The organism is Rhizobium sp. NFACC06-2 (assembly GCF_900101425.1).
In the GTDB taxonomy this organism is placed as follows: Bacteria; Pseudomonadota; Alphaproteobacteria; order Rhizobiales; family Rhizobiaceae; genus Agrobacterium; species Agrobacterium leguminum.
Window position 1 is genome coordinate 1 of the sequence record NZ_FMVA01000022.1, and the last position, 57,017, is coordinate 57,017.

Here is a 57,017-nt window from a genome sequence, read left to right on the forward strand (position 1 = left end):
ATGGCAACCCGAAACACAAGCGGATTAGCGCGGGTCATGCTTGCGCCATCGGTGCTGCTGCTTCTGGTGTGGATGATCGTGCCTCTGGCGATGACGCTCTGGTTCTCGTTCCAGAACTACAATCTCCTCAACCCGGCCAATGTCAGCTTCGCTGGTCTGTTCAATTACCAGTATTTCTATACCGACCCGGCCTTCTTCCAGTCGATCTGGAACACGCTGTTGATCGTCGGCGGTGTGCTGCTCATCACGGTGGTTGGCGGCATCGCCATTGCGCTTCTGCTCGACAATGACATTTTCGGCCAGGGCATCGTGCGCATCATGATCATCTCGCCCTTCTTCGTCATGCCGCCGGTGGCTGCTTTGGTGTGGAAGAACATGATCATGCATCCCGGTTACGGCGTGCTTGCCGATCTGTCGCGCTTCTTCGGTTTCCAGCCGGTCGACTGGTTCGCGCAGTTTCCGCTCTTGTCCATCATCATCATCGTCGCCTGGCAATGGCTGCCCTTTGCAACACTGATCCTCTTGACCGCGCTGCAGTCGCTCGATGGCGAACAGAAGGAAGCCGCCGAGATGGATGGCGCCAACTTCGTCAACCGCTTCATCTATCTGACGTTGCCGCATCTTTCCCGCGCCATCACCGTCGTCATTCTGATCCAGACGATCTTCCTGCTTGGCGTCTACGCGGAAATCCTCGTCACCACCAATGGCGGCCCAGGCTACGCTTCCACCAACCTTGCCTTCCTCATCTATCGCACCGCACTTCTGGGCTATGACGTCGGCGGGGCTTCGGCCGGCGGTATCATCGCCGTCATCCTCGCCAATATCGTCGCCATCTTCCTGATGCGCGCCGTCGGCAAGAACCTCGACCGGTAAGGGGGAAACATCATGGCCCGCAAGACAACCACTCGCGCAAAGATCGGCTTTTCCATCGCGGCCTGGGCCGTGGCGCTGCTGCTGTTCTTCCCGATCCTCTATGCCTTCCTCACCTCGATCAAGACCGAGCCGGAGGCCATCGCCGGCTTCAGCCTCATTCCGTCCGGCACGCTCGAGAATTACGTGACGGTCCAGACCCAGCGCGATTACTTCAAGCCCTTCATGAACTCGGTGGTGCTGTCGCTCGGCTCGACGATCATTGCGCTGATCATCGCCATTCCCGCCGCCTGGGCCATGGCGTTCTCGCCGACCAAGCGCACCAAGGACATTTTGATGTGGATGCTCTCCACCAAGATGATGCCGGCCGTCGCCGTGCTGGTGCCGATCTACCTGATCTTCCGCAATGCCGGCCTGCTCGATACCCGCATCGGGCTCACCATCATGCTCACCTTCATCAACCTGCCGATCGTCATCTGGATGCTCTACACCTACTTCCGGGAAATCCCCGGCGAGATTCTGGAAGCCGCCCGCATGGATGGCGCATCCTTGTGGAACGAGATCGTGCATGTGCTGACGCCGATGGCGGTTCCGGGCATTGCCTCGACGCTGCTCCTCAACGTCATCCTCGCCTGGAACGAATCCTTCTGGACCATCCGGCTGACGACCACCAATGCCGCCCCGCTGACGGCCTTCATCGCCTCCTTCTCAAGTCCGCAGGGGCTGTTCTGGGCAAAACTCTCGGCCGCCTCGATGATGGCGATCGCCCCCATTCTCGTCATCGGCTGGTTCTCGCAGAAACAACTCGTGCGTGGCCTGACCTTCGGCGCCGTGAAATAAGGAACGACAAACATGGGCAGCATTTCCCTTCAGAACGTGTCCAAGCTCTTCGGTGAGGCGAAAGTCATCCCGTCGATCGATCTCGATATCCATGACGGCGAATTCGTCGTCTTCGTCGGCCCCTCCGGCTGCGGCAAGTCCACGCTGCTGCGCCTGATTGCCGGGCTGGAAGATGTTTCCGGCGGCAAGATCGTCATCGACGGCAAGGATGTGACCGAGCGCGCGCCCGCCGAGCGCGGCCTTGCCATGGTGTTCCAGTCCTATGCGCTTTATCCGCATATGAGTGTGAGAAACAACATCGCCTTTCCGCTGAAGATGGCCAAGCTCGACAAGGCGATCATCGATAAAAAGGTCGAAGACGCCGCAAGGGTGCTGAACCTTACCGATTATCTCGAGCGCCGGCCCTCGCAGCTGTCGGGCGGCCAGCGCCAGCGTGTCGCCATCGGCCGCGCCATCGTGCGCGAACCCTCCGCCTTCCTGTTCGACGAGCCGCTTTCCAACCTCGATGCGGCGCTGCGCGGCACCATGCGGTTGGAAATCTCAGAACTGCACAATACGCTGAAGACGACGATGATCTACGTCACCCACGACCAGGTGGAGGCGATGACCATGGCCGACAAGATCGTCGTCCTCAACCGCGGCAATATCGAGCAGGTCGGCTCGCCGATGGAGCTTTACCGCTCCCCCGCCAACCTCTTCGTCGCCGGCTTCATCGGCTCGCCGCGCATGAACCTGGTGACCGGTGACTTCGCCCGCCAAAAGGGCGCGACCACCGCCGGCGTGCGGCCGGAGCATCTGGTGCTGTCGAAGGAAAGCGGGCTGTGGCAGGGCAAGGTCACCGTCGCCGAACATCTCGGATCGGATACCTTCCTGCATCTCGAGGTGAACGGCATCGGGCCGATTACTGCCCGCACCGATGGCGAGTTCGAATGCAAACACGGCGATACCGTCTTCATCACGCCGGATGACACCAAGATCCACAGGTTCGATGAGAAGGGTAAGGCGATATGACGGGAAGACTGGAAGGCAAATCCGCGCTGATAACAGGTTCGGCGCGCGGCATCGGCCGTGCCTTTGCCGAAGCCTATATACGGGAGGGGGCAACCGTCGCCATTGCCGATATCGATTTCGAGCGCGCCAGCAAGACCGCCCGGGAGATCGGCGAGAATGCCTATGCCGTCGAACTCGACGTGACCAAACAGCATTCCATCGACACCGCCATTCGCACGGTGGAGGGCCAGACCGGCGGGCTCGATATCCTCATCAACAATGCCGCGCTGTTCGATCTGGCACCGATTGTCGAGATCAAGCGCGAGAGCTACGAAAGACTGTTTTCGATCAACGTGTCCGGCACGCTGTTCATGATGCAGGCCGCCGCAAAAACAATGATCGCTCGGGGAAAAGGCGGCAAGATCATCAACATGGCAAGCCAGGCGGGCCGGCGCGGCGAGGCCTTGGTGGCGGTTTATTGCGCCACCAAGGCCGCCGTCATCAGCCTCACCCAATCGGCGGCGCTCGATCTCATCAGGCACGGCATCAACGTCAACGCTATTGCGCCGGGCGTGGTCGATGGCGAGCACTGGGACGGCGTGGATGCGCTGTTTGCGAAATATGAAAACCGCCCCGCCGGTGAAAAGAAGCGGTTGGTCGGGGAGGCCGTGCCCTTCGGCCGCATGGGCCGTGCTGAAGACCTGACCGGCATGGCGATCTTCCTTGCCTCCGATGAGGCACAATACGTCGTCGCCCAGACCTATAATGTCGATGGCGGCAACTGGATGAGCTGAGTCTCGGGCGCCTGCCGCCCGGCCTTGGCACGAACAACGTTTCCCCTTCGAGGATCGTGACATGACATGCAAACTCTCCCTGGCAACACTTGACGACGCCAGAAAAACCGCGGCTGTTCCGGCCTATTCCCGGGCCGATCTTTCCGCCGGCATCGTGCATTTCGGCGTCGGCAATTTCCACCGCGCCCATCAGGCGGTTTATCTGGATGACCTCTTCAACACAGGTGCGGACCATGACTTCGCTATCATCGGCGCGGGCGTTCTGCCGTCCGATGCGGTGATGCGCGAAAAGCTTGCCGCGCAGGATTTCCTGACGACGGTGGTGGAGCAAGACAATAACCGCACCGGTGCGCGCGTCACCGGGCCGATGATCGACATTTTGAAGGTCGGCGACACGAAGGCCATCATCGATACGCTCGCCGATCCGAAAATCCGCATCGTTTCCATGACGATTACGGAAGGCGGTTATTTCATCGATGCTTCCGGTTCCTTCAATCCGCAGCATCCGGCCATTGCCGAGGACGGCAGGAACCCGGCTTCGCCGAAAACCGTGTTCGGCCTCATCGTCGCCGGGCTGAAGGCGCGGCGGGACAAGGGGCTGCAACCCTTCACCGTCATGTCCTGCGATAACATTCCGCATAATGGCAAGGTCACGAAAAATGCCGTCGTCGGGCTTGCGGCTCTCTCCGATCCGGCCTTCGCCAACTGGATCGGTGAAAATGTCGCTTTCCCCAATTCCATGGTCGACCGCATTACGCCCGCGACAGGCGAGCGCGAACGCAATATCGCCCGTGACGATTTCGGCATCGAGGACAATTGGCCGGTCTTCTGCGAGGAGTTCAAGCAATGGGTGATGGAGGATAATTTCCCCGCCGGCCGCCCGGCGCTGGAAAAGGCTGGCGTGCAGTTCGTCAAGGATGTTGCGCCCTATGAGCACATGAAAATCCGCATCCTCAATGGCGGCCATGCGGCAATCGCCTATCCGGCGGCACTGCTCGACATTCATTTCGTGCATGAGGCGATGGAACATCCGCTGATCCGGGCATTTCTGGCAAAGCTTGAAAATGACGAGATCATTCCGGTCATTCCGCCGGTTCCCGATACGAATCTTGCCGATTATTTCGCGCTGATCGAGCGGCGTTTCCTCAATCCTAAGATCGGCGACACCATTCCGCGTCTGGCGCAGGACGGTTCCAACCGCCAGCCGAAATTCATTCTGCCATCCACCGCCGACCGGCTGGCGCGCGGCGAGGATATTGTCGGCCTTTCGCTGGTTTCGGCGCTGTGGTGCCGTTATTTCCAGGGCACCTCCGACAGCGGCAAGGAAATCGCCTTCAACGATGCCAGCGCCGACCGGCTTCAGGCAGCTGCCATCAAGGCCAAAGAGGATCCGATGGCCTTCCTCGCGCTTGAAGACATCTTCGGAACGGTTGCCGAATCGGAGCTTTTCCGTAAACGCTTTGCCCATGCATTGAAGACGCTGTGGCAAGAAGGCACGGCGAAGACCTTGCAGCTTTATCTGGATGACAAGCTGGCTGAAAAGTGACCATGAGATGGAAGACGAGACCGGGCCCCTTTTGATTTTCGATTGCGACGGCGTTCTCATCGATAGCGAGCCGGTCTCCATCTCCGTCCTTCTCGATATGCTCTCCCATCTCGGCGTTACGATGGGAGAGGAAGAGGCCTATGAGCGCTTCCTCGGTCGCAGCGTCGCCAGCATGACGGCGACGTTGTTTGAGGATTACGGTGTCGAAACCGACATCGATTTTCTCGACCATATGCGGGCGACGCTGTTTGAGCGTTTCCGCACCGAGCTTCGGCCGATTGACGGCATTGGCGAAACGCTGGACAGGCTCCTGCCGCTGCGGCGCTGCGTCGCTTCCTCAAGCCAGCCGGAACGTATCCGTTATTCGCTGGGGTTGACCGGCCTGATCGACAAATTCGAACCGCATGTCTTCAGCGCCACCATGGTGAAGAACGGCAAACCGGCGCCCGATCTTTTCCTTCATGCGGCGCGCGAAATGGGCGTCGATCCGCGTCACTGCATCGTGATCGAGGACAGCCCGGCCGGCATTGCCGCCGCAAAGGCGGCCGGCATGGGCGTTTTTGCCTTTACCGGCGGTTCGCATGCGCGCTTTCCCGCATTCCGTGAAAAGATCGCCGGGCTTGGGGCGGATGCGGTGTTTGACGCGATGCCGGATTTGGTCCAACTTGTCGGCAGCTATGTGGGGAAGGGCGGTTTTGACGGCCAAATGGAACGTGATGCGGGCTGAAGCAGATTTTGCCTGCCGCCGTCGCCGGGTCGTTGCGCAAGGGATGGAATTGCAGTCTTGATGCGTCAAAATCTCGTCGCTGTCGATGTCGGCACCGCCAGCGCCCGGGCCGGCATTTTCGATCCGGCCGGCCGGCTGCTTGCCCGCTCCACCCATCCGATCCTGATGCAGAGGCCGCAGGAAAACCACGCCGAACACGATTCCACCGACATATGGAAAGCGGTCTGCAGCGTGGTGAGGGCAGCGCTTGCCGAGGCCGGTGTTTCGCCGCAAAGCATTGCCGCCATCGGTTTCGACGCCACCTGCTCGCTGGTCATCCGCGATGGGCGGGGTGAGCCGGTTTCGGTTTCCGTTACCGGGGAGGACCGGTTCGACACCATCGTCTGGCTCGATCACCGGGCGATAGGCGAGGCCGACCGGCTGACGGCATCCGGCCACCGGGTGCTGGATTTCGCCGGCAACAGCGTCTCGCCGGAAATGCAGATGCCGAAGCTGATGTGGCTGAAGACGCATATGGCGGCAAGCTGGTCGCGCATGTCCTTCGCTTTCGATCTGGCGGATTTCCTGACGTGGAAGGCGACCGGTTCAGCGCAGCGTTCAAATTGCACGCAGACGGCGAAGTGGAATTTTCTGGCGCAGGAAAATCCCGGCTGGCAGGCGGATTACCTCGAATTGGCGGGCCTTGCCGATTTGAGGGAGCGGGCAGGGCTTCCCGAAACTACGGTAATGCCGGGTGATAGCATCGGCCCGCTTTCGCCCGAAGCTGCCGCCGAACTGGGTCTCGATAACGGTTGCCAGGTGGCGGCAGGCATGATCGACGCCTATGCCGGTGCGCTCGGCGCATTGGGCGGCTGCCTGTCTGCGGATGTGGGCCGGCATGTGGCGCTGATCGCCGGTACATCGAGCTGCCTTGTCGCCATGTCGGAACGGCAGATGCCCGGCCACAGCCTCTGGGGGCCCTATTGGCAGGCGATCCTGCCGGGTCACTGGCTGGTGGAGGGCGGGCAATCGGCCACCGGTGCGCTGCTCGACCATATCGTGCGCATGCATGCGGCAGGCGGTGAGCCGGATACGGCGCTGCATGCCCGCATCGTTGCGCGGGTAACGGAATTGCGTGCGCTTGAGGGCGAGGCCTTCGCTGAGCGGCTGCATGTGCTGCCGGATTTCCACGGCAACCGCTCGCCGCTTGCCGACCCGCATGCCGTCGGCGTCATCAGCGGACTGACTTTGGATACGTCTTTCGACAGTCTCTGCCGTCTTTACTGGCGCACGGCCGTCGCCATTGCGCTTGGCGCGCGCCATGTGCTCGATGCGATGGAGCGTTTCGGTTATGCGGTGGAGAGCCTGCACGTTACCGGCGGGCATGTGAAGAACCCGCTGCTGATGGAGCTTTATGCCGATGTGACGGGCAAGCGCATCGTCGTTCCCGCCACCGCCGATGCGGTGCTGCTCGGCACGGCGATGACGGCGGCGACGGCCGGCGGGGTGCATGCGAACCTTGCGGCTGCAGGGGCCGCCATGTATCCGGGCAATGCAGAAATATCAGGCAATCCGGCGCGTGGCCCCCGTTATGAGCGGGATTATCGCCGTTTTCTCGCCATGCACCGCCATCGTCAGGAACTGGAAAGCCTTTGATTTTCTAAAAGGAAATGACGGGTTTTGACGGCCGCCGCTCATTTCTTCTCCCCGCCGGGGAGAAGGTGGCCCGAAGGGCCGGATGAGGGGGAACGCCAGCGATAGAACGCACCCTAGCCCCTTCATCCCGCTGTCGCGACCTTCTCCCCGGCGGGGAGAAGAAACAAGCGGCAACCGCTCGATTTCATATGCCGCCGCTGCCGCTAAACGCAATCAGCCACGCAGCGAGCGTTTCAGGGCCGTGAGGTTTTTTGCCCTTGCCCTGCCGCTGTCATCGGCGCTGGCGCCAAGCGCACAGAGGGTGAATTCCAGCAGGGAGACCAGTTGCAGCAGGCCCTGGCCGCCATTCTGCGCCTGCGGCATGGCAAGGCAGAGATCGGCGCTTTCCGGTCCCCATTCATAAAAGCGTGTGGTGATCAGCAATGTCCTGTAGCCGCTCTTGCGCGCCATTGCCGACAGGCGTTGCAGGGGCGACAGGGCGCCGCCGCAATCCATGATGACGAGCAGCGCCTGCGCGGGGTCGAAATCCCACAGGGCGACATAGGCCGCGCTGTCGCTGCCGAGATAATGGATATGGCCCCGGCTCTCCAGAAGCCGCCCGTAAAAATGCCGCCCGGCATCGAGACCTTCCGGAGAGGTCGCCAGAAAAACATTGCCCGCCGTGGCGATCTCGTTCATGGCAACCCGCCAGATCGATTGGGTGGTCATGTCGAAAGCGGTCTGGATGGCCTGAATCTGCTGCGACAGAAGCTGTGAAAACGGGTTGGAATGGCGTTCGCCGCCTTCGGCCATGGCGGGTTGGTCCGCGCCCGCCGTTTCTTCGGCATGGCGCAGATCGGCGCGGATATCGCTGAATTGCCGGTATCCCAGCGAACGCAGGAAACGGCCGACCGTCATCGGACTGAGGCTGAGCTTGGCGGCCAGCGTCTGGGCCGTCTCGAACGGCAATTCGTCCAGATGTTCGATCAGATATTTGGCGATCTTGCGCTCTGAAGGGGTGCCTGCCTTCATGGCGCGCGTAAGGTTCAACAGCAGCTTTTCCACCAACGCCTCATTCTTTTATCTTTATTGAACGATGATGCATGCGCGCGCGCAAACGAGCGTGCGAACCGCAATTTGACGGTGGGGGATAGCTTTTCCGGCCTTGTCCTCCACCGGACCGGAATGCGAAATATAATAGGTATATTATTATATTTTAGAGATACCTTTTATTCAAGAGAAATTCCATCTGCGGTTTAAATCCAGCCATTTGGCATATTTCCGCCCGTCTTGCAGAGCGGGCGGGCAGCGCTTATCTCTCGTCTGGTAAGTGTGTTTCAACGCGAAAGGCGTCGAGGAGTTCCGGATGATTTTTGATGCGGCGAGGCTTGCCTTCCACAATCTCTTTGCCGCCGAAACCCGGTCGGTCTTCTGGAAGGTTCTGGGGCTCACGCTTCTCGTGCTTGCGGCGCTGTGGTTCGCCATTCGCTCGATCTTCATTTATTTCGCCCTGCCGTGGGTGGATACGCTGATCCCCGGCGTGCCGGACTGGGCAGGCTGGCTGACCTTCGTTTTCGCCATTTTCGCCGGCATCGGGTTGGCGCTGGCGCTGGCGCTGCTCATTTCGCCGGTCACCGCCGTCATTGCCGGCCTGTTTCTCGACGATGTCGCCGAAGTGGTCGAGAAAAAGAGCTATCCGAACGATCCGCCGGGCAAGGCGATGCCGGTCGGCGAGGCTGTTCTGTCGTCCATCAAGTTCTTCGGTGTCGTCATTGCCGGCAACCTTGTCGCGCTGTTGCTGCTTCTGGTGCCGGGTATCAATCTCATCGCGTTTTTTCTGGTGAACGGCTATCTGCTCGGCCGGGAATTCTTCGAATTCGCGGCGATGCGTTTCCGCTCGCCCGCCGAAGCGAGGTTGTTCCGTTCAAAACACCGCACCACCGTTTTCATGGCCGGGCTGGTCATTGCGGCCTTTCTGGCGGTTCCATTCCTCAACCTGCTGACGCCGCTTTTTGCGGCCTCCATGATGGTGCATCTGCACAAGGCCGTCAGCCGGCGCGATCCCTCATTCGCTAGCGGCCGCACTGAACAGCTGCGCGGGTAATTCCACCAGCGGCGCTGGAATATCGAAGGTCTTTTCCGGCGACTTGCAGATATCGGCGATCACGCAACGTTCGCATTCCGGCTTGCGCGCCTTGCAGCAATAACGCCCGTGCAGGATCAGCCAGTGATGGGCATGGAACAGATATTGTTCGGGAATGATGCGGATCAGCCGGTCTTCAACCTCGTCAGGGGTTTTGCCCGGCGCAAGACAGAGCCGGTTGGCAATGCGGAAGACGTGTGTATCCACCGCAAGCGTGGGCACGCCGAAGGCCATGGACATCACCACATTGGCCGTCTTGCGGCCCACACCCGGCAGCGTCACCAGCTCCTCGCGGGTTTTCGGCACCTCGCCGCCGAAATTGTCGATCAGCATCTGCGACAGGGCAATGACGTTTTTCGCCTTGTTGCGGTAAAGCCCGATGGTCTTGATATATCCGATCAGGTCTTCCTCGCCGAGCGCCAGCATCTTTTCCGGCGTATCGGCCACCTTGAACAGCGCGCGCGTGGCCCGGTTCACGCCCACATCGGTCGCCTGCGCGGAAAGCGCCACGGCCACCAGCAGGGTGAAGGGATTGGTATGTTCCAGCTCGCCTTTCGGCTCCGGTCGCTGAATGGAAAAGCGCCGGAAGATTTCGGTGAGCTCGTCCTTCGAATAGGCCGTTTTCACCCGCGCCGGCTTGCGCGCGGATGCCGGATTTGACTTTTTCAATGTTTGGGTGCTGGATCGTTTTTTGGCGACTGTCATGGACTATCTATAGCCAGCCCGCCCTGAGGAAAGCAACGTGGATACGCTCAACGACCAGCCGATTTTCGCGGCGGAACTCGTTCCGCACCGTTCGCTTGGCAGAAGGGGTTTCCGGCTGCTCCTGCTTTTCTCCGGCCTGGCCTGCCTTGTCTATGGCGGCTTCTTCCTCGCCACCGGGGCATGGCCGGTCGGCCTGTTCTTCGGGCTGGATTTCCTGCTGCTTTATGCCGCCTTCCGCGCCAATTACCGGGCGGCGAAGGCGCGGGAAGAGGTCAGCGTCTCGCGCACCAGCCTGTCGATCCGCAAATTTTCTCCCGCCGGGCGGATGGTGGAGCATCGCTTCAATCCCTTCTGGGCGCGTTTCAGGGTGCGGCGGCATGACGAGATCGGCATCGTCTCCATGCATGTGACGGGCGAAGGCCGTGCGACCGACATCGGTTCGTTTCTCAACCCGGATGACCGCGAAAGTTTTGCCAAGGCGTTTGGCGGTGCGCTGGCGACTGTGCGGCGGCGGATGTGAGCGGATAGTCCAGCTCACTATCCGTCATTCCGGCTGAGGGCCGGTATGACGGTAGAAACGGAGCACCGCGCAAGAAACGGGTGGAGACGCAGTCGCTTTAATGATTTTCTCTTACCCGTTAGGAGATTTGCGATGAACGCCAATATTACGCTGAAAGAAGACATCACCCCCATCGGAACGGATTACGACACGGTGCGTGGGGTTATCGAGCTTTTGACGCTGGATTATCGCGAGCAACCCTCCCTCGAAGCCATTGCCGCAGAGCTTGGCCAGTCGCCGACGCAATTACAGAAGACCTTCACCCGCTGGGCCGGCCTTTCGCCCAAGGCATTCCTGCAGGCCGTAACGCTCGATCATGCCAAGCGGCTGTTGCGCGAAGAGGATTTGCCGCTGCTGGAAACCTCGATCGAGGTCGGTATGTCTGGCCCCGGACGCCTGCACGATCTGTTCGTCACCCATGAGGCCATGTCGCCCGGCGAATGGAAGGCCAAGGGCGGCGGGCTGACGATCCGTTACGGTTTCCACACCTCGCCCTTCGGCCTTGCGCTGGTGATGGTGACAGATCGTGGCCTTGCCGGCTGCGCCTTTGCCGATCCGGGTGAGGAAAGGGCCTGTTTCGAGGACATGGCCGGCCGCTGGCCGAATGCGCATTATGTCGAGGATCGCGAAGCGACGGCACCCTACGCTGCCCGCATCTTCGATCCATCCATGTGGTCGGCGGACAGGCCGCTGCGCGTCGTGCTGCTCGGCACGGATTTTCAGGTGCGAGTCTGGGAAAGCCTCCTGAAAATCCCGATGGGTCGCGCCGTCACCTATTCGCACATCGCCTGCGATATCGGCCAGCCCACCGCCTCCCGCGCCGTGGGTGCGGCGGTCGGCGCCAACCCGGTCTCGTTCGTCGTTCCCTGCCATCGCGCCGTGGGGAAAAGCGGGGCTCTGACGGGGTATCACTGGGGCCTGACCCGCAAGCGGGCGATGCTCGGCTGGGAAACGGGGAAGGTGTGACGCCGGGTTCCCTCATCCCTGTGCTTGTCACAGGGATCCAGCCAGCCCAAGTCCTTGGGTTGAACAGACTCTTCCCGTCGCGCAGACGCGCGCCGACTGGATTCCTGTGACAAGCACAGGAATGAGGGAGAGCCTAAATCGACTGACGAAGCCTAAACCAGCTCCATCAACGCCCGCGCTGCTGCCTCGTCTGTTATCAGCGTATTACAGCCGATGCGTTTAATCGTGGCGCGGATGGCGATGGCGCGGTGGGCGCCGCCGGAGGCCAGCACGATGTGTTTGGCCTTGCGCAGCGTATCGAGATCGATTGCCATGGCGCACTGGTTGATCGGGTGATCGACCGAGCGGCCTTCGGCATCGATGAAATTGAACATGGTGTCGCAGACGCAGCCGGCATCGATGAGTTCCTGCAGCGTCGCCTTGGAAATGAAACCCTCCGACAGCGAGGTCGAATGCGGGCCGATATCGCCGCAGGAGACGATGGCGAGATCGAGCGTTTCGGCGAGATCATAAAGCGTCGCGAGCCCGCATTTTTCGATCAGCGCCCGTTTGGTCTCAACCGAATCCACCAGCAGCGGCGCGAGGAACATGTAACATTCCGCTCCGAGCGCGCTTGCCAGCCGCCAGGTGTAATCCAGCGGGTTGGTCTGGTGCACGGCGACGATGCCGCCGAGCAGCGAGACGACCTTGCAATTTTCCCGGCGTGGCGGGCGAAAGCTGGAAAGCGAGGCGGTCATGGTGCGGCCCCAGCCGACGCCGATGGTGGCCTCGTTCGGCACCGCTTCTGAGAGGAATTGCCCGAGCGCCAGCCCGACGGCCTTGGCCGTGCCTTCGGCGTTCGCCTTATCCGGGGAAGGGATGATCACCGCCTCGTCCAGCCCGTAGGCCGCCTCCAGCCGGCCGGCCAGCTCGACGAAATCCTCAATGCCTTCGTTGATCCATATCTGCACTTCGGAGCGCTTCATCGCCTCGTCCAGAAGGCGGATCACGGTGGAGCGGCTGATGCCCAGTTTCTCGGCGACATCCTTCTGCGTCATGCCCTGATTATAATAGAGCCATGCGGCGCGCAGCCGCAGAGACGCCGCTTCCGAATAGGCCGTATGGGTTTCTCTTCTCAGTTTCGCCACGGTTTCCGCCATTCTTTATGAGCGACCGAGTATCGCAGGCGTGAAACTTATGTCAATTGCGATGCGCAAATGTCTTGACTTTCGCGTCTTCGACTTGCGATAGTTGGAACCGACGAAACCGCGATTTCGGCCTTGGGCGCACCCCCGGTGCGGGAACGAAATGACGGCTGAGCAAGTTTTCAAGAGATCATGAAGGATCATCAGATATGACATCCAAACTCGAACAACTTCGCGCCATCACCACGGTCGTTGCCGATACCGGCGATATCGAGGCGGTTGCGCGCCTGAAGCCGGTGGATTGCACCACCAACCCCACCATCGTTCTCAAAGCGCTCGGCACACCGGCCTTTGCCGATGCGGTGAAGGAAGCCGTCGCATGGGGCAAGAAGCAGGGCGGCCACTCCGACGCCGTGGTTGCCGCCGTTGCCGACCGTCTTGCCATTTCCGTGGGCGCAGCCCTTGCCGGCCTCGTTCCCGGCCGCGTGTCGACCGAAGTCGATGCCGACCTTTCCTTCGATACGCAAGCCTCCATCACCAAGGCGCGCCACATCATTGCCGCCTATAAGGAGCGCGGCATCGAGCGTGAACGCATCCTCATCAAGCTCGCCTCCACCTGGGAAGGCATCAAGGCTGCCGAGGTTCTCCAGTCCGAAGGCATCGACTGCAACCTGACCCTGCTGTTCTCGCAGGCACAGGCGATTGCCTGCGCCGAAGCCAAGGTCTTCCTCATCTCGCCCTTCGTCGGCCGTATCCTCGACTGGTACAAGAAGTCGACCGGTGAGACCTACACCGCCGAGACCGATCCGGGCGTCGTGTCGGTGCGCAGCATCTACAATTATTACAAGGCCAATGGCATCGGCACCGTCGTCATGGGCGCCTCCTTCCGCAATGTCGGCGAAATCGAAGCGCTGGCCGGTTGCGACCGCCTGACGATCAGCCCGGCGCTGCTGGAAGAGCTGGACAAGGACAGCGGCAAGCTGGAGCGCAAGCTTTCGCCTGACAATGTCAAGGCAGAGCCGCTGCAGTCGCTCGACGAGAAGGCATTCCGCTGGGCGCTCAACGAAGATGCGATGGCCACCGAGAAGCTTTCGGAAGGCATCCGCCTGTTCGCCAAGGATCTGGTGACGCTGCGCGAAATGGTCCGCAAGGAACTGACGCTGGCTGCGGCCTGATACAAAAAGGGGGAACCATCCACGTTCCCCCGGCGTTTAAGAGATATAAATCTCCAGTCACTCAAAACGCGATCGGGTCCCTGCCGGTCGCGTTTTTTTGTGCGCTTCAGAAATTTCCGTTTCCCGTCGCCACTTCGGAAATCCGCTTTGCCGCCTCGCGGATCAGCGCTTCACAGCTCTCGCGTGTTGGGGCCTTGCCGCCAAGCGGGGTAATATAGGGGCAGGTGATGACCGCAAGCGCCGTGCCGTCCAGCGTCAGCACCGGGGCGGAAATATTGCGCACGCCGGCGGTCTGAAGGCTGTCCATGGATTCGAAACCGTTTTTGCGCACCTCCGCCAGCCGCCCGGCAAGGTCCGGCGGCACGGTTTCGCCGCTGCCGCGCACCTGTTCGGTTATCATGATCTGGCGCTGCGCCTCGGTCTGGAAGGCCAGAAGCACATGGCCGGAGCCGGTGTGGAACAGGCTCATCTGCGCGCCGACCCGCATGGACATGGCCCAGTAGGTGGACGATTCCTGCTGGGCGATGACAACGACGCTGCCGCGATCATAAACCGCCAGATGACAGGCCTGCTCGGCGCTTGCCGAAAAATCGCGCATGACCGGTGCGGCAAAGGAGACCAGCCGGCGGATCGGCGCATGGAAATGCGCCAGCCCGAACATTTTCAGCGTCAGTGAGAAGCGGTCTCCCTCAAGCCGCTGCACATAACCGCGGCGCACCAGCCGGTCCAGCATGCGATAAAGCTCGTTCGGGCTTTTGCCGATAGACTTGGCGATCTCGATCTGGGTCAGCCCGCCATCGGTGCGGGCCAGAAGTTCGAGAATGTCCAGACCCTTGTCGAGGGCGGGAGCGCGATATCTTTCGCTGTCGTCGTCGGTCATCTGGCCTCGAAGGTGTTTTGCGCGGTCGCCGGGTGGGCAGCCTGAAATATGGTTGCCCGATACCCGCCATCCACGCAAGTTTGCTTGACGCCATATGAATACCGCGTTTACATATGAATTGTCGATCCATATTTGAGGTCATCGAAATTCAGCGGTCCGGTGCCTGAAGGGCGGGCGGGCCTTAGCGGGAGGCTATTCATGGTGCAGGATTTTAACGGCCGGACAGTGGTGATCACCGCCGCCGGTCAGGGTATCGGCCGGGCGGCGGCCGAGCGGTTCGTCTCGCTCGGCGCGCGCGTCATCGCCACCGATATCAATGAGCAGGCGCTTTCGACGCTTAAAGGTGCGGAAACCCGGGTTCTGAACGTGCTGGATGGCGATGGCGTCAAGGATTTCGCCGCCGATATCGGCCATGCGGATGTGCTGTTCAACTGCGCCGGTTTCGTTCACTCAGGCACCATTCTCGATTGCGAAGAGAAGGACTGGGATTTCTCCTTCGATCTCAACGCCAAGGCGATGTATCGCACCTGCCGCGCCTTCCTGCCCGGCATGCTGGAAAAGGGCAAGGGCGTAATCGTCAACATGTCCTCCGTCGCTTCCAGTGTGAAGGGCGTGCCGAACCGTTTCGCTTATACTGCCTCCAAGGCGGCCGTGGTGGGTTTGACCAAGGCCATCGCCGCCGATTTCGTCACCAAAGGCATTCGCTGCAACGCCATCTGCCCCGGCACGGTCGATAGCCCGTCCCTGCATGACCGTCTGCGCGCCACCGGCAATTACGAACAGGCGCTGGCCGATTTCATCGCCCGCCAGCCGATGGGCCGCATCGCCACGCCGGAAGAAATCGCGGCGCTGGTTACCTATCTCGCGTCGGACGAGGCAGGCTTCACCACCGGCCAGATTCACGTCATTGACGGCGGCTGGACTGGCTGAATCTTTTTAAGGGAGAGAGGAGAGGCGACCGGCGTAAAAACCGGTCGCTTTTTTTCGTTCAGACGACGGCGCTTCCGGCCATCAGTGCAAGCACGAGGAAGACCAGGAAGATCACCACGGCGATGAAGAACAGGATTCGGGCCACGCCCGCCGCGGCTGCCGAAATGCCGGTAAAGCCGAATACGCCCGCGATCAAAGAGATAACAAAGAAAATAAGAGCCCACTTCAGCATGGCGCTTCCCCTTTTGCATAATTTCCCGAGCCCGCCGCCCCGCGACAGGCTCGGTAAAATGACGCGCAAAAGGCGAAAATGTTCCATACGCCCGGAAAAATCGTTATTTTAGAGTGTTTTCGCTTTTCTTCGAATAGCGAAAACACTCTAACTCTTGTTTTGGCGCATTTCCGGACGGAAAACCGGGGTCCACTTTTCCTGGAAATGCTCTAGAAGCCTGTTTCCCCTGCCGCATCGATCCGCCTCGCCTTCAAGGTGGTGCGGATGAAGGTGGCAACGAAAGCAAGGCTCATGAACATGACGATAGTGGGGGCCGGCGCGCTATCGATGAGGAAGCTCAGCCATATGCCTGCCAGCGATGAGGTTATCGCCACCGCAATGGCCACCAGCAGCATGGCGGAAAAACGCCGGGTCAGCAGGAAGGCGATTGCGCCCGGCGCGACCAGCATGGCGATCGAAAGGATGATACCCACCGCCTTCAGCGCCCCGACGACGGTGAGCGACAGGACCATCAGCAGACCGTAATGCAGCACCCGCACCGGCAGGCCGATGGCTTTCGCATGCTGCGCATCGAAGGCGTTGACCAGCAGATCCTTGCGCAGAATGCCGAGAAACAGCGTGGCGAAAAGCGCAATCAGGCCCGTCTCCAGCATATCCGCCGGCGCAATGCCCAGCATGTCGCCGAAGAGAATGTGGTCGAGATGCACATCGCTCTGCACTTTCACATAAAGCACCAGCCCCAGCCCGAACATGCCGGAAAAGACGATGCCCAGCACCGTGTCTTCCTTGATACGGCTGTTTTCCTTGATGAAACCGGTGCCGAGCGCGCAGATCATGCCGGCGATGAAGGCGCCGATGGAAAGCGGGATGTTGACGATATAGGCCAGCACCACACCGGGCAGCACGGCGTGGGAAACCGCATCGCCCATCAGCGACCAGCCCTTCAGCACCAGAAAACAGGAGAGCATCGCCATAGGCACCGCGATCATCAGGGTGATGACGAAGGCATATTGCATGAAGGGCAATTGAAACGGCAGGATGGCGAGTTCGAGATAGTCGCTCATGGCGTTTCCTCCAGCGCCCTGCGGGCCTTGGCGCGGGAAGCAAGCAGGCCGTGCTTGGGCGCGAAAACGAAGGCAGCAAGGAATATCGCCGTCTGCAGCACGACGATCACGCCGCCGGTGGCACCATCGAGGAAATAGCTGAGATAAGCGCCGACGAAGCTGGTGGCCGCGCCGATGATGAGGCTCATCAGGATCAGCCGCTCGAAACGGTCGGTCAGCAGATAGGCGGTGGCGCCGGGCGTCACCACCATGGCGACGACGAGGAAGGCCCCAACGGTCTGGAGGGCGGCAACCGTGGAGGCGGCGAGCAGGGTGAAGAATATCACCTTCAGCACTTCCGGCTTCAGCCCCACGGTGCGGGCGTGGTTCTCATCGAAGAACACCACCATGAAGTCACGCCATTTCAGCGCCAGCACGATGAGGCTGATGCCGCCGATCAGCGCCAGCTGGATGGTGTCTTCGGCGGTGATCGCCAGAATATTGCCGAGCACGATGGTCTGGATATTCACCGAGGTGGGCGAGAGCGACACCATGAACAGGCCAAGCCCGAAAAACGAGGTGAAGATCAACCCGATGATCGCGTCTTCCTTCAACCGCGTCTTCTGGTTCAGGAACAGCATGGAACCGGCCGCAAGCCCGCCGGAAAGGAACGCGCCGAGCGAAAAGGGCAGGCCCAGCATATAGGCGCCCGCCACGCCCGGAACGATGGCATGGGAAAGCGCATCGCCGATCAGCGACCAGCCCTTCAGCATCAGATAGGCAGAGAGAAAGCCGCAGACGCCGCCCACCAGTGCGCTGACCCAGATGGCGTTCAGCATGTAACCATAGGTGAAAGGCTCAAGAAGGCTGTTTATCATCGACTTTTTCTTTCGGAGCCTCAGGATCGCGCCCGTTCTGGCCATTCTTGCCGTAGATCACGAAAGGCCGCTCGTCATCGGTGATAACCTTCACCCGGCGCGGGTCGGCGTCGTCATGCAGGTCTGCCCCGCCAAGCACGAAGTGGCGCAGGCTGCCGCCGAAGGCTTTTTGCAGGTTCTCCTCGTTGAAGGTATCCGCCGTCTTGCCCGATGCCAGCACCGTTCCCTTGACGAAGACGGCGCGGTCACAGAATTCCGGCACGCTGCCGAGATTATGGGTGGAGACCAGCATGACGCGGCCCTCGTCGCGCAGCGCCTTCAAAAGTGCGACGATCTGCTCTTCCGTCGTCACATCGACACCGGTGAAAGGCTCGTCCAGCAGGATCACCTGACCCTCCTGCGCCAGCGCGCGAGCCAGAAACACCCGCTTCTTCTGCCCGCCGGAGAGTTCGCCGATCTGGCGCTTGCGATAGTCCAGCATATTGACGCGTTTCAGCGCCTCTTCGACCATGTGATGGTCGCGTTTCGAGGGGATGCGCAGGAAATTCATGTGGCCGTAACGGCCCATCATCACCACATCCTCCACCAGCACCGGAAAGCTCCAGTCCACCTCCTCGGCCTGCGGCACATAAGCGACGAGGTTTTTCCTGAGCGCTTCCTTCACCGGCAGGTCGAAAATAGAGACGGAACCGGCGGCCAGCGGCACGAAACCCATGATGGCCTTGAAAATCGTGGACTTGCCGGCGCCATTGACGCCGACAAGTGCAGTGATCGTTCCGCGGGGGATGGAAAAGCTGGCATTTCTTAATGCGGTGTGGCCGTTTCGATAAGTCACTGTCGCATTTTGAACCGTCAGGCCGCCGCCCGATTTTTTACTGCCCATTCTCATGAAGACAGCCCCTTGGCAATGGTTTCGCTGGTCACGCGCAAAAGGTCCAGATAGGTCGGAACCGGGCCGTCCGCCTCGCTCAGTGAGTCCACATAGAGGATGCCGCCATAGGCCGCGCCGGTTTCCTTGGCCACCTGCTCTGCGGGATCGGCGGAAACGGTGCTCTCGCTGAAGATGACGTGGATATTGTGCTCGCGCATGGCGTCGATCACGCCGCGCACCTGCTGCGGCGTGCCCTGGCTGTCGGCATTGACCGGCCACAGGAACAGTTCCTTCAGGCCGAAATCGCGGGCGAGATAAGAAAACGCACCTTCGCTCGTTACCAACCAGCGCTTGTTTTCCGGCAGAACGGAAAGCGTGTCGCGGATCGGCTGTACGGTGGCTCTGATCTTGTCCGAATAGGCCTTGGCATTGGCGGCATAGACATCGGCATGGGCGGGGTCGATCTCGGTCAGGCCCTTGCGGATATTTTCCACGTAGATCAAGGCGTTATCGGGGGACATCCAGGCGTGCGGGTTGGGTTTGCCCTGATAGGCGCCGCCGCTGATCGCCATGGGCTCCACGCCGTCGCTCACCGTCACGCTCGGCACGCCGGAAAGATTGGCCAGGAACTTTTCGAACCACAATTCCAGATTGAGGCCATTGCGAAGCACCAGATCGGCCTTGCGGGCTTTGAGAATATCGCGCGGCGTTGGCTGGTAGTTGTGAATTTCAGCGCCCGGCTTGGTAATACTTTCCACCTCGGCCGCATCGCCCGCCACATTGCGCGCCATGTCGGCGATGATGGTGAAGGTCGTCACGACAGTCGGTTTTTCCTGCGCGAGGGCAGCGCCGGGCAGAAAAAGCGAAAAAGCGAAAATCGCGTGGCGGATTTTATGGAAGTTCACGGGGCTCACCAGATTTTGTTGCGATTAATTCGCAATACCATCTGTTATAAAATCACGCTTGTCAACGCTATTGCAAATCATTCGCAAATTAGTGCATTTCGCAAATGTCCGAAAATGGTGCGTTTTTGCCGGTGTTGCACCGGCGGGATTAAACTTTTTTCAATGAGAAAGCGGCACTATCGCAAGGCTCGGACAGCGTGGTCCGGAGCTTGTCCCGCGTGTGTTCCTCATCCTTCGAGCCACGTTTTGGGGTGAGGGCGTAAGACGGGGTACTTGATGTCAGGATGTTGCGGGTGAAAGCTGTATTCGGACGAATGCGGTTTTCGCGCAAGCTCGTTATGTTTGGAGGCGGGATCCTGCTTTTGGCGGGTGCGACCGGCTCTGCTGCCGTGTTTATCGGCAGCGAGCGGCTGCTCGGCCCATCCTATGCCTCCACCAACGGGCTTTCCTGCGACGCGGTCCAGACGGTCAATATCCGCAAGAACGGTTCCCTATGGATCCGCAAATTCATTCGCACCCAGGGCGGTGACGGCACAGAGCGGCTGAAGACTGCGCTTCGTGTCGCAAGGGCGGTTTACGACAAGCAGAAACCCGATCTGGTTCAGGTCTCCGTGCTCGACAAGAACGGTCCGCAGCTGCGCTCGGAAATGCGTGGCCGTGCCATTGCCGCACAGGTGGTTTTCATTCCCGATCCGGCAAAAATTCCCGAAGGCGCGGATGCCCATCGTTATTCGGCCTTTTATTACGATGGCGCCGCCAATGCCAGCGGCCAGTTTTACGGCCTGCGCATCGATCTGCCGCTGGAAGATGCCGAGGCGCTGGCGGCAGGCCTCAGCGATTCGGCCGATTGTGCGACCCCGGCTCTGGATGCCGGTTCTGAAGGCCATGAAGGAAAACCCGCGAAAACTGCGACGGGACACGGCGAAACCAAAGATGACGGCGCGGGCGGCCACGGCGGCGCGCCGGCGGAAGCCAACGAAGGCGGGGCTGCCCATGGCGAAACCCCGTCTCCCGAAGCGCATGGCGAACCGGCTGCCGACGAACTTCTGACCTCGACGCCGGAAGCCGATGGCGGCAGCATCTTCAGCCTGTCCTATCTGAAATCGCTGATCTTCGGCAAAGGCTCGACGACCGCACAGGCGGCGGAAGAAAAGCCGGCTGCCGAAAATGCGCCGGCGGAAGAACCCGGTGCGGAGAAAAAGGCCGCGAGCCACTAAGCGGGCGAGGGCGGTTTCTCCCCGAACCCTTCCGGGGCTCGCATCTGACGTGTCAGATATCCGGCCCGATCCGCAGGCGGCCAGCCGGATTTGGAAATTTCTTCCGTTTGTTGACGATTTCCGGAGAGAAACTCTGCGACAGGGCGGCAAAGGCGGCAATGCGGGCGATCAGCTTTTCCCGATCGCCCTTTGTCACGGCTTCGTAGCTCTCGATCTCGTCGATATAACCCGTCAGCCAGTCTCGATATTTGCCTTCGTTCCACAGCCGCTCAGTCGCAAACACCGTGTCTTCCAGCCGATCATAGGCAACGAGCGTCCGTCGCCAGCGATGCTCGTCGAAATCCAGCGCGCCGTTGGCGAAGAGCGACCCGACCTCGAGGCCGTAGCTCATCAGCTTCGCAGAACGTTCCGGCGGCATGGTGAGGTTCAGCCCGCCTTCCTCTTCGTTGAGGAAAACGCGGGCGATGCGCTCTCTCTGGCCCGGCATGGTGGCGAGCGACTGATCCTGCCAGTCCTTCGCCGAGCTGAGGATGCTGCCGAGAAAGCCGCTCATTTTTTCCATCTTGTGAACGGGCACGCCGATCCCTTCGCCGGCCGCCTGCGGGATCGTGACGCGCTTACCGCTGCTGGCGATAGATTTCGGCAATTCATCGAGGCTAAGCGCGAAAGTGGGGCGCGACGGAAGCAGGGCATCGAAAAGATGAATGGGGAAGTTGCTGCTGATGCCGCCATCGGAGAACCAGATTTTCGCCTTCATGACGGGCCGCGCTTTGCCGCCGAGACGCTGCACGATATCCAGCGTGCCACGATCGTTGGTATAGGCCGGAATGGCCTTGAACAGCACCGGGAAGCTCAGGCTCATGCGCGTTGCGATGATGACCGGCAACTGGGCGGGCTCTGGAAAAGCCTTGAGTTCGGGAAAGGGGCCGCCCGGCGTTGCGATCTGCTTCAGCCAGTTCATCACGGCCGCGGGAAAGAGCTGGCTCCATTCCGTCGGGTCGTAAGCCACCATGAGACTGGTGGTCGGAAGCGTGTGCGGCCGCCGCATCGACAGGTTCGTCGTCACCATCTTCAGGTTTATGACCGGCTTCTCCGGCTCCGCGCCGATGAGATCGCCGAAGGTCAGCGGTGGCGCGGTTGCTGCCTCGCTGCCGAAAGCGATGTCCTGGATCGATGCATGAAGCCATTCCGTGAGGCCCGGAACCTCGGCATCGGAAACCGTCAGTCCCGAGCAGAAACCGAAGCCGTCTCTTGGCAACCGGTAGAAAACCAGCCACAGGATCTGGCCGAGGATGCCGGCCAGCATTCCCACCAATCCGCCGAGAACCGACCCGGCCCAACCGCCGCCCAGAACCCACAGGGCGCCGGCGCCGATGACAATGCCAACTATGGCTGCCAGCGGAAAAGCCAGGAGCAAGCCCAAAACCTTGCCCGGCCAGCCGCCGGCCTGCGCCCACAGCAGGTAACGCATCAGCGGGCGAAAACGGCGCTGCGGCTGGAAAAGCCGGTCCAGAATAGTAGGTATCGTGTCGCAATGAGTCTGCAGGCGGGTGAAACCATCCGGATCGTTTCTGACCGTGCGGGAATATTCCGCCGCCGCCGCAAAGGCGGCGGCAATCGCCCCGGCCGATGTGCCGCCTATCGAGCGGAAGCGATACCGGCGCGCCAGTTCCAGAACCGCGTAGGGATAAACGACGCCGGAGGTGATGCCGCCTTTCATCACCACGTCGCATTCCTTTTCAGGTGCGGCGAACATATCGGGCCGGTATTTGGGAAGCTCATTCTCGGGCATGCGTATCTCCCCCGACGGCCCTTGATCGAAAGCCGTCAAACACAATGCGAATGATGGGGAATGGGTATCACAAGTTGAGGCGATATCGCCAGTATATTCTACTGAAAGTTAAATAAACTGACGCGATCCGTTCGCTGAAAGCCGGATAATTACTTGCGGGCGTCTATGTATGGAGGGGAAACCCGGCAGGGCGAAACCTCGCCACACTCTCCGACGTCAAGAAAACACGCCCCTTCGCCACCAGCGAGAAAGTTGGGGCGCGGAAGGCGGCCGTGAGGCCGCCCCGGGTTTCGTCCGATCAGTCCGCCTTGTTGCGGCGGGCGGGGAAGAGGATGACGTCGCGGATCGACGGGGCGTTGGTGAGCAGCATGATCAGGCGGTCGACGCCGATGCCGAGGCCGCCGGCGGGCGGCATGCCCTGGTCGATGGCGTCGAGGAATTCGTCGTCCAGCTGCTTGTCCTTTTCGCCGCGGGCGTGCGCCTGTTCCAGCTGTTCCACCATGCGGCGGCGCTGTTCTTCCGGATCGTTGAGTTCGGAGAAGGCGTTGCCCACTTCCCAGGCGTTGCAATAGCTTTCGAAACGCTCGACGAGGCGCGGTTCACCCGGCACTTCCTTGGCGAAGGGCGAGATGTCCTTCGGGAAATGCGTGACGTGGCTCGGCTGGATAAGTGTGGCTTCCACCTTCTCCTCGAAGATAAAGGCAAGGCATTCGCCCCAGGTCCAATCCTTCTCCACCGCAAAGCCTGCGGCCTTGGCAGCGGCGCGGGCTTCTTCGTCGGTCATGATGGCCAGAAAGTCGATACCGGTTGCTTCCTTCACCGCCTCAGGCATCGGCACGCGCTTGAACGGGCCCTTGAAGGAAATCGTCTGGCCCTGGAATTCAACCTCGGTCGTGCCGTGAAGGGCAATCGCCAGCGTCTCGAACAGCCGCTCCACGAGACCCATGATGTCCTCGTAGTCGGCATAGGCCCAGTAGCACTCCATCATGGTGAATTCAGGATTGTGCCTTGTGGAAACGCCTTCGTTGCGGAAGTTGCGGTTGATTTCGAACACCTTGTCAGTGAGGCCCGAAACCAGCGTGCGCTTCAGGAACAGTTCCGGCGCGATGCGCAGATACATGTCCATCTTCAGCGTGTTGTGGAAGGTCTTGAACGGATCGGCCGTCGCGCCGCCATAGATAGTTTGCAGCATCGGCGTTTCTACCTCGAGGAAGCCTTCGGCCTCCATGAAACGGCGAATGCCGGAGAGGATCTTCGAGCGCTGCAGGAAGCGCAGCTTGGATTCTTCGTTGGAGAGAATGTCGAGGTGGCGCTTGCGGTAACGCAGCTCGATGTCGGAGACGCCGTGCCACTTCTCCGGCATCGGCAGCAGCGACTTCGTCAGCATGATGATTTCTTCGGCGTTGATCGTCAGCTCGCCGCGCTTGGTGCGGCGCACCTTGCCGGTCACGCCGATGATGTCGCCGATATCGATCATCGGCAAAAGGTTGCGCGCCGCTTCCGGCGTCGTATCCTTGTGGGAGAAGATCTGCACCTTGCCGGAGGCGTCATGGATATCCATGAACATGCCGGAATTGCGCGAGGAATAAACGCGGCCGGCCACCGTCACCGTATCGCCGGTTTCGACGTCGGCTTCGATGTCGGCGTATTTTTCCGCGAGTTCCGCATTGCTCATCGTGCGGTGGAAATGCGCCGGATAGACATCGCCGATCTGCTCGCGCAGCAGCGCAAGTTTCTGGCGGCGCACTTCGGTGGCGTCGGAGGAGAGGGCGGTGGTTTCGGTCGTCTTGTCGTTCATCGTATTCGCCTTCAGCGGCCTTGTTCGTTGCGGTTACCCTGTGCGCTCCGGGCTTACCCCCCTTTGTCCTGCCGGACATCTCCCCCTCAAGGGGGGAGATCAGATGCCGCGCCCGCCCGTTCCATGGGCAAGGTTTCAGCCGCTTGTCGATCTCCCCCCTTGAGGGGGAGATGCCCGGCAGGGCAGAGGGGGGTACCCCAAGCATAGGGGTATATTTTAGTGTGCTGCCGTCACCGCCAGCACGTCATCATCAGCTTCCGCTGCCAACCATCGTGGCCACAACGGCAATCGCCATCTTCAACCGCTGGCGCACCACGGAGCGGCCAAGCAGCGCCATCGAGTCAAACAGCGGCAGCGAGCGCGAGGAACCGGACATGGCGACGAAAAGCGGCGGCGTGACGACGCGCAGCTTCTTGCCAGTGCGTTCGGCTACATCGCGCAGCTCCGCCTCGATCGCTTCCACATTCCAGTCCGGCATTTTTTCGAGGTCTGCGGCAACCGTGGTGAGGATTTCGTGGATTTCTTCCGGTTTGCTTTTAAGCCCGGCGAAGGAAGTGGGCGTCAGGCCGACATCGCTCGCCAGCAGGAAGCCGGCGAGGTTCGGCAATTCGCCGAGTCTTGAAATGCGGCTCTGGGCAAGCTTCAGGCCTTCGGTCAGGCGGGCATTTTCCATCGCCCATTCCAGGGTGCGGGAAATGAACTCCTCCGGCGACAGCTTTTCGCGCAGCCAGCGGCCGTTCAGCCAGTCCAGCTTCTGGATGTCGAAGATCGCGCCGGCCTTGGACAGCGCTTCCGGGTCGAACTTCGCCGCCAGCTCGTCCATGGTCAGAAGCTCTTCGCCCTCGGCGATCTGGATGAAGAACAGACCGAGGAAGTTCATCAGCGCTTCCGGCAGGTAACCGAGCGCGGAATAATAGGAGATCGAGGTCGGGTTCTTGCGCTTGGAAAGCTTGGACTTGTCGGCGTTGCGCATCAGGGAAAGATGCATGAACACCGGCTCCTGCCAGCCGAAATAACGGTAAAGCAGGATGTGCTTGGGCACCGAAGCCAGCCATTCTTCGCCGCGCGCCACATGGGTGATCTTCATCAGATGGTCGTCGATGACGTTGGCCATGTGATAGGTCGGCATGCCGTCGGCCTTGATCAGCACCTGCATGTCGACGGAATCCCACGGTATCGAGACATCGCCATAAACGCCGTCATGGAAATCGCACGAGCCTTCGGTCGGGATTTTCATGCGCACGACGTTGGGCTCGCCGGCGGCAACGCGGGCGGTGACTTCCTCGGCCTTCAGGTTGAGGCAGTGGCCATCATATTTCGGCGGCTTTCCGGCGGCGCGCTGGGCCTCGCGCATCTGCTCCAGCCGCTCGGGCGTGCAGAAACAGCGGAAGGCATGGCCTTTTTCCAGAAGCTCTTCGGCATAGGGCCAATACATGGCCTTGCGCTCGGACTGGCGGTAGGGACCGTAAGGGCCGCCGACATCCGGGCCTTCCGACCAGGTCAGCCCGGTCCAGCGCAGCGCTTCCAGCACCTTCTGCTCATATTCGAGGGTCGAGCGGGTGGCGTCGGTATCCTCGATGCGCAGGATGAACTCGCCGCCATGTTTCTTGGCGAAGAGATAGTTGAACAGCGCGATATAGGCGGTGCCGACATGCGGCTCGCCGGTGGGGGAAGGTGCGATGCGGACGCGAACGCCGGAAGTGGTCATGAAATTCACTCGTCGTGACGTGGCAGTGACATCGGGGCGGTTTCACCCTTCTGTCACGATGTTTTCGTTTGGATGCGGCAGGAAATCATGTTGGAAGACGCAATGAAAGCGCCTTTTGCACATTCCCGTTCGGCTTCGGCTTAGGCCATATTCTGCCGCAGGCGTCAAGGAAATACGAAGCCCGCGCTGGTTCAGCGTCCCAGCTGAGAGCCCTAGTTCACTGGCCAGACGTAAAGCAGCATGGGAATGCTGGCGATGACGATCATGATCGACAGCGGCAGGCCAAGGCGCGGATAGTCGCTGAAGCGATAACCGCCGGGGCCCATAACCAGCGTATTGCACTGGTGGCCGATGGGGGTGAGGAAATCGCAGCCGGCGCCGATTGCCACCGCCATCAGAAAGGCCTCCGGCCGGAAACCGAGCGTCGTGGCAAAACCGGCGGCGATGGGGGCCATGACCAGCACGGTGGCGGCATTGTTGAGGAACGGCGTCACCGCCATGGCGGTGAGCAGGATCATGCCGAGCGCCGCAAAGGGGGGCAGGCCCTGCGCGGCATGACCGAGCCATGCGGCGATCAGTTCGCTCGCCCCGCTGGTGCGCAGGCTGTCGCTGACGGGAATGAGGGCGGCGAGCATGACGAGGATCGGCCCGTCGATGGATTTATAGACCTCGGTGAGCGGGATAGCGCCGACCACGATCATCATGAAGGCGGCGGCAAAAAAGGCGACGGAGACCGGCACCAGCCCGCTGCCGGCGGCGATCATGGCGGCGGCGAGCACGATGACGGGCAGAAGCGCGCGGCGCTGCACGCCCAGCAGGATTTCCCGCTGCGCCAGCGGCAAGAGCGAAAATTCCTGCAATACCTGCGGCAGGTTCTTGCGGCTGCCCTGCAAAAGAATGACGTCGCCCGCCTGCAATGTCAGCTCGGAGAGCCGCTGGCTGACGCGCTGGCCGCGACGGCTGACGGCGATCAGATTGACGCCACGCGTATAGGAGAGCGAAAGCTCACGCGCGGAAATGCCGCTCAGCACCGATTCATTGCTGATCACCGCTTCCATGGAGATGAGATCGGCGGTTTTCTGGCCGTTTTCCATCAGCGGCTTGCCGGAAAGCAGAAGCTTCGCCTGCGAGACGATGCGGTCCAGCCCCTCCGGGCTGCCTTCGAGGAGAATCGTGTCGCCCGCCTTCAGCGTCACGTCGGGGAAGGGGGAGATGCGCCGCGGCCCGCGCAGGATGGTGCTGGCGATCACATCGCCGTCGGCCTGTTTCAGCAATTCGCGCAGCGGCTTCTCCGCATAGGTGCTGTCGGCGGGCAGGGTGGCTTCGGCGGTATAGGCGGACTGGTCGAGAATATCCTCCACCGATGCCTGCTGGCGGTTGCGCACCGGCAGCAGCCGGTAACCGAAGGTCAGGAAGATGATGCCGATGACGGTGAGGCCGGCTCCGACGGGCGTGAAGTCGAACATCGAAAAACTCTGCCCGGTCATTTCCTCGCGCAGCCGCGAGACGACAATGTTGGGCGAGGTGCCGATCTGCGTCATCAGCCCGCCGAGCAGGGCAGCGAAGGCCATGGGCATCAGATAATAGGAGACCGGGCTGCCGGATTTGCGGGCGAACTGGAAGGCGACCGGCATCATGATGGCGAGCGCGCCGATATTCTTGATGAAGGCGGACATCACGGCGACGACGATCATCAGGAAGGCGAGCTGCAGGCTCTTGGAATGCATTTCAGGGAAATATTTCTTGATCGTCATATCGACGATACCCGACCGCGCCACCGCCGAACTGACCACCAGCGCACTGCCGACGATGATGACGATATCGTCCGAAAAACCGGAAAAAGCTTTTTCGAAAGGCACGACGCCGAGCGCGACGGCCACAAGCAGCGCACTGCAGGCGACGACATCGTAACGCAGCCTGTCCCAGATGAACGCGACCATCATGCCGGCGACGACGGTGAAGGCGAGAATCTGGTCTGTCGTCATGCTGGCTTATGCTTTCGAAGGAGAGTCGGCGGGAATGACTCTATCGATGAGGATATCGAAGAACGCAAGCCGGGGTGAAGCGGTTCCGGGCTGGATGTCATTCCTATCTCTTCGTCATGCCGGCCGTGAGCGGGCATCCAACCGACGCGGCCTCACGCGGCGAGAAGAGCTTTTTTCAGCCCAAGGACTTGGGCTGAAAAGATGCCGGATTTAGTCCGGCACTCCTACAGAAGGACGTGCGGTCAATGCGCCTCTTCCGCACTCGCCTTCTTCCGACGCCTCGCATTGCGGGCCAGCATGTTGAGCAGTTCCACCAGCGCCGAGAACGCCATGGCGGCATAGACGTAGCCCTTCGGAACATGGAAGCCCATGCCTTCGGCGATCAGCGTCGTGCCGATCATCATCAGGAAGGCGAGCGCCAGCATGACGATGGTGGGGTTGCGCTCGATGAAGTTGGCGAGCGGCGTTGCGGCCAGCAGCATGACGGTGACGGCCACGATGACCGCGACGATCATGATCGGCAGATGCGGCGTCATGCCGACGGCGGTGATGATGCTGTCCACCGAAAAGACGAGGTCGAGCAGCAGGATCTGGCCGATGGCGGCGCCGAAATTCATGCCCACGGGGCCGCCCACCATGTCTTCCTTGTGGTCTTCCGGGTCGACATTGTGGTGGATTTCCTTGGTGGCCTTCCACATCAGGAAAAGACCGCCGGCGATCAGGATCATGTCCTTCCACGAGAAGGCGTGGCCGAAGAGTTCGAAGACCGGCGTGGTGAGCTGCACGATCCATGCGACGGTGCCGAGCAGGCCGAGGCGCATGACGAGCGCAAGGCCTATACCGATCTTGCGGGCTTTTTCGCGCTGTTCGGGCGGCAGCTTGTTGGTGAGGATGGAGATGAAGATCAGGTTGTCGATGCCGAGCACGACCTCCATGACGATCAGCGTGACGAGCGCCACCCAGGCGGCGGGGTCAGATAGAAGAGGGAGAATGGACTCCATCAGGTATGTTTTCCTTTCAGCAACAAGGCCAGCCGATATATTCGGTGGGTGGAATTTATAGCGCAATACGCGAGAAACAAGGAGTTGATGGCTCCGGGGCGCAAGATTTCATCGAAATTTCGCGCAGGCCGCGTATTGGCGTTCACGCCGTTGCTGAATGATCTCAGGCCTTGTCTGTTCCGTAAGCCGCCATGAATACGTTGATGGCGCTGCTGATAACCCGGTCCAGTTCCTCGTCGGGAACCGGGCCTTCCAGTTCGCCGAACAGCCGCAGCTTGAAGAAGGTGCCGGTGGAAAGCTCGATATATTGCCGGGCGGCCAGCTCAGGATCGTCCACTTTCAGATGGCCGATCTCGACCTGATGTTCGATGAAGTCCAGGAGCACGGTGCGCACATTGTTCGGAGCCGAAAGGAAAAAGCGCTGCGCCAGTTTTGGCATGCGATCGATGACGCCGAGCACCGAACGCATGGCAGGGATCATGTCCGAACAGATCATCTTGTTGGCAAAGGCCTTGCCGAACTGCTCCAGCCCCTCGCGCACCTCCTCGGTGCCCTCGAGAATATGGCGCATGGAGGTGGCGAATTCGTTGCGGTGATGGTCGACGAGCGCAACGAACAAATCTTCCTTGTTGGAGAAATAGACGTAGATCGTGCCTTTGGAAACGCCGGCTTCGCGCGTGATGTCGTTCATGCTGGCCGCGTCGAAGCCCTTGCGCTTGAACACACGCCAGGCGCCCGCCAGAATCTGCTCGCGCTTGGCCGGGTCTTCACCCGCCGCAAAACGCCCGGCGGCATTGCCCGGACAGCCCGTTTCCGTTTCCGTCTCCATATCCCTGTCTTCACCTGCCATCGCTACCGTCTCTTAGCATCGCAATGGCGTAAAAAAAATTAACCGAACGTCGAACCAATCGGTTCGATAACACTTGATATGTGTCAGGAAAGAGATTATGTCAATCGAACCGAACGGTTCAGTTCGAAAAACTTTCTTCAATTTATCACGGTAAGCTCCCATGTCGGCCCAGAAGAATAATGCGGTTCGCGCCGTCAACGATGCGGAAGAGGCGGATATCTCCGCCAAGGCCGAGACCTCTCCGGCAAAGCCGGCCGAGGCCGCGCCGCCGCAGCAGCCCCAGACCATTGCGGCGCCGAAGCAGAAGAAGCGTTCCAAGCTTCTGCCGGTCATCGCGGTTGCCCTTCTCGCCGGCGCCGGCTGGTACGGTTACAACTGGTGGGTCGACGGCCGCTTCATGGTGTCGACGGACGACGCCTATATAGAAGGCGATATCGCCGTCATCGCACCGAAGGTTTCGGGCTATGTCGCCAAGGTGAACGTGGTCGAGAACCAGGAAGTCAAGGCGGGCGATCCGCTGGTGACGCTGGACGACGGCGATTATCGCATCGCGCTCGATCAGGCCGAAGCCCAGATCCGCACCGAGCAACTGTCGCTGAAGCGCATCGATGCGCAGATCGTCGGCGGCGAAGCTTCGCTGGAACAGGCCGTCGCCCAGAAGGGTGCGCTGGATGCCGCCCTTCGCGGTGCCGAAATCACCCAGAAGCGCGCCAGTGAACTGCAGGCGAAGGATGTCGGCACGGTTGCCGCTTCCGACAATGCGCAGGTCGCGCTCGATCAGGCCAAGGCGAATGTCGTGGCCGGCGATGCCGCCATCTCGTCGGCCAAGGCCAATGTAGAACTCCTGCGCGCCCAGCGAGAGGAAGCCGAAAGCACGATCCGTTCGCTGCAGCTTTCCCGCGACAAGGCCGCCCGCGATCTGTCCTTCACGGTTCTGAAGGCGCCCTATGACGGCGTCATCGGCAATCTGGCGGTTCAGAACGGCGATCTGGTGTCTGTCGGCAAGCGTCTGGCTTCTCTGGTGCCGATGAACGAGCTTTATATCGACGCCAATTTCAAGGAAACGCAGCTTGCCCGCGTCGTGCCCGGTTCGAAGGTGCGGGTGCATGTCGACGCCTTTGATGACGCGACGATCGAGGGCACGGTGCAGTCGATTTCGCCCGGCTCGGGCTCGGTCTTCTCCATGCTGCCGCCGGAAAATGCGACCGGCAACTTCACCAAGGTCATCCAGCGCGTGCCGGTTCGTATCGTTTTCTCCAGGGAAGACCTTGCAAAGCACAATCTGCGCGCCGGCCTCAGCGTCGTTGTCGATGTCGATACCCGCACGGCGCCGGAAGGCACCAGAACGGCGCAAGTTAACCCGGAAGCCAAGTAAGGCGCATCGCTGATGCGCCGTTGAGGTCAAGATCATGGCGGCTACGGTTGTCGGTACGGGCGGGGCGTCCATCCCCGCCGATCCCCCGATGGACAGGCGCAGGCTCATCGCATTCTTTGCGATGGTCTTCGGCATGTTCATGTCCATCCTCGACATTCAGATCGTCTCCGCGTCGCTCGCGGAAATCCAGGCGGGTCTCGGCGCGGGTTCCGATGAGATCGCCTGGGTGCAGACCTCCTATCTGATCGCCGAAGTCATCATGATCCCGCTGTCGGGTACGCTGGCGCGCATTCTCTCCACGCGCGTGCTCTTCGCCACCTGCGCGGCCGGTTTCACCATATCGAGCGCGCTCTGCGCCACAGCCACCAATATCGACCAGATGATCGTCTACCGCGCGATCCAGGGCTTTATCGGCGGCGGCATGATCCCCTCCGTCTTTGCCGCCGCCTTCACGATATTCCCGCCCTCGAAGCGTTCGGTCGTGTCACCGATCATCGGTCTCGTCGCCACGCTTGCGCCCACCATCGGCCCGACGGTCGGCGGTTATCTCTCCAATGCCTTTTCCTGGCACTGGCTGTTCCTTGTCAACATTATCCCCGGCATCATCGTCACTATCCTCACCTGGAGCCTGATCGATTTCGACAAGCCGGAAAAGTCGCTCTGGAAGAAGTTCGACTGGTGGGGGCTGATCTCCATGGCCGTCTTCCTCGGCTCGCTGGAATATGTGCTTGAAGAGGGCAACAACAAGGACTGGTTCAACGACGAGCATATCGTCATGGGAACGGTCGCCATGGTCATTGGCGCGGTCGTGTTCTTCTGGCGCGCCTTCAAGGTGGAATTCCCTGTCGTCGATATCCGCGCCTTCGCCGACCGCAATTTCTCCATCGGCTCGCTTTTCTCCTTCGTCATGGGCATCGGGCTATACGGGCTGACCTATCTTTACCCGCTCTATCTCGGTCGTGTGCGCGGTTACGATGCGCTGATGATCGGCGAGACCATGTTCGTCTCCGGTCTTGCCATGTTCTTCACCGCGCCGATTGCCGGCAAAGTCTCCACCAAGCTCGATCCGCGGGCGATGATGGCGATTGGCTTCATCAGCTTCGGCTGCGGCACATGGATCATGACGCATGTGACGACCGACTGGGATTTCTACGAGCTGCTGATCCCGCAGATCCTGCGCGGTTTCGGCCTGATGATGTGCATGGTGCCGATCAACAACATCGCGCTCGGCACCCTGCCGCCGGCCCGCATCCGCAATGCGTCCGGCCTGTTCAACCTCACCCGTAACCTCGGCGGCGCGGTCGGTCTTGCCATCATCAACACCATGTTGTCGCAGCGCACGGACGACCATTATGTGCGGCTGGCCGAACATGTGAGCTATTCCAACCCGCAGGCGCTGGAATGGCTGAACAGTGTCGGCGCCAACTACGATTCCTACGGGCTGGACGGCGCGTCCGTCGCCGTCAAGAAACTGGTTGGCATGGTCTCGCAGCAGGCATGGATATTGGCCTTCGCGGATGTGTTCTTCGCGCTGACGCTGTTGTTCTCGAGCCTGATCTTCATGACCGTGCTGATCCAGAAACCCAAGGCAGCGCCGCCGCCAGACGCGGCGCACTAACAAGAATCCCCTCCCATCCACCGCAGAGCTGGGGCCGTCGGAAATGACGGCCCCTTTTTTGTTTTGAATATGGAGCGAGCGGGGGGCGGCATATTTCTTCTCCCCGCCGGGGAGAAGTCCGCGGCAGCGGGATGAGGGGGCGAGGGTAGAGATATTCGGAGAGCTTGCCCCCTCATCCGACCCTTCGGGCCACCTTCTCCCCCTCGGGGAGAAGAAACGCGCGGCACCGTTTCGCGAAGAGCCACCAACCCGACACCGGCTTTCCGCGAAATATGAGGTACGTACATCATTTTTCAGTTTACCTCGACTGCAAAGCTGGATATGCAAGGGGAGGGAGGAGCCATGAAGCCGACAGTTCACGATATCGCCGAGCGGGCGGGCGTCAGTCTCGCCACCATCGACCGGGTGCTGAATATGCGCCCCGGCGTGCATGCGGCAACGCGGGCACGGGTGGAGGCGGCCATTGCCGAGCTTGGTTATGTGCGCGATATCGCGGCCGCCAATCTGGCCAAGGGCCGCAATTATGCGCTGGTCTTCATCCTGCCGGGCAATGACAATTCCTTCATGGCAACGTTGCGCGCCGAAGTGCGGGCCGCAGCGGCACGGGCGCATCTGGAGCGCACGGCGATCCGCGTCATCGAGGTGCCGCCCTTCAATGCCTCCGCGCTGACGGAGGCTCTGGAAGTCGCGCGGCGGGAAAAGGCCTCGGGCGTCGCCTTCGTCGCCACCGATTCCGAAGATGTGGCGGAAGCCGCCGACCGGTTGGCCGAAGACGGCATCGCCACGGTGACGCTGGTGTCCGATCTTTCCGGTTCGCGGCGGGATCATTATGCCGGCGTGGACAACGTCGCGGCCGGGCGCACGGCGGCGAGCCTGATGGGACGTTTTCTCTCCGGGCGCGGCGGCGATGTCGCGGTTGTCGCCGGCTCCATGCTGGTACGGGACCATCGCGAACGTCTGGAAGGATTTCGCGCCGTCATCGAATCCGAGTTTCCGCAATTGCGGCTGCTGCCGGTGCTGGAGGGCAGGGACGATCCGCTCACCGTCGAGACGCTGGTGCGCACGGCGCTCGGCAATGCCGCGCTGTCAGGCATCTACAGCCTCGGCGCGGGCAATCGCGGCCTCATCCGCGCGCTTGGCGCGGCAGAGGGCGAAAGAGCGCTTTCGGTGATCGCCCATGAACTGACGGAAAACACCGCCAATGCGCTGCGGGAAGGGCTGCTGGATGCCGTGCTCAACCAGGATGCCGGCCACGAGGTGCGCAGCGCCATCCGCGTGTTGAAGGCGCGGGCCGACGGTCTGCCCGTCATCGCCGCGCAGGAACGTATCCGTATCGACATATTCCTCAGGGACAATCTTCCCTGATGAGAGCATTTCCAGGAAAAGTGGCCGCCGGTTTCCCGGCCGGAATGCGGTGACTTTTAAAAAACGCTGAAAGCGGCGCATGGCGCGCCGGAATGGAGAAATACATGTATCTCGGTCTCGATCTTGGCACATCCGGCGTCAAAGCCCTGCTGATGGACGGCGATCAGAAAATCATCGGCTCGGCCAACGGCTCGCTGGACGTTTCGCGCCCGCATCACGGCTGGTCGGAACAGGATCCGGCGGATTGGATTGCCGCGACAAAAACCGCTGTCGTTGGCCTGAAGCAGAAGTTTCCGAAAGAGCTTGCGGCCGTGAAAGGCATCGGCCTTTCCGGCCAGATGCACGGCGCCACACTTGTCGACGCCGATGGCAAGGTGCTGCGCCCCTGCATCCTGTGGAACGACACACGCTCGCACGCCGAGGCCGCAGCGCTGGATGCCGATCCGCGCTTCCGCAAGATCACTGGCAATATCGTCTTCCCCGGCTTCACCGCGCCGAAGCTTGCCTGGGTGGCGAAGAACGAACCCGAGATATTTGCGAAGGTCGCCAAGGTGCTGCTGCCGAAGGATTATCTGCGTCTTTGGCTGACCGGCGAATATATCTCGGAAATGTCCGATTCCGCCGGCACCTCCTGGCTGGATACCGGCGCGCGCAAATGGTCTTCCGAGTTGCTTGCCGCGACGGGGCTCGATGAAAAACACATGCCGTCGCTGGTGGAAGGCACGAATGAGGCGGGCGTTCTGCGCGCCGAACTGGCATCTGAATGGGGCATTACCGGCCGCACCGTCGTTGCCGGTGGGGCGGGCGACAATGCGGCTTCCGCCTGCGGCATGGGCACGGTGAAGGAAGGCCACGCTTTCGTGTCGCTCGGCACATCCGGCGTTCTTTTTGCGGCCAATGCATCTTACCTGCCGAAGCCGGAAAGCGCCGTGCATGCCTTCTGCCATGCGCTGCCCAATACCTGGCACCAGATGGGCGTCATACTCTCCGCCACCGATGCGCTGAACTGGTATTCGCGCCTCACCGGCCAATCCGCCGCCGATCTGACCGGCGAGCTGGGCGAGACGCTGCTTGCGCCGACCGGTGTCACCTTCGCGCCCTATCTCTCTGGCGAGCGCACCCCGCACAACGACGCCGCCATTCGCGGCTCTTTCATCGGCCTTTCGCATGAAAGCGACCGCAAGGCGCTGACCCAGGCGGTGCTGGAAGGCGTGACTTTCGCGATCCGTGACAATCTCGAAGCGCTGAAGTCGGCCGGCACGTCCATTTCCCGCGTCACCGCCATCGGCGGCGGCTCGCGCTCGGCCTATTGGCTGGCCTCCATCGCCACCTCGCTCGGCGTGCCCGTCGATATTCCGGCCGAGGGAGATTTCGGCGCCGCCTTCGGCGCGGCCCGCCTCGGCCTCATCGCCGCGACCGGGACCGATCCGGTGGCGGTCTGCGCGCAGCCGGAAACGGCGCGGACCATCGAGCCGGTGGCGGCACTGGCCGGCGCCTATGAGGAGGCTTACCGGCGCTATCATGCGCTTTATCCGGCTATTCGGGCGCTTTCGCATTGAGACACGGCGTGTGCGGCTTCACCCCCCTCTGCCCTGCCGGGCATCTCCCCCTCAAGGGGGGAGATCGGCAGGGCGCTAACCCTCGCTCCACCCTCAGCCTTGCATGAGGACGAGACCTAACCGCGAGTCGATCTCCCCCCTTGAGGGGGAGATGTCCGGCAGGACAGAGGGGGGTGAGCAGCAAACGCCGGCCTTGAAATTTCAGAACACCATCTAAACCCACCAAGGAGGATCACCATGAGCACAGGTTTCTTCGGCGATATTGCCAAGATCAAATATGAAGGCCCCGACAGCACCAACCCGCTGGCCTTCCGTCATTACAACCCCGATGAGATCGTCGCCGGCAAGCGCATGGAAGATCACCTGCGTTTTGCGGTGGCCTATTGGCACACCTTCACCTGGCCGGGCGGCGACCCCTTCGGCGGCCAGACCTTCCTGCGCCCATGGTTCGAAGATACGATGCAGGCGGCGAAACTGAAGGCGGACGTGGCTTTCGAATTCTTCTCGCTGCTCGGTTCGCCGTTCTACTGCTTCCACGACGCCGATGTGCGCCCGGAAGGCCGGAACTTTGCGGAGAATACCAAGAACCTCAACGAGATCGTTGATTATTTTGCCCAAAAGCAGGCCGATACCGGCGTGAAGCTTCTTTGGGGCACGGCGAACCTCTTCTCCAACCGCCGCTTCATGTCGGGTGCTGCCACCAATCCGGACCCGGATGTTTTCGCCTTCTCCGCCGCGACCGTGAAGACCTGCATGGACGCCACCCAGAAGCTCGGCGGTGCGAACTATGTTCTGTGGGGAGGCCGCGAAGGTTACGAGACCCTGCTCAACACCGATCTGTCGCGTGAACTCGACCAGCTCGGCCGCTTCCTCAATCTGGTGGTGGAATATAAATACAAGATCGGCTTCGAAGGCACGATCCTGATCGAGCCCAAGCCGCAGGAGCCGACCAAGCACCAGTATGACTACGACGTCGCCACCGTTTACGCCTTCCTGCAGAAGAACGGTCTGGAAAAGGAAGTGAAGGTCAATATCGAGCAGGGCCATGCCATTCTCGCCGGCCACTCCTTCGAGCATGAGTTGGCCATGGCCAATGCCTTCGGCATTTTCGGCTCCATCGACATGAACCGCAACGACTACCAGTCCGGCTGGGATACCGACCAGTTCCCCAACAACGTGCCGGAAATGGCGCTGGCCTATTACCATGTTCTCGCCGGCGGCGGTTTCAAGAACGGCGGCACCAACTTCGATTCCAAGCTGCGCCGCCAGTCGCTCGATCCGCAGGACCTGCTGATCGGCCATATCGGCGGCATGGATTGCTGCGCCCGCGGCCTGAAGGCGGCGGCGAAGATGATCGAGGACGGCGCGCTGTCGAAGCCGCTTGCGGAGCGTTACGCCAAATGGGATTCGCCTGAAGCCCAGAAGATGCTGCGCGGCGAGCTGAAGCTGGAAGAGATTGCCGCCCTGGTGGAGCGCGAGGATATCAATCCCGAGCCGAAGTCCGGCCGTCAGGAATATCTCGAAAACGTGGTCAATCGTTACGTTTGACGCGGTGGAAGGGGCGGCGGCAGCGTCGCCCCCTCATCGCCTCGCTTCGCTCCGGCACTTCTCCCCGGCGGGGAGAAGAACAAGCTTCCTGCTCCTTGCTACATGCCGGGGGCGCGGCATATTTCTTCTCCCCGCCGGGGAGAAGGTGGCCCGAAGGGCCGGATGAGGGGGCCTGTTCGCCATCAGCACCCCAAGGCGAGGACAACTCCGCGCCACCCCTCCTTCCTTTTCAGTCACTTCCGAAAAAATCCTTCCCCTCCCATCCCCACCCGCCATTTCCGCGGCATCATTCCTCCCGCAACCGGAACGGAAGGGCGATACGCGCGGCGCCTTTCGCGAACCGGAGGCCGGCATCGACAAGCATGGTTCTGGCAAACCGTGTTTCGGAAAGGCATTCCGCCGGGCCAGAGGCGGGAAGGACCGATCCGATAGGTGCCGTGAAAAGGTTGTGACCGATGGGCTGCTCAGGCTGCCCTGATGATGCGGCCCGGTGAATGCAACGACTTCCTCCACCTCCCATCTTCCACCCGCATTCGCCGGGTCGATGCCTTGCGCCGCCGGTAAACCGCTGCGGCGGCACTCCCGCATGCAAAGCGCTTTGGACTTGTTAACTGCGCATCCTGAAACGTTGTAGATTCCTGCCGCCCACGACTGTACCTGCCGGCCGACATGGTCTAAACCGCTGCTGATCTTTTCACGCTCAATGGACAGAGAAGGGCCTCGTAGATGACCGATCCCAAAACGCTAGCCGCCCGTTTCCCCGGCGATTTCCTGTTCGGCGTCGCGACCGCCTCTTTCCAGATCGAAGGCTCCACGAAGGCGGATGGCCGCAAGCCCTCCATCTGGGACGCTTTCTGTAACATGCCGGGCCATGTCTTCGAGCGTCACAATGGCGATATTGCCTGCGATCATTATAATCGCTGGGAGCAGGATCTCGATCTTATCAAGGACATGGGTGTCGAGGCCTATCGTTTCTCCATCGCCTGGCCGCGCATCATTCCGGATGGTTTCGGGCCGATCAACGAGAAGGGGCTGGATTTCTACGACCGCCTCGTCGATGGCTGCAAGGCGCGCGGCATCAAGACCTATGCGACGCTTTACCATTGGGACCTGCCGCTGACGCTGATGGGCGATGGCGGCTGGGCCTCGCGCTCCACGGCCCACGCCTTCCAGCGTTACGCCAAGACCGTGATGGCCCGCCTGGGCGACCGGCTGGATGCGGTGGCGACCTTCAACGAACCCTGGTGCGCGGTGTGGCTGAGCCACCTCTACGGCATTCATGCGCCGGGCGAGCGCAACATGGAGGCAGCCCTTGCCGCCATGCATCACATCAATCTCGCCCATGGTTTCGGCGTGGAAGCCTCCCGTCATGTCGCGCCGAAAGTGCCCGTGGGGCTGGTGCTGAACGCCCATTCCGTCATCCCGGCTTCCGATAGCGACGCCGACCTCAAGGCCGCCGAACGGGCCTTCCAGTTCCACAACGGCGCGTTTTTTGATCCGGTCTTCAAGGGCGAATATCCGGCTGAGATGATGGAAGCGCTGGGAAGCCGCATGCCGGTGGTGGAGGCGGAAGACCTTGCCATCATCAGCCAGAAGCTAGACTGGTGGGGGCTGAATTATTACACGCCGATGCGCGTTGCCGACGATGCGACACCGGGCGCGGAATTCCCCGCCACGACACCGGCCCCGGCCATCAGCGATGTGAAGACCGATATCGGCTGGGAGGTCTATGCCCCGGCGCTCCAGTCGCTGGTGGAAACGCTCTACAAGCGTTACGACCTGCCGGAATGCTACATCACCGAAAACGGCGCCTGCTATAATATGGGCGTCGAAAACGGCGAGGTGAACGACCAGCCGCGTCTCGACTATTACGCCGAACATCTCGGCATCGTCGCCGATCTCATCCGCGACGGTTATCCGATGCGCGGTTATTTCGCCTGGAGCCTGATGGATAATTTCGAATGGGCCGAGGGCTATCGCATGCGCTTCGGGCTGGTGCATGTGGATTATGACACTCAGGTGCGCACGCTGAAGAACAGCGGCAAATGGTATAGCGCGCTGGCTTCGGGCTTTCCGAAGGGGAACCATGGTCTGGTGAAGCCGTAACGGCCACCTCCCTCATCCCTGTGCTCGTCACAGGGATCCAGCCAGCCCAAGTCCTTGGGCTGAAAAGAGTCTTTCCGCCACGCAGACGCGTGTCGGCTGGATTCCTGTGACAAGCACAGGAATGAGGGTTGGGGGACGGCCGTGCATGAACTTTACGCGCCGCATCCGGTAGCAGGCGACGTGTCAGCGCCCGCCGCAATAAAGTTCTCCCACCTTATTATCAGTTTTCCAAACTTTTTTATCGGTTACCCGGCGGTGCCTGCTTGCGCCCGCCATCCTGCCCCCTATCTCAGACGGGCTACGAAGGCGTAGCACCCGTTCTGGCGTCCAAGGGGCAGGGCGGGCTGATCCTCCCAGGGAAAACGAACATGCTTATCGAAAAACTCAACTGGCGTTATGCCACCAAGAAAATGGATCCTTCCAAGGCTGTGTCGGAAGACAAGGTCGAGCGCATTGTCGAGGCGGCGCGGCTTGCGCCCACCTCCAGCGGTCTTCAGCCCTTCGAGGTGATCGTCGTCACCGATCCTGAAGTGCGCGCTAAAATCCGCGAGATCGCCTGGAACCAGGCGCAGGTGACCGACGGTTCGCATCTGCTGGTCTTTGCGGCATGGGACAATTACACCGAAGAGCGGATCAACCACATGTTCGATCTGGTCAACGAAGAACGCGGCATCAAGAATGAAGGCTGGGAAGCCTATCGCCAGATGCTGCTTTCCACCTATCCGCAGCGCAAGCAGCAGGTGAATTTCGAACACGCCGCCCGTCAGGCCTATATCGGCTTCGGCATGGCCGTGGCGCAGGCCGCTTTCGAGGGCGTGGATTCCACTCCGATGGAAGGCTTCGACCCGGCGAAGCTCGATGAAATCCTCGGCCTGCGTGAAAAGGGCCTGCGCTCCGTCACCATCCTGCCGCTCGGTTATCGCCAGCCGGAAGGCGACTGGCTGGTGAACCTGAAGAAGGTGCGCCGCCCGGCCGATGAATTCGTCAGCCGCGTCTGATTTCGCCCAATCGCGAAAGCTAAAGCATTTCCAGGAAAAGTGGAATCCGGTTTTCCGTCCGGAAATGCGGCACACAAAAACGCTCCAGACTGCCGCAGGGCCGCCTACGCGGCTTTGTGGTAGATTTTTCCTCTCTTTTCAGATAATTGAAAAAACATCCCTGTTAAAAGGTGGCGTGTGCGGGCAAGTATGCGCCATCGAATTGCCGATCCCCGGCATTTCTGAGTGAAAGCCTGACGAAATGACCCGGAAAATCAGCTGTCATCGAATGTGCCAGAAGGCTGCATGAAGAGAGCGGTTCAGCACCGCAACAGGATTTTTTGAGACCCGATCCGTCACGCATTCCCAGAGTTTACAATGAGTTTTCCATCCAGCGCGGCATCCCCCGCGCGCCAAGAACAGGCGGTCCCTGAAGGGTCGGCAAAGGAGCCTATGGTCACGTTTGAAGGCGTGACCAAGACCTTTGGCGGCGCCGACGGCAAGCCCGGTTTCGCAGCCCTTGCCGGTATCGACTACGTCGTGCCGAAAGGCTCCATCACCGGCATCATCGGCCGCTCCGGTGCGGGCAAATCCACGCTCATCCGCCTCGCCAACGGCCTTGAAAAGCCCTCGACCGGCCGCGTGGTCGTCGATGGCGTCGATGTCGCCGCGCTCGATGAAAAGAGCCTGCGCACGCTGCGCCGTTCCGTCGGCATGATCTTCCAGCACTTCAATCTGTTGTCCTCGCGCACCGCTTTCGACAATGTGGCCCTGCCGCTCGAAATCGCCGGCATGGGCAAGAAGGAGATCGAAACCCGCGTTGCGCCGCTGCTCGATCTCGTCGGGCTTTCGGACAAGGCCAATCGTTATCCGGCGGAACTCTCCGGCGGCCAGAAACAGCGTGTCGGCATTGCCCGTGCGCTCGCCACCCAGCCGAAGCTGCTCCTTTCCGACGAGGCGACATCGGCGCTCGATCCGGAAACGACGCAATCCATTCTCGAACTGCTGAAGCGCATCAATGCCGAGCTGGGGCTCACGGTGCTGCTCATCACCCACGAGATGGAGGTGGTGAAGACCATCGCCTCGCAGGTGGCGGTCATCGACAGGGGCCTGATCGTGGAAGAAGGCACGACCTTCGACATCTTCACCGCGCCGAAACACGAGACGACCCGCAGCCTGCTGTCGTCCTCGGTCGGCGTGAAGCTGCCGCATTGGGTCACTTCGGGCCTGAAACCGCAGGCGGCGGAAGGCGACCGCGTTCTGGTGCGTCTGGTGTTCTTCGGCGAGACGGCCTTCCAGCCGCTGACGGCGCGCCTCGTCGCCGAAATCGGCCCTGATGTGAACATTCTTGCCGGCACCATCGAGGAAATTTCCGGCCAGCCCTTCGGCTCGCTGGTCGTCTCCTATCCGGCCTCGGCGGATGTCACCGCCCGCGCCAATCGCTTTTATGCTGAGACCGGTCTTCACACGGAGGTGCTCGGTTATGTCGCCTGATATGCTGTTCAGCCTTCTCTCCAAGGGCCTGTTGCAGACGCTGCACATGGTCGCCGTCGCCGGCATCGTCGGCTCGCTGATCGGCGTGCCCATGGGTGTTTTCCTTGCCACCAGCGGCAAGGGCGAGCTGTTTCCGGCGCCGATGACCAACCGGATCCTCGGCCTCGTCGTGAATGCCGCGCGCTCCACGCCCTTCATCATTCTGGTGGTGGCGATCATTCCCTTCACCCGCCTCGTCGCCGGCACCTCCATCGGCACCAGCGCGGCCATCGTGCCGCTGACGGTCGCAACCGTGCCCTTCATCGCAAGGCTGGTGGAAGCGGCGATCCGCGAGGTGGACAAGGGGCTCATCGAAGCCGCCCGTGCCATGGGTGCGACACCGCTGCAGATCGTGACCAAGGTGCTTCTGGCCGAAGCCAAGCCCGGCATCACGCTGGCGCTCACCCTCACACTGGTCAGCCTCATCGGTTATTCGGCCATGGTCGGCGCGGTCGGCGGCGGCGGGCTGGGCGATCTCGGCATCCGCTACGGTTACCAGCGCTTCATGCCGGATGTGATGCTGGTCGTGGTTCTGGTGCTCATCGTGCTGGTGCAGCTGGTGCAGAGCGCCGGCGACAGGCTGGCGCGCAGCTTCGACAAGCGGACCCGGAAGAATTAACTGCGTTTATAATAACAACCCAAGGAGACACCCATGAAGAAACTCATTCTCGCGGCTTCGCTCGCCGCTCTCTTCACCGCCGGTCAGGCGCTGGCCGAGACCATCAAGATCGGCGTAACCCCCGCCGAGCACGCGCAGATCATGGAGCAGGTGAAGAAGATTGCGGCCGCCAAGGGTCTCGATATCGATATCGTCGAATTCTCCGACTATGTCGTGCCGAACCAGGCGCTGGCAGATGGCGAGCTGCAGGCCAACTCCTTCCAGCACCAGCCTTACCTCGACAACCAGATCGCTGACCGCAAGTTCGATCTCGTCAGCGTCGGCACCACCATCACCACACCGATGGGCGTTTATTCGAAGAAGGTGAAGAACCTCGACGAGCTGAAGGACGGCGCAACCGTCGGCATTCCGAACGACCCGACCAATGGCGGCCGTGCGCTGCTGGTTCTCGCCTCCAAGGGCGTGCTGAAGGTGAAGGAAGAAGCCGGCCTGAAGGTAACGCCTGCCGACATCACCGAAAACCCGAAGAACATCCAGATCGTCGAACTGGACGCCGCCCAGCTGCCGCGCTCGCTTGACGACACCGACGCTTCGGTCATCAACACCAACTATGCCACGGCTGCCGGCCTGAACCCGAAGAAGGACGCCATCGCCATCGAAAGCGAAAAGTCCCCTTACGCGAACGTCATCGCGGTTCGTGCGCAGGACAAGGACAAGCCGTGGGTGAAGACGCTGGTCGAATCCTACCAGAGCCCGGAAGTGAAGGCCTTCATTCTGGAAAAGTACAACGGCACGGTCATCCCGTCCTGGTAAGCCGCTCCAGCATTGGATCAGACCGGGATTTAAGGCGAAAACCGCTTACACTTTTCGCCATCCCGGTCAAAAAAATCACGACCTCTCCCGTTCGCGGGGGAGGTTTTTTCTTTTCCGGACGGATGCAAATCCGCCTTCCATGAAAAACCCGGGGCATTTCAGGGAAGGATTTTTCAGCGCTTCTGCCAGACTGTCGTTTTATACCCGTGGTTTTTTGGGGCGGGGCCACAATGCGGCTTAACCGCTTTTGAATGTTTCCTTCGCAAGATGATGCTTTCGAAGGGGATTTTATGCGGATTGCGCCGCGCAACATTGGGGACTATTTGCCGGTCGGGCGCAGAACCGCCGTGGGCGTCGTATTGTCCACCTTCGCGCTGGTGCTTATCATCGTCACCGCGCTGGTTTTATCCGCCTTGAGCCAGGTCCGGGAAAAGGCCAACCTGCTCGACAATGCCCGTTCGCGCGAGACGACGGCGGGCGCCCTCGTCACCTTTCGCGAACAGCTCGGCGCGACGCTGAACGACTACGCCGCCTGGGACGATGCTGCCGAATATGTCTATGCCCCTGATCGTTTCGACTGGGTGGCGAGCAATTATGGCGAGATGACGGTCAATAACGATCTCTTCGATACGGCCGTGGTCATCGATGAGGACGGCAAGGTCCGCATGGCCTATCAGGACGGCAAGCCGGTGGCATGGAAGCCCGACGCCTATTTTGCCGGCGGCCTCAGGGAAATGATCGAGCGTGTGCGTTCCATGCGTCCGGGTATCACCTCGCAGGTGACCGGTTTCGTCAAGACCGGCGATGGCGTCGCCGCCGCGGGGGTTGCGCTCGTGCGGATGAAGTCCGGGGCGCTGCCGCCGGTCGGTGCGGAGCGGCGTTACCTGGTTTTCGCCCGTCATCTCAAGCAGGCGACGGTGGACAAGCTTGCCCGCAATTACGTCATCGACGGTCTGGAACTGCAATATGGCGACGGGCCTGCCGCCAACCATGTGGATATCGTCAATCCGCTGGGGGAGGTGCTGGCCCGGCTCGTCTGGCGCTCGCACCTGCCGGGAGACGTCAGCTTTCATGAGGCGCGTCCGGTCGTCTTTACCGCGCTTGGCATTGCCGGCACGTTTTTTCTGGTGCTGCTCATCATCGGTTCGGCCACGCTCGACCGCCTGAAGGCGGATGAGGCAGCGGCGCGGGAGGAGGCGCTGCGCGACCGGCTGAGCGGGCTCAGCAACCGCGCCGGGCTCTTCGCCAGGCTGAACCGCATGGTCGACAGGGGCCGCCATGACAAGACGGATATCAAGCTGCTCTATCTCGATCTCGACGGTTTCAAGGAAATCAACGATTCCTACGGCCACGCCGCCGGCGACCGGCTGATCAAGGGTGTGGCGGCGGCGCTGAGAGTGCTGGTGCCCGAAGGCGCGGTGCTGGCGCGGCTCGGCGGCGACGAATTCGCCATCGCCATTCAGGGCAACGACGTCTGGGCCGAAGGCCGCAAACTGTGTCTGGCGCTTCTCGAACTCTTTACCGAGCCTTTCAGCATCGGTGAAAGGGTGGCGAGCATCGGCTGCAGCATCGGCACCTCGGTTTCCCGCGCCGGCGACATCAATGGCGAGGAGTTGCTGCGGCGTGCCGATATGGCCATGTATCAGGCCAAGGAGAACGGACGCGGGCGTTACGTTTCCTATGAGCTGAAGATGGATGCGCTGCGCGAGGAAAAGCTGCAGCTCGAAGCCGATCTTCGCTCCGCCATTCTGAACGATGAGATACAGGTGGTCTATCAGCCGGTCGTCAGCGCCGCCACGCGCTGCATTACCGGGGTGGAGGCGCTGGCCCGCTGGCAGCGGCCGGGATATGGCTTCGTGCCGCCGGATATCTTTATCGCCGCTGCCGAAACCAGCGGCCTTATCGACCGGCTCGGCCTTCTCGTCCTGCACAAGGCCTGCGAGACGGCGCAGCAATGGCCGTCCATCAAACTCTCGGTGAATATCTCTCCGGTGCAGTTCCGCAATCCGGCCTTCTCCGGCCACGTGGCCGATATTCTCGACGCGACGCAGACGCCGCCCGAAAGGCTGCGGCTGGAAATGACGGAAGGTTATTTCATCCAGCACCCGGAGCGGGCGAGTGCGGCCATCGACAAGCTGAAGCAGCTTGGCCTGCATATAGCGCTCGACGATTTCGGCGCCGGCTTCGCCAGCGTGGGTTATCTGCGCCGCTTCGGTTTCGACCGGATGAAGATCGACCGTTCGCTGATCATGGCGCTCGACAAGGGCGGCCGGTCGCTGGAAATGCTGCAGGCCACCGTGGCGCTGGCAAAGTCGCTCGATATTCCGGTGACGGCCGAAGGCGTGGAAACGGAAGAGCAGGCGGCCATCCTGCATCTGTGCGGCTGCGATGAGTTGCAGGGTTACCTGTTCTCGAAACCGGTTGCGGCGGAAGAGATCACCGCCATGCTGGACGGGCAGGACGCGCCGCTCTTTGCGTTGCGGGCAGGGGCTTGAGGCTGATTACTTCCACTCATTCTTGATCACCTGAAGGTGCGGCCCATTTCTTCTCCCCGCCGGGGAGAAGGTGGCCCGTAGGGTCGGATGAGGGGGCCACGCTGCCGGATTTCGGAGAGCTTGCCCCCTCATCCCGCTGCCGCGGACTTCTCCCCGGCGGGGAGAAGAAATACGCGGCACCCGCTCAAACAAACCCCAACCGTTATGCAGTTCGATAGCCGACCGGGCTTACCGCCCGAGATGCCGCTCGCCGCGCTTCTTTGCCAGTTCGATCTGCTGCTGCCGGTCGCGGAAGCGCTGGCGGTCCTCTTCGCTGCGATCATCGTAGCAGCTCGGGCAGGACACGCCTTCCTCGAATTTGGGGGACAGGCGCACTTCCGGCGTGATCGGATTGCGGCAGGCGTGGCACAGCTGATGGTCGCCTTCGGCAAGCCCGTGCACCACCGAGACGCGCTCATCGAAGACGAAGCAGGCGCCTTCCCACAGGCTTTCTTCTTCCGGCACTTCTTCCAGATATTTCAGGATGCCGCCCTTGAGGTGATAGACCTCGTCGAAACCCTGTTCCTTCATGAAGGCGGTGGCCTTTTCGCAGCGAATGCCGCCGGTGCAATACATGGCGATCTTCGGCTTGTTGTGCAGGCCGGGATTGTTCTTCACCCAGTCGGGAAACTCGCGGAAGGTTTTCGTCTGGGGATCGACCGCGCCCTTGAAGACGCCGATGGCGGTCTCGTAATCGTTGCGGGTGTCGATGACGATCGTATCCGGATCGGAGATCAGCGCGTTCCAGTCGCGCGCCTCGACATAGGTGCCGACGATGCGGTTCGGATCGATATCCGGCACCCCCATGGTGACGATCTCTTTCTTGAGCTTCACCTTCAGCCGCACGAAAGGCATGTGCGAGGCGCGGCTTTCCTTGTGCTCCAGCGCGGAAAATTCCGGCTGGGCGCGCAGGAAGGAGAGCACGGCGTGAATGCCCGCATCCGGCCCGGCAATGGTGCCGTTGATGCCTTCGGCAGCAAGCAGCAGCGTGCCCTTGACGCCGTTTTCCTGGCAGAGCGCAAACAACGGCTCGCGCAGGCTCTCGAACCGCGGCAGGCGGGCGAAATGATAAAGCGCGGCCACAAGGAAATCACCAGAGACTTCCGGGCGGGGGAGAATGGTCGTGTCGGTCATGGGCGCTGAAATACAGCGACGACGGCCGCAAAGCAATATTTATCAGCGGTTCCGGGTATTTTGAAAATCGTCAAATATCTGCCGGAGTGAGGCAAATGGGAGGTGCTTCGTGCCTCAAATCCGACATTGACGAAAGCGCAAGACCTGTCTTCCGTCATCCTTGGGCCTGTCCCAAGGATCTAATCACGTCGCGCAAAATCGAAACGTTGCAGATCCTCGGGACAGGCCCGAGGATGACGCCGAGCCCGGCGGGACGTTTTCACGCCGTCTCCAGCCTATCTCGCCGCCTGCCGCCACAACAGGCCGACGATGCGGCTTTCGGTGCGGGCGGATTCGGAAAACACCTCGTTTGCCAGCGCAAGGCCTTCCGTGCGCAGTGCCTGCTGCCTCTCGATGATGGCGTCGAGCAGCAGGGCCAGCCGCTCGCCATTGCCGAAACGCTCCGGCTCGCGGTCGGCGACGGCGGCGAGAACCGAGAGATCGTGCTCGTGGCCGAGAATGTCTACCAGCCGCTTGGTATCGGCCCGCTTGGCGCGCATGGCGGAAGGCCAGAGCCGGCGCATCAGGCCAAGATGCATCCAATAGGCCTGCCCGGACTTGCGCAATTCATGGAAATGCTCGGCGTCGGCCTGCTTATGGCAATCGGTGAGCGCCTTGCGCGCCGTTTTCCTCTGTTTCGCCCAGGCGCTTCTGAGCAGCCGGGCGGTGTCTTTCAACTCATCCGGCAGCGACAGGTCCTCAAGCTTCTGGCGCGCTTCCCCGCAGCCGGCAATGGCGGCGGCAATGGCCTCGTCGAGACCGGCCTCGTGTTCTATGGCGTCGTCGCGGCGGGCGCGCAGCATCGCGGTGATCGACCGCAACGCTTCGCCCTGTGCATCGGAACGCGCGAAAGCCTCGAGATATTCCGCTGTCTCCACCAGCGCCGCCGCATCCCGCGCAAAGGCGAGGGAGCGGGCGATATCGCGAATACGGGCGTTTTCCTCGCGGCCGAAATCCGGCGCCGCCTTGCGGATGAGGCGATAGAGGGCGCGCAGCCGCTTGAACCGCTTGCGGGCGTCGTGCACGGCCTCGTGCGATCCGGACGGCTGGTCGCGAAGGATCGTGACCGTATCGTCGATCAGCTCCAGCCCGGCCCGACGGATTTCATTGTCGAAGGGCTTTTTCGGATCAATTCTGAAGGGCATCCGGCAAGTCTCCGTTCGGACAGTCCATGGCGAGCGACTGGTTGGAGAAGCGCTTGTCTCCGGTGACTTCCCGGCCCAGCCAGGACGGCAGATCGGGATCGGCGTTCTCGTCGTTCATTTCCACTTCCGCCACCACCAGCCCGTGATATTTCCCTTCGAAAACATCCACTTCCCAGGTGAAGCCGCCATGATCGACGGTGTGGCGGGTTTTTTCGATCACCACGCCCGGCGCGCTTGCCATCAGCTCTTCGGCGTCCTTGAGGGGGATGGAATATTCATATTCGTCGCGGACAAGCGCGCTTGCACCGATCTTGATGGTCAGGGTCGCATCGCGCTGGTCGACGATCCTGACCCGGACCGAGCGGTTTTCCATCGAGGCGACATATGCCTGCCGGAAAGCCATGCTATGCGTGACCTCATTGCGCCATTCACCGCCTGCAACAAGAAACTTCCGTTCAATTTCCTTGGCCATGCTGTCTCCGCGAACTGGGGCGCCAGATTATCGCAATATGATAGTGTGATGAAGCGAATTGATTGAAGTATCTGGATAAAAATGCGGCTGGCGCGCCTCGACATGAAAGCCGAGGCAGGCTAATCGGTAGACGGAATTTCAATCGTTTCAATTGCGCAAGGGAGGCTTATCTTGGCCCAGGACTCCGAAAAACTGCTCTCCATCCTCAAGCTCCAGCCGGTCGTGCCGGTGCTGATCGTGGATGATGCCGCTTCCGCCGTGCCGCTTGCGCGCGCTTTGGTCGCAGGCGGCCTGAAGGCAATCGAGATCACCATGCGCACACCGGCGGCGCTCGATGCCATCCGCGCGGTTGCGGCGGAAGTGGAGGGTGCGAATGTCGGCGCCGGCACCATTCTCAATGCCAGGGATTTCGAAGCGGCGGCGGAAGCCGGCTCCACCTTCATCGTCAGCCCCGGTATCAATAAAAGCGTGCTGGAAGCCGCGCGCGGTTCGAAAGTGCCGTTGCTTCCGGGTGCTGCCACCGCCAGCGAAGTCATGGCGCTGCGCGACGAGGGTTACAAGGTGCTGAAGTTCTTCCCGGCCGAACAGGCCGGCGGCGCGCCTTATCTCAAGGCGCTGTCCTCGCCGCTCGCCGGCACCGTCTTCTGCCCGACCGGTAGCGTGTCGCTCAAGAATGCCAATGACTATCTCTCCCTGCCGAACGTCGTCTGCGTCGGCGGCTCCTGGGTTGCCCCGCGCGAACTGGTGGCGACGGGTGACTGGGCGGGCATTACCAAGCTTGCCGCCGAAGCCGCAGCGCTGCGCGCCTGATTTGCGTCCTGTCAAACCCGTTCACGAAGGCGTGAGCGGCTTTGACATTTGTATTCGGCCCACGGCTTCCTATCTCCCCTGTAGATTTGACCTCTACAGGAGATTTTGATGTTCGACGCCAAGAAGCTTCTTGAACAATTCCTCGGCTCGCAGGTGCCGGGCCTTTCGGGAAGCGTCCGTGACAGAGCCGGGCAGGCCGCCGATATCGCCAAGAACAATCCGCTAAAGGCCGGCGCGCTCGCCGCCGCCATTCTGGGCACCAAGACCGGCCGCAAGCTCGCCGGCAATGTCGCCACCATTGGCGGTGTCGCCGCCATCGCCGGTCTCGGTTACCTCGCCTACAAGAACTACAAGTCCGGCCAGGCGCCTGAAGCCGCGCCGAAACCCGAGCCGGAGCTTCTCGCCCCGCCGGCCGATTCCGCTTTCCACCCGCAATCGCCAGCTCTTTCCAATGATTTTGCGCTGAAGCTCATCCAGGCGATGATCGCCGCCGCCAAGGCGGATGGTCATATCGATGAGAAGGAGCGCGCCAACATCATGGACAAGGTGCAGGTCTCCGGCCTCGATAGCGAAGCCGAGCGTTTCCTCGAAAAGGAACTGGCCGATCCGCTCGATATCGACGCGCTGGTGGCTGCCGCCCGCACGGAAGAGCAGAAGGTGGAGCTTTACACCGCCTCGCGGCTTGCCATCGAGGCCGATACGCGGGCGGAGCGGGGCTATCTCGACCTTCTGGCCGGGCGGCTTGGGCTGCCGGATGCGCTGGTCGACCATATCGAGGCGACGGTGGTGGCGGCGAAGGTTTGAGGATAGCCTCGGAGGCTGTGGCTCACCCCCCTCTGCCCTGCCGGGCATCTCCCCCTCAAGGGGGGAGATCGACCCGAGGCGACCTCTCGGCCATCTCCAACGTTGCGAGTGAGCGAGCGTCTCCCTCTGGCTGATCTCCCCCCTTGAGGGGGAGATGCCCGGCAGGGCAGAGGGGGGTGAACCGCACCCGCCGACCCGACACATGCACTGTTGTCATCCCGCCCCGCTTGCCCTAATCCTTCTCCCAGCAAATGGGGAAGAGAATGCGCGATCTGAGTGATTTCAAGGGATGTCCGCCGCCGCAGCCGGTGGTGTTGAAGGGCCGTTACGTGACGGCGGAGCCGTTCGATCGCGAAAAACATCTCGCAAGGCTCTGGTCAGCCCTTGGCGGCGAGGGCGTGAATGCGCTGCTCAAATATTTCCCGCAAAGCGCCTTTCCCGATGCCGACGCTTTCGGCGACTGGCTCGTCGGCGCGGGGCAGAAGCTCAACTGGGTCACGCTGGTCTTCGTTGAAAATGCCACCGGCGATATCGTCGGCATGGCGAGCTATATGCGGCCCGATCCCGCCAACGGGGTGGTCGAGGTCGGCTCCGTCGCCCATGGCGCGAAGATGAAGCGCTCGCCTCTTTCCACCGAGGCGCATTACCTGATGGCGAAACATGTTTTCGAGGATCTGGGATATCGCCGTTACGAGTGGAAATGCCACAATGAAAACGAGCCCTCCAAGATCACGGCGAAGCGTTATGGCTTCACCTTCGAGGGCGTCTTCCGCCAGCATATGATCTCGAAGGGCCAGAACCGCGATACGGCGTGGTTTTCCATGATCGACGGCGAATGGCCGCTGATCGGCAAGGCCTTCGAAGCCTGGCTTTCGCCGGAGAATTTTGCGGCCGACGGCGCGCAGAAGCGCAAGCTTGAGGATATCCGTGCGGAGTTTGCCGATGCCATTGCCTGAACACTCGGCGCCTGAAAACCCGGCGCCTGAAAAGCCGAGCCCCGGCAAGAAGGATTGGTCTCCGGCCTTCGCCGCCGCCCTCATCATCGTCGGTTTCGGGCTGGTCTTCTTCGTCATGCCGAAGATCATGCTGTGGCTCGGCGATTATTCGCCCTGGCTCGCCGCTGCCTTCGGCACGGTCGCGGTGCTGTGTTTCTTCCTGCTGTTCTGGCTGCGCGCGCGTTACCAGCGTCGCCGTGACGGTTAGAGCTGAAGCGACGCGCCGAGCAACAACAGCCCCATGATGAGCACGAACAGCGCACCGGCGATCTCGATCGCATGGCTGATGCCGGCTGCCCTGCGGCTGCCGGGGCCGGCGAAACGCACGGCGAGGCCTTTTGCCGAGACGGCCATGATGGCGAGCAGCGATACCGTTATGGCCGTGCCGAGCGACATGGCGAGGACGGAGAGCACGCCGCCGAGATAAAGCCCGTTCAGAAGCGCGAAGCTCATGACGATGATCGCGCCAGAGCAGGGCCTGAGCCCCACGGCGATGATGGCGGACCATGCCTCGTGCAGACTGAAGTTCTTGCCCTTGAGCAGCATCGGATCCGGCGCGTGGGATTTACCGCAGGCGGCGCAGAGATCGCCCGTGCCATCATGGTCGTGATCGGCAAAAACCGGCTTGCCCTGGAACCGGAGGCCCGTGCCCATGCCGGTGGTTCTGCCGGCCGCGGTTTCTCCTGCCGGCGCGAAAACCGCGACAGGCTCGCGCCGGATGCGCAGCGACCAGAGTTTTCGCACCAGCAGCCAGGCGCCGAACAGCGCCACCATGGCGAAGCTGGCGATTTCCATCGCCTGCGTCGCCTTCGTCATGGTGATGGAGGTGCCGCGCAGCACCAGCCAGGCCGCACCGACGAGGCCGATGGCGACCCCACCCTGAATGAGCGCCGAGACGAAGGAAATGAGAATGCCGCGTTTCAGCTGCGTCTCATTGGCGATCATATAGGACGAAATGACCGCCTTGCCGTGGCCGGGGCCGGCGGCATGGAAAACGCCATAAGCAAAGGAGAGGCCGATCAGCGAGCTGAGCGCCCAGCCATCCTCGCGCATGGCCTTCAGCGCGCCGGTCAGCGCACGGTAGAACATCTGCTGGTGCACGTTGATCCATTGCATCAGCGGCGCGAAGGGGCCGCCGACGGAAAAGGAAGGCTCGGCCGAGCCGATGCCGAGCGGCGATTGCGCATGGGCCGCACCGGCCACTGCAATGAGGCCAATGGCGACGGCGAAGAGGCCGGCCCTGCGGCTCAGCATGTTACCTCCAGCCGGGTGGCGAAGAGCTTGGTCATGTCGGTGCCGGTCGGATCGTTGAAGAAGGCGTCGGTGAGCGTGCCCTGGTTCTGCGAGATCACCTCGTCGGGATCGGGGCGCACCACGTGGTGCTTGCAGGCATTCAGATCCTTACCCTGCGTGGCGATATCGCCGTCCTTGGCGAAATCGATTGCCGTATACATGGTCGGATCCCAGGCGCCGAAGCTGAGCTTGCCCTTGACGGCCAGAGGCTTGGTCGGCTTCACGGAGAAGAACATCAGGATCTGCTGATCCTTGTAGTCCACGTGAATGGCCTCGGGCTTCGAAAACTCCACCGGTTTTCCATTGGCGGTGATGAAGGTGTAGTAGGAATATTCGGCGAGCGATTCCAGGACGGTATTGCCGATTTCGGCCAGCTCGTCCTTGTCGAGCTTCAGATCGCTGTTCTTGTCGTAATCCATCACCACGCTTGCCGAGAACATCTCGTCGAAACGCCAGATATTGCGCACTTCCTGAACGGTGCCGTTCGGCCCCTCGACGATTTCCATGCGGGCTTCGGCAAAGATATGCGGATGCGCCGCCGCGGCGACGGGAACGCAGGCAAGGCCGGCCGCGAGGAGCAAAAAGCGTCTGTTCATTATCCGGTCTGTCCTGCCTTCGAATCTGGAAGGCCCGACTCTAGCAGAAATTGGGACCGAATTTCGACCTGATGCGTCCGATCCTTCGCGCGGACCGACACTAAATTTCAGAAGGTGCCGCTGAAACGCGAGGTGATGCTGGAGCCGCTATAGGCAAGATCGGTATCGCGCTCGCCATGCAGCAGGCGGTTGAACTCCACCTCCAGCTTGCTGTTCTTGCCGGTATCGAAGGAGAGCGTCGCGACCAGCCGGCGCTCGCTGGTATCGTAATTATAATAGATCCAGTCCTTGTGGACCCGGTGCAGCGCAAGATCGAACCCCACCTTTTCGGTGAGCCTGCTTTTCACGACGAATTGAAAGCGGCGATGGAATTCGGCAATCGGGTCATCCGGGTCGAAAAGCGCATAGTCCTGCGAAAAGCCCGCGCCGAAGGCGATACGCTCGGTGGCCTTCACCTCGGCCTCGGCCCGCAGATAGGGGCGGGTGCGCTTTACCTTGTCGCTGATCTCATCGCCGGAAATGGAGGTGAAGCCCGCTTCGGCCAGAACCGCGAAACGATCGGAGAACCTGTAACCATAGGCCAGGGAACCTCGCAGCGTATTGGCCGGGAAACGTTCATATTTTTCCTGCTGCCCCTCCGGCACGGCGATGCGGTCGTAAGCAAGGGTCAGCCCGGCCTCGCCGCCACCGAGTGATCGTGCATGTTCGGCCTTCAGCGATAAAAGCGCCTCGTTCGCTTCCAGTCGGGTGGGCAGGAAATAGGCCGGGCGGAACCGCGCCTTGCCTTTCATCAGGCTGGCGACACTTGCCGTCAACGTGTTCTTGCCGCCAAGGGCGAGGATGCCGAGCTGGGAAGACGCCTCCAGCTTGTGATCCAGCTGTCGGTAGCCAATGTCTTCTTCCGGCAGGTGCAGGAATATATCGCCGGCATCGCTGCGGGTGCCGCGCAGCTCAAGGGCCCATTCCAGCTTCTCGGAAAATCGTTTCGTCAGCCCCAGCGCCGCGATGGTGTTATGTTCATTGGCGAAACGATAACGGGGCAGGCGAACCTCTTCCTGCTCGAGCGAATAACGCAGCTCCGCCCCTTCCAGCGCGATCTTGCCATTGAGCCCGAAGCCGGGGCGCAGCGAAATCGCGCTCAGCCGGTTGGTGTCGGCGAAATAATTGCTGTCATAAGCAATGCCGGATTTATAGGTGACATTGTGCTCATCGGCCTTTTCCCCCGCCCGCGCGCCGCAGGCGCAGGCAAGCCCGAGAACAAGCGCGATATATCCCCCCACCCGCATTCGCATCTCCGGTCTCTAATTAAGCAATATCTTATATTTGGATGGTTAATAAAGTTTCCCGCCCCGCTTTACTGTCGCGACACAGGTGCCGACCGGCATTGTTTGAGCAAGGGGCGGAAGCGCGAAGATGCGATATGTAAAATTTTATTAAAATCACAAGTATTAGTGTTAATCGTTTATTGTAATATTAGCCTTTGCTTGAATTAGAATCCTCTAAATATACAGTTCAGTTACGCCAGATGGCGTGATCAAACAAAAGAGGAGAGAGAAATGATTGCAAAGTTCGCTTGTGTAGCCGCTATTCTTACTGTCGCTTCCGTTGGTCAGGCCAATGCGGGCGGTCTTCTGGGAGGCATCCTGTCCGGCAACAGCAACAAGGGCGGCGCCCTTGTCGTCGTCTCGCCCAGCATCGATCTGGGTGTCAGCGGCATCCTGTCCAATAACGGGATCCTGAATGGCAACAAGACCGGCATCCTGAACGGTGTGCTGAACGGCAACAAGACGTCCGTCGATGTCATCGACAACAAGAATGACGGCGGCAAAAAGCGCCGCCACTAACTGAAACCTGGAACGGGATGGCGAAACCATCGGGCTTTTCTCCATCCCGCTCCAACACAACAGCTCGAAAATCATCAGGGATTTTCGACGCAAACGATGCGCGCAGCGCATAAGCCGGCAATGACCTTCGAGTTGCGTGTGTTCGACGCATGGCGTTTCCGGCAAGAACAAACGGCGCATCGCATGACTGGAAGAGGGCCTCGCGGCCCTCTTTTTTTGTCCGTGTCGCGATGTGAACGACGCGCACAGAAGTGCGAGATGGCCACTACTCGCGGTGGTTTTTGTGATGTGGTGAGAGCCGTTTTTTCATCGCGGCGGCCGACCCGTGCATATCCGCGTTAATTCTAATTTATATTTGGTAAATATTGCAGATGTTAATCGAAATACGTTCCATGTCGGCTATTTTTTCTGCGCTATTTACGCGATTTTAACCACGATGTTCTTCAATCTACGGGTGCGTTAACCCCGTCACGATGCTGCGCTTCCGGTCGCGAAATACTCGCAGCCCGCAGGTGACGGGATGTTATTTTCAAGGAGCTATCGCATGTTGAAACAATCACTTCTCGCGCTCGGCCTGCTCGGCGTTTTCTCCGGCGTGGCCGCTGCCGCCGATGCCGTCAGCGACATTCCGTCCGCGCCGGTCGTCAACGACGTTGCGCCTGCCTTTTCCTGGGAAGGTGTTTATGTCGGTGCGTCTGCGGGTTACGGCTGGAACCGGGTCAAGTCGACGACTTTTGGCGTTACCACGAAGCATGAATTTGACGGCGGCCGTTTTTCCGGTTTCGCGGGCTATAATTTCGAAGTTGCCCCTTCCGTCATTCTCGGCGTTGAGGGCGATCTCGGTTACGCCTGGGGCGACAAGACCATTGTCACCAGCGAGGTTTCCGCAGGCCTGAATGGTTCTGCAAGGCTGCGCGCCGGCTACGCCGTCGACCGTGCGCTGATCTATACCGCTGCCGGCTATACCGCGACGGATAGCGAAGTCAAAGCGCCGTTCGGTGAGGACAGCAAGGTTCTGCACGGCTGGACGGTCGGTGCGGGTATCGATTATGCCTTCACCAACAACCTGTTTGGACGCGTCGAATATCGTTACAATGACTTCGGCAAGGCAACCTACCGTACCGGTCCGATCACCTCGACCGGCGATGTCAGCGAACACGTCGTCAAGGTTGGCCTCGGCGTAAAGTTCTGACGGTTATTCCGTTTTCGACAGGGGGCGGCGCAGCGTTGCGACGCCCCACGCGCTCGATGAGGCGATCTGGCATCGATCCAGCAAACGTTCCGCCGAAGATGAAAACACACATTGCTTTTCGGGCAGGCTTGAACAGCAGGCCTTTTTGATGTGATGGTGGTCGCCGCCATCCCGTCCCGCCTCCCAGCCTTCAGTCGATTCCCATGCTCCAGAAAAGCACTTTGCCGGGCGCTTTCGATCGTCAGGCCTATTTGATCGCCCTGCTGGTTTTTATTGCCGGCAGCACCAATGCGGCTGTCGTGCCATTTATCGGTTTTTACATCATCCAGGTGCTCGGCCATCCGCCGGCGACCGTCGGTTTTTACAGCGTGACGGCGGCGCTGGCTTCGATTGTCGCCAGCCGTGTTTATGGCGAGCGTGTCGATGCCGGGGTGCGGGTGAGGCCGCTGTTGATGCTTTCCGTGTGCGGCGCTTTTGTCGCGGCCGCGGCGGCGAGTTTCGGG

The 57,017-nt window shown here is 61.0% G+C and carries 52 protein-coding genes (1 of these 52 running past the window's edge); 31 read left to right on the forward strand and 21 right to left on the reverse strand.

The genetic code is table 11. From position 1 onward, the window contains the following. The 7 genes from F3H58_RS24640 to F3H58_RS24670 form a co-directional block, all read left to right on the forward strand. The coding region (locus F3H58_RS24640) for a carbohydrate ABC transporter permease (RefSeq protein WP_080857880.1) at positions 1–873 on the forward strand (873 nt) is incomplete at its 5' end. A gap of 12 nt (positions 874–885) precedes the next feature. After that, complete coding sequence (locus F3H58_RS24645) at positions 886–1,710, forward strand: carbohydrate ABC transporter permease (protein ID WP_003525171.1); 825 nt, start codon at positions 886–888, stop codon at positions 1,708–1,710. A 12-nt stretch (positions 1,711–1,722) separates the two neighbouring features. Continuing rightward, positions 1,723–2,721, forward strand: a complete 999-nt coding sequence (locus tag F3H58_RS24650; protein WP_149744110.1) for an ABC transporter ATP-binding protein — start codon at positions 1,723–1,725, stop codon at positions 2,719–2,721. Continuing rightward, positions 2,718–3,494, forward strand: a complete 777-nt coding sequence (locus tag F3H58_RS24655) for an L-iditol 2-dehydrogenase (RefSeq protein WP_149744111.1) — start codon at positions 2,718–2,720, stop codon at positions 3,492–3,494. The genes F3H58_RS24650 and F3H58_RS24655 overlap by 4 nt, the downstream gene beginning before the upstream one ends. A 61-nt stretch (positions 3,495–3,555) precedes the next feature. Then, positions 3,556–5,040, forward strand: coding sequence for a mannitol dehydrogenase family protein (locus F3H58_RS24660; protein WP_149744112.1), 1,485 nt, complete (start codon positions 3,556–3,558; stop codon positions 5,038–5,040). Positions 5,041–5,047: 7 nt separating this feature from the next. After that, positions 5,048–5,767, forward strand: a complete 720-nt coding sequence (locus F3H58_RS24665; RefSeq protein WP_149744113.1) for an HAD family hydrolase — start codon at positions 5,048–5,050, stop codon at positions 5,765–5,767. Between the two features lie 60 nt (positions 5,768–5,827). Then, positions 5,828–7,402 carry an FGGY-family carbohydrate kinase gene (locus tag F3H58_RS24670; protein WP_188129065.1) on the forward strand — a complete coding sequence of 525 codons (1,575 nt, stop codon included), beginning with the start codon at positions 5,828–5,830 and terminating at the stop codon, positions 7,400–7,402. 213 nt (positions 7,403–7,615) lie between these two features. On the opposite strand, the gene F3H58_RS24675 is transcribed toward F3H58_RS24670, so the two are convergent. Next, positions 7,616–8,449 carry a MurR/RpiR family transcriptional regulator gene (locus F3H58_RS24675; RefSeq protein WP_149744115.1) on the reverse strand — a complete coding sequence of 278 codons (834 nt, stop codon included), beginning with the start codon at positions 8,447–8,449 and terminating at the stop codon, positions 7,616–7,618. A gap of 298 nt (positions 8,450–8,747) precedes the next feature. Between F3H58_RS24675 and F3H58_RS24680 the strand changes: the two genes are divergently transcribed. Further along, entirely contained in the window at positions 8,748–9,485 is a 738-nt protein-coding gene (locus F3H58_RS24680; RefSeq protein ID WP_059759536.1) for a sulfate transporter family protein, read from the forward strand. Here F3H58_RS24680 and nth read toward each other — a convergent pair. Beyond that, positions 9,447–10,229 (reverse strand): endonuclease III, encoded by a 783-nt coding sequence (nth, locus tag F3H58_RS24685; RefSeq protein ID WP_149744116.1) that lies wholly within the window; start codon positions 10,227–10,229, stop codon positions 9,447–9,449. The genes F3H58_RS24680 and nth overlap by 39 nt on opposite strands. 37 nt (positions 10,230–10,266) lie before the next feature. On the opposite strand from nth, the gene F3H58_RS24690 reads away from it, so the two are divergent. Beyond that, complete coding sequence (locus F3H58_RS24690) at positions 10,267–10,749, forward strand: DUF2244 domain-containing protein (RefSeq protein WP_003523126.1); 483 nt, start codon at positions 10,267–10,269, stop codon at positions 10,747–10,749. A 132-nt stretch (positions 10,750–10,881) separates the two neighbouring features. Further along, positions 10,882–11,754: a methylated-DNA--[protein]-cysteine S-methyltransferase gene (locus F3H58_RS24695; protein ID WP_149744117.1), complete on the forward strand. Its 873-nt coding sequence runs from the start codon at positions 10,882–10,884 to the stop codon at positions 11,752–11,754. 152 nt (positions 11,755–11,906) lie between these two features. On the opposite strand, the gene F3H58_RS24700 is transcribed toward F3H58_RS24695, so the two are convergent. Then, the gene (locus tag F3H58_RS24700) at positions 11,907–12,881 is read right to left on the reverse strand and encodes a sugar-binding transcriptional regulator (RefSeq protein ID WP_188129059.1); all 975 of its coding nucleotides are present in this window, start codon (positions 12,879–12,881) and stop codon (positions 11,907–11,909) included. 206 nt (positions 12,882–13,087) lie between these two features. Between F3H58_RS24700 and tal the strand changes: the two genes are divergently transcribed. Next, a complete protein-coding gene (tal, locus tag F3H58_RS24705; protein ID WP_149744119.1) occupies positions 13,088–14,053 on the forward strand; it encodes a transaldolase in 966 nt (321 codons plus the stop codon). A gap of 106 nt (positions 14,054–14,159) precedes the next feature. On the opposite strand, the gene F3H58_RS24710 is transcribed toward tal, so the two are convergent. After that, entirely contained in the window at positions 14,160–14,933 is a 774-nt protein-coding gene (locus F3H58_RS24710) for an IclR family transcriptional regulator (protein ID WP_149744120.1), read from the reverse strand. A 198-nt stretch (positions 14,934–15,131) separates the two neighbouring features. Between F3H58_RS24710 and F3H58_RS24715 the strand changes: the two genes are divergently transcribed. Then, a complete protein-coding gene (locus tag F3H58_RS24715; RefSeq protein WP_149744121.1) occupies positions 15,132–15,863 on the forward strand; it encodes an SDR family oxidoreductase in 732 nt (243 codons plus the stop codon). Positions 15,864–15,921: 58 nt separating this feature from the next. Here F3H58_RS24715 and F3H58_RS24720 read toward each other — a convergent pair whose 3' ends face one another. The 5 genes from F3H58_RS24720 to F3H58_RS24740 form a co-directional block, all read right to left on the reverse strand. After that, complete coding sequence (locus F3H58_RS24720; protein WP_003499086.1) at positions 15,922–16,095, reverse strand: DUF1328 domain-containing protein; 174 nt, start codon at positions 16,093–16,095, stop codon at positions 15,922–15,924. Positions 16,096–16,304: 209 nt separating this feature from the next. Beyond that, entirely contained in the window at positions 16,305–17,159 is an 855-nt protein-coding gene (locus F3H58_RS24725; protein WP_149744122.1) for a metal ABC transporter permease, read from the reverse strand. Next, positions 17,156–18,016: a metal ABC transporter permease gene (locus F3H58_RS24730; RefSeq protein ID WP_065656348.1), complete on the reverse strand. Its 861-nt coding sequence runs from the start codon at positions 18,014–18,016 to the stop codon at positions 17,156–17,158. The genes F3H58_RS24725 and F3H58_RS24730 overlap by 4 nt, the downstream gene beginning before the upstream one ends. Beyond that, on the reverse strand, positions 17,997–18,905 hold the full coding sequence (locus F3H58_RS24735) for a manganese/iron ABC transporter ATP-binding protein (RefSeq protein ID WP_188129060.1): 909 nt from the start codon (positions 18,903–18,905) through the stop codon (positions 17,997–17,999). Before F3H58_RS24735 ends, F3H58_RS24730 begins: the two co-directional genes overlap by 20 nt. Beyond that, positions 18,902–19,792 (reverse strand): metal ABC transporter substrate-binding protein, encoded by an 891-nt coding sequence (locus F3H58_RS24740; protein ID WP_188129061.1) that lies wholly within the window; start codon positions 19,790–19,792, stop codon positions 18,902–18,904. The genes F3H58_RS24735 and F3H58_RS24740 overlap by 4 nt, the downstream gene beginning before the upstream one ends. A 314-nt stretch (positions 19,793–20,106) precedes the next feature. On the opposite strand from F3H58_RS24740, the gene F3H58_RS24745 reads away from it, so the two are divergent. Next, positions 20,107–21,009 carry a hypothetical protein gene (locus tag F3H58_RS24745; RefSeq protein WP_188129066.1) on the forward strand — a complete coding sequence of 301 codons (903 nt, stop codon included), beginning with the start codon at positions 20,107–20,109 and terminating at the stop codon, positions 21,007–21,009. Positions 21,010–21,061: 52 nt separating this feature from the next. On the opposite strand, the gene F3H58_RS24750 is transcribed toward F3H58_RS24745, so the two are convergent. The 6 genes from F3H58_RS24750 to F3H58_RS24780 form a co-directional block, all read right to left on the reverse strand. After that, positions 21,062–22,801: a patatin-like phospholipase family protein gene (locus F3H58_RS24750; RefSeq protein ID WP_149744125.1), complete on the reverse strand. Its 1,740-nt coding sequence runs from the start codon at positions 22,799–22,801 to the stop codon at positions 21,062–21,064. 298 nt (positions 22,802–23,099) lie between these two features. Then, the gene (gene lysS / locus F3H58_RS24755) at positions 23,100–24,599 is read right to left on the reverse strand and encodes a lysine--tRNA ligase (RefSeq protein ID WP_149744126.1); all 1,500 of its coding nucleotides are present in this window, start codon (positions 24,597–24,599) and stop codon (positions 23,100–23,102) included. 250 nt (positions 24,600–24,849) lie between these two features. Next, positions 24,850–26,307: a glutamate--tRNA ligase gene (gltX, locus tag F3H58_RS24765; RefSeq protein WP_149744127.1), complete on the reverse strand. Its 1,458-nt coding sequence runs from the start codon at positions 26,305–26,307 to the stop codon at positions 24,850–24,852. Between the two features lie 212 nt (positions 26,308–26,519). Then, positions 26,520–28,292, reverse strand: coding sequence for an SLC13 family permease (locus tag F3H58_RS24770; protein ID WP_149744128.1), 1,773 nt, complete (start codon positions 28,290–28,292; stop codon positions 26,520–26,522). Positions 28,293–28,534: 242 nt separating this feature from the next. After that, complete coding sequence (locus F3H58_RS24775) at positions 28,535–29,293, reverse strand: TerC family protein (RefSeq protein WP_020812142.1); 759 nt, start codon at positions 29,291–29,293, stop codon at positions 28,535–28,537. A 163-nt stretch (positions 29,294–29,456) separates the two neighbouring features. After that, on the reverse strand, positions 29,457–30,143 hold the full coding sequence (locus F3H58_RS24780) for a TetR/AcrR family transcriptional regulator (RefSeq protein ID WP_065656355.1): 687 nt from the start codon (positions 30,141–30,143) through the stop codon (positions 29,457–29,459). A gap of 160 nt (positions 30,144–30,303) precedes the next feature. Between F3H58_RS24780 and F3H58_RS24785 the strand changes: the two genes are divergently transcribed. The 11 genes from F3H58_RS24785 to F3H58_RS24845 all read left to right on the forward strand — a co-directional run bounded on the left by F3H58_RS24785 (position 30,304) and on the right by F3H58_RS24845 (position 46,151). Then, positions 30,304–31,518: an HlyD family secretion protein gene (locus tag F3H58_RS24785; RefSeq protein WP_142845219.1), complete on the forward strand. Its 1,215-nt coding sequence runs from the start codon at positions 30,304–30,306 to the stop codon at positions 31,516–31,518. A gap of 34 nt (positions 31,519–31,552) precedes the next feature. Further along, the gene (locus F3H58_RS24790) at positions 31,553–33,136 is read left to right on the forward strand and encodes a DHA2 family efflux MFS transporter permease subunit (RefSeq protein ID WP_003520997.1); all 1,584 of its coding nucleotides are present in this window, start codon (positions 31,553–31,555) and stop codon (positions 33,134–33,136) included. 342 nt (positions 33,137–33,478) lie between these two features. After that, complete coding sequence (locus F3H58_RS24795; RefSeq protein ID WP_149744129.1) at positions 33,479–34,501, forward strand: LacI family DNA-binding transcriptional regulator; 1,023 nt, start codon at positions 33,479–33,481, stop codon at positions 34,499–34,501. Positions 34,502–34,605: 104 nt separating this feature from the next. Continuing rightward, positions 34,606–36,060 carry a xylulokinase gene (xylB, locus tag F3H58_RS24800; RefSeq protein WP_149744146.1) on the forward strand — a complete coding sequence of 485 codons (1,455 nt, stop codon included), beginning with the start codon at positions 34,606–34,608 and terminating at the stop codon, positions 36,058–36,060. Positions 36,061–36,297: 237 nt separating this feature from the next. Continuing rightward, positions 36,298–37,608, forward strand: a complete 1,311-nt coding sequence (gene xylA / locus F3H58_RS24810) for a xylose isomerase (protein WP_149744130.1) — start codon at positions 36,298–36,300, stop codon at positions 37,606–37,608. Between the two features lie 726 nt (positions 37,609–38,334). Continuing rightward, positions 38,335–39,714 carry a GH1 family beta-glucosidase gene (locus tag F3H58_RS24820; protein WP_149744131.1) on the forward strand — a complete coding sequence of 460 codons (1,380 nt, stop codon included), beginning with the start codon at positions 38,335–38,337 and terminating at the stop codon, positions 39,712–39,714. Between the two features lie 368 nt (positions 39,715–40,082). After that, entirely contained in the window at positions 40,083–40,712 is a 630-nt protein-coding gene (locus tag F3H58_RS24825; protein ID WP_149744132.1) for an NAD(P)H-dependent oxidoreductase, read from the forward strand. A 432-nt stretch (positions 40,713–41,144) separates the two neighbouring features. Then, positions 41,145–42,185: a methionine ABC transporter ATP-binding protein gene (locus tag F3H58_RS24830; protein ID WP_149744133.1), complete on the forward strand. Its 1,041-nt coding sequence runs from the start codon at positions 41,145–41,147 to the stop codon at positions 42,183–42,185. Beyond that, entirely contained in the window at positions 42,175–42,843 is a 669-nt protein-coding gene (locus F3H58_RS24835) for a methionine ABC transporter permease (protein WP_004433403.1), read from the forward strand. The genes F3H58_RS24830 and F3H58_RS24835 overlap by 11 nt, the downstream gene beginning before the upstream one ends. 33 nt (positions 42,844–42,876) lie before the next feature. Then, on the forward strand, positions 42,877–43,656 hold the full coding sequence (locus F3H58_RS24840) for a MetQ/NlpA family ABC transporter substrate-binding protein (protein WP_004433407.1): 780 nt from the start codon (positions 42,877–42,879) through the stop codon (positions 43,654–43,656). Between the two features lie 251 nt (positions 43,657–43,907). Beyond that, the gene (locus F3H58_RS24845; RefSeq protein WP_188129063.1) at positions 43,908–46,151 is read left to right on the forward strand and encodes a bifunctional diguanylate cyclase/phosphodiesterase; all 2,244 of its coding nucleotides are present in this window, start codon (positions 43,908–43,910) and stop codon (positions 46,149–46,151) included. A gap of 228 nt (positions 46,152–46,379) precedes the next feature. Here F3H58_RS24845 and trhO read toward each other — a convergent pair whose 3' ends face one another. From trhO to F3H58_RS24860, 3 genes are all read right to left on the reverse strand, one after another. Next, complete coding sequence (gene trhO / locus F3H58_RS24850) at positions 46,380–47,324, reverse strand: oxygen-dependent tRNA uridine(34) hydroxylase TrhO (protein ID WP_149744134.1); 945 nt, start codon at positions 47,322–47,324, stop codon at positions 46,380–46,382. 275 nt (positions 47,325–47,599) lie between these two features. Further along, on the reverse strand, positions 47,600–48,508 hold the full coding sequence (locus F3H58_RS24855; RefSeq protein ID WP_149744135.1) for a CHAD domain-containing protein: 909 nt from the start codon (positions 48,506–48,508) through the stop codon (positions 47,600–47,602). Further along, positions 48,492–48,980, reverse strand: coding sequence for a CYTH domain-containing protein (locus F3H58_RS24860; RefSeq protein WP_065655372.1), 489 nt, complete (start codon positions 48,978–48,980; stop codon positions 48,492–48,494). Before F3H58_RS24860 ends, F3H58_RS24855 begins: the two co-directional genes overlap by 17 nt. A gap of 171 nt (positions 48,981–49,151) precedes the next feature. On the opposite strand from F3H58_RS24860, the gene F3H58_RS24865 reads away from it, so the two are divergent. The 4 genes from F3H58_RS24865 to F3H58_RS24885 all read left to right on the forward strand — a co-directional run bounded on the left by F3H58_RS24865 (position 49,152) and on the right by F3H58_RS24885 (position 51,797). Continuing rightward, complete coding sequence (locus tag F3H58_RS24865; protein WP_004433419.1) at positions 49,152–49,790, forward strand: 2-dehydro-3-deoxy-phosphogluconate aldolase; 639 nt, start codon at positions 49,152–49,154, stop codon at positions 49,788–49,790. 108 nt (positions 49,791–49,898) lie between these two features. Then, complete coding sequence (locus F3H58_RS24870; protein WP_004445183.1) at positions 49,899–50,594, forward strand: tellurite resistance TerB family protein; 696 nt, start codon at positions 49,899–49,901, stop codon at positions 50,592–50,594. A gap of 263 nt (positions 50,595–50,857) precedes the next feature. Then, positions 50,858–51,550 (forward strand): GNAT family N-acetyltransferase, encoded by a 693-nt coding sequence (locus tag F3H58_RS24880; RefSeq protein ID WP_149744136.1) that lies wholly within the window; start codon positions 50,858–50,860, stop codon positions 51,548–51,550. Next, entirely contained in the window at positions 51,537–51,797 is a 261-nt protein-coding gene (locus tag F3H58_RS24885; RefSeq protein WP_078053200.1) for a hypothetical protein, read from the forward strand. Before F3H58_RS24880 ends, F3H58_RS24885 begins: the two co-directional genes overlap by 14 nt. Here the strand turns inward: F3H58_RS24885 and F3H58_RS24890 are convergent. The 3 genes from F3H58_RS24890 to F3H58_RS24900 all read right to left on the reverse strand — a co-directional run bounded on the left by F3H58_RS24890 (position 51,794) and on the right by F3H58_RS24900 (position 54,764). Continuing rightward, complete coding sequence (locus F3H58_RS24890; protein ID WP_149744137.1) at positions 51,794–52,843, reverse strand: nickel/cobalt transporter; 1,050 nt, start codon at positions 52,841–52,843, stop codon at positions 51,794–51,796. The two genes, F3H58_RS24885 and F3H58_RS24890, sit on opposite strands and share 4 nt — an antisense overlap. After that, positions 52,837–53,478, reverse strand: a complete 642-nt coding sequence (locus F3H58_RS24895) for a DUF1007 family protein (protein ID WP_188129064.1) — start codon at positions 53,476–53,478, stop codon at positions 52,837–52,839. The genes F3H58_RS24890 and F3H58_RS24895 overlap by 7 nt, the downstream gene beginning before the upstream one ends. Before the next feature lie 107 nt (positions 53,479–53,585). Then, entirely contained in the window at positions 53,586–54,764 is a 1,179-nt protein-coding gene (locus F3H58_RS24900) for a hypothetical protein (protein ID WP_149744139.1), read from the reverse strand. Positions 54,765–55,034: 270 nt separating this feature from the next. Between F3H58_RS24900 and F3H58_RS24905 the strand changes: the two genes are divergently transcribed. The 3 genes from F3H58_RS24905 to F3H58_RS24915 form a co-directional block, all read left to right on the forward strand. After that, a complete protein-coding gene (locus F3H58_RS24905) occupies positions 55,035–55,322 on the forward strand; it encodes a hypothetical protein (protein WP_004433441.1) in 288 nt (95 codons plus the stop codon). 544 nt (positions 55,323–55,866) lie between these two features. Beyond that, positions 55,867–56,514, forward strand: coding sequence for an outer membrane protein (locus F3H58_RS24910; RefSeq protein WP_149744140.1), 648 nt, complete (start codon positions 55,867–55,869; stop codon positions 56,512–56,514). Positions 56,515–56,717: 203 nt separating this feature from the next. Next, positions 56,718–57,017, forward strand: partial view of an MFS transporter gene (locus tag F3H58_RS24915; protein ID WP_149744141.1) — the beginning only. 882 nt of this gene lie beyond the right edge of the window; the window shows 300 of its 1,182 coding nt (coding positions 1–300); it begins with the start codon at positions 56,718–56,720; the stop codon falls past the right edge of the window.

Excerpts from the sequence above, each read along its gene's own strand:
- F3H58_RS24645 (WP_003525171.1), top strand. The coding sequence starts at position 886 with ATGGCCCGCAAGACAACCACTCGCGCAAAGATCGGCTTTTCCATCGCG.
- F3H58_RS24650 (WP_149744110.1), top strand. The coding sequence starts at position 1,723 with ATGGGCAGCATTTCCCTTCAGAACGTGTCCAAGCTCTTCGGTGAGGCG.
- F3H58_RS24655 (WP_149744111.1), top strand. The coding sequence starts at position 2,718 with ATGACGGGAAGACTGGAAGGCAAATCCGCGCTGATAACAGGTTCGGCG.
- F3H58_RS24660 (WP_149744112.1), top strand. The coding sequence starts at position 3,556 with ATGACATGCAAACTCTCCCTGGCAACACTTGACGACGCCAGAAAAACC.
- F3H58_RS24665 (WP_149744113.1), top strand. The coding sequence starts at position 5,048 with ATGGAAGACGAGACCGGGCCCCTTTTGATTTTCGATTGCGACGGCGTT.
- F3H58_RS24670 (WP_188129065.1), top strand. The coding sequence starts at position 5,828 with ATGCGTCAAAATCTCGTCGCTGTCGATGTCGGCACCGCCAGCGCCCGG.
- F3H58_RS24680 (WP_059759536.1), top strand. The coding sequence starts at position 8,748 with ATGATTTTTGATGCGGCGAGGCTTGCCTTCCACAATCTCTTTGCCGCC.
- nth (WP_149744116.1), bottom strand. The coding sequence starts at position 10,229 with ATGACAGTCGCCAAAAAACGATCCAGCACCCAAACATTGAAAAAGTCA.
- F3H58_RS24695 (WP_149744117.1), top strand. The coding sequence starts at position 10,882 with ATGAACGCCAATATTACGCTGAAAGAAGACATCACCCCCATCGGAACG.
- tal (WP_149744119.1), top strand. The coding sequence starts at position 13,088 with ATGACATCCAAACTCGAACAACTTCGCGCCATCACCACGGTCGTTGCC.
- F3H58_RS24710 (WP_149744120.1), bottom strand. The coding sequence starts at position 14,933 with ATGACCGACGACGACAGCGAAAGATATCGCGCTCCCGCCCTCGACAAG.
- F3H58_RS24715 (WP_149744121.1), top strand. The coding sequence starts at position 15,132 with ATGGTGCAGGATTTTAACGGCCGGACAGTGGTGATCACCGCCGCCGGT.
- F3H58_RS24720 (WP_003499086.1), bottom strand. The coding sequence starts at position 16,095 with ATGCTGAAGTGGGCTCTTATTTTCTTTGTTATCTCTTTGATCGCGGGC.
- F3H58_RS24725 (WP_149744122.1), bottom strand. The coding sequence starts at position 17,159 with ATGAGCGACTATCTCGAACTCGCCATCCTGCCGTTTCAATTGCCCTTC.
- F3H58_RS24730 (WP_065656348.1), bottom strand. The coding sequence starts at position 18,016 with ATGATAAACAGCCTTCTTGAGCCTTTCACCTATGGTTACATGCTGAAC.
- F3H58_RS24735 (WP_188129060.1), bottom strand. The coding sequence starts at position 18,905 with ATGAGAATGGGCAGTAAAAAATCGGGCGGCGGCCTGACGGTTCAAAAT.
- F3H58_RS24745 (WP_188129066.1), top strand. The coding sequence starts at position 20,107 with ATGCGGTTTTCGCGCAAGCTCGTTATGTTTGGAGGCGGGATCCTGCTT.
- F3H58_RS24750 (WP_149744125.1), bottom strand. The coding sequence starts at position 22,801 with ATGCCCGAGAATGAGCTTCCCAAATACCGGCCCGATATGTTCGCCGCA.
- lysS (WP_149744126.1), bottom strand. The coding sequence starts at position 24,599 with ATGAACGACAAGACGACCGAAACCACCGCCCTCTCCTCCGACGCCACC.
- gltX (WP_149744127.1), bottom strand. The coding sequence starts at position 26,307 with ATGACCACTTCCGGCGTTCGCGTCCGCATCGCACCTTCCCCCACCGGC.
- F3H58_RS24770 (WP_149744128.1), bottom strand. The coding sequence starts at position 28,292 with ATGACGACAGACCAGATTCTCGCCTTCACCGTCGTCGCCGGCATGATG.
- F3H58_RS24775 (WP_020812142.1), bottom strand. The coding sequence starts at position 29,293 with ATGGAGTCCATTCTCCCTCTTCTATCTGACCCCGCCGCCTGGGTGGCG.
- F3H58_RS24780 (WP_065656355.1), bottom strand. The coding sequence starts at position 30,143 with ATGGCAGGTGAAGACAGGGATATGGAGACGGAAACGGAAACGGGCTGT.
- F3H58_RS24785 (WP_142845219.1), top strand. The coding sequence starts at position 30,304 with ATGTCGGCCCAGAAGAATAATGCGGTTCGCGCCGTCAACGATGCGGAA.
- F3H58_RS24790 (WP_003520997.1), top strand. The coding sequence starts at position 31,553 with ATGGCGGCTACGGTTGTCGGTACGGGCGGGGCGTCCATCCCCGCCGAT.
- F3H58_RS24795 (WP_149744129.1), top strand. The coding sequence starts at position 33,479 with ATGAAGCCGACAGTTCACGATATCGCCGAGCGGGCGGGCGTCAGTCTC.
- xylB (WP_149744146.1), top strand. The coding sequence starts at position 34,606 with ATGTATCTCGGTCTCGATCTTGGCACATCCGGCGTCAAAGCCCTGCTG.
- xylA (WP_149744130.1), top strand. The coding sequence starts at position 36,298 with ATGAGCACAGGTTTCTTCGGCGATATTGCCAAGATCAAATATGAAGGC.
- F3H58_RS24820 (WP_149744131.1), top strand. The coding sequence starts at position 38,335 with ATGACCGATCCCAAAACGCTAGCCGCCCGTTTCCCCGGCGATTTCCTG.
- F3H58_RS24825 (WP_149744132.1), top strand. The coding sequence starts at position 40,083 with ATGCTTATCGAAAAACTCAACTGGCGTTATGCCACCAAGAAAATGGAT.
- F3H58_RS24830 (WP_149744133.1), top strand. The coding sequence starts at position 41,145 with ATGGTCACGTTTGAAGGCGTGACCAAGACCTTTGGCGGCGCCGACGGC.
- F3H58_RS24835 (WP_004433403.1), top strand. The coding sequence starts at position 42,175 with ATGTCGCCTGATATGCTGTTCAGCCTTCTCTCCAAGGGCCTGTTGCAG.
- F3H58_RS24840 (WP_004433407.1), top strand. The coding sequence starts at position 42,877 with ATGAAGAAACTCATTCTCGCGGCTTCGCTCGCCGCTCTCTTCACCGCC.
- F3H58_RS24845 (WP_188129063.1), top strand. The coding sequence starts at position 43,908 with ATGTTTCCTTCGCAAGATGATGCTTTCGAAGGGGATTTTATGCGGATT.
- trhO (WP_149744134.1), bottom strand. The coding sequence starts at position 47,324 with ATGACCGACACGACCATTCTCCCCCGCCCGGAAGTCTCTGGTGATTTC.
- F3H58_RS24855 (WP_149744135.1), bottom strand. The coding sequence starts at position 48,508 with ATGCCCTTCAGAATTGATCCGAAAAAGCCCTTCGACAATGAAATCCGT.
- F3H58_RS24860 (WP_065655372.1), bottom strand. The coding sequence starts at position 48,980 with ATGGCCAAGGAAATTGAACGGAAGTTTCTTGTTGCAGGCGGTGAATGG.
- F3H58_RS24870 (WP_004445183.1), top strand. The coding sequence starts at position 49,899 with ATGTTCGACGCCAAGAAGCTTCTTGAACAATTCCTCGGCTCGCAGGTG.
- F3H58_RS24880 (WP_149744136.1), top strand. The coding sequence starts at position 50,858 with ATGCGCGATCTGAGTGATTTCAAGGGATGTCCGCCGCCGCAGCCGGTG.
- F3H58_RS24885 (WP_078053200.1), top strand. The coding sequence starts at position 51,537 with ATGCCATTGCCTGAACACTCGGCGCCTGAAAACCCGGCGCCTGAAAAG.
- F3H58_RS24890 (WP_149744137.1), bottom strand. The coding sequence starts at position 52,843 with ATGCTGAGCCGCAGGGCCGGCCTCTTCGCCGTCGCCATTGGCCTCATT.
- F3H58_RS24895 (WP_188129064.1), bottom strand. The coding sequence starts at position 53,478 with ATGAACAGACGCTTTTTGCTCCTCGCGGCCGGCCTTGCCTGCGTTCCC.
- F3H58_RS24900 (WP_149744139.1), bottom strand. The coding sequence starts at position 54,764 with ATGCGGGTGGGGGGATATATCGCGCTTGTTCTCGGGCTTGCCTGCGCC.
- F3H58_RS24905 (WP_004433441.1), top strand. The coding sequence starts at position 55,035 with ATGATTGCAAAGTTCGCTTGTGTAGCCGCTATTCTTACTGTCGCTTCC.
- F3H58_RS24910 (WP_149744140.1), top strand. The coding sequence starts at position 55,867 with ATGTTGAAACAATCACTTCTCGCGCTCGGCCTGCTCGGCGTTTTCTCC.